Source organism: Streptomyces sp. NPDC048606, from assembly GCF_040650855.1.
Lineage (GTDB): Bacteria > Actinomycetota > Actinomycetes > Streptomycetales > Streptomycetaceae > Streptomyces.
Genome location: NZ_JBEZIB010000031.1, coordinates 57,672 through 111,828, shown reverse-complemented (window position 1 = coordinate 111,828; position 54,157 = coordinate 57,672). Strand labels below are relative to the sequence as shown.

Sequence of the window (54,157 nt, the reverse complement as noted above, 5' to 3'; positions counted from 1 at the left end):
CCGTGTGGGGGGGGGTGGTGCACCCCCTGCAACACACCTTGCGGTTGGTGGGGGGGCGGGGGACGATCCGCGGGGGGGGGGGCCCGGCGCCGGGGGGTGGATCCTCCCGGGGCGGCGGGCCCGTGCGCGTCGCGGCTCAGGCGGAGGAGCCGCTGTCGACGACGAGGTCGGCGCCGACCACGGAACCGGCGGCGTCGGAGGCCAGGTACAGGACCGCCGCCGCCACCTCCTCGGCCTCGGCGACCCGACCGAGCGGGTTCTCCGTCTTGACGCGCTCGGCGCGGTCGGCCTCGGTCTCGCCCGGCTGGAGCGACATGGGGGCGGCGGAGGCACCGGGGCTCACGACGTTGACGCGGACGCCGTCCGCGATGTGGTCGAGGGCGGCGGCCCGGGTCAGGGCCGAGACCGCGGCCTTGGAGGTGATGTAGGCGGCCGCGTTGGGGATGCGGGTGTGGGCTCCCAGGTTGGAGGAGATGTTGACGATCGCGCCGCCGCCGTTCTCCCGCATGTGCGCGATCTCGTGCTTCATGGCGAGCCAGACCCCGGTGACGTTGGTGCGCTGCACCGCGTCCCAGTCCTCCTCGGTGACGTCGGCGACCGGGACGGTGCCGCGGAGTATGCCGGCGTTGTTGACGGCGACGTCGAGGGAGCCGAACCGCTTCACGGTCCGCGCGACGAGGGCGCGCAGGCTCTCGGAGTCGGTGACGTCGGCCGTGACGGCCTCCGCCGTGCCGTCGGCGGCCCGGACGAGTCGCACGGTCTCCTCCAGGGAGGACAGGGTGCGGCCGGCGACGACCACGCGGGCGCCTTCGGCGGCGAAGGCGAGGGCGATGGCGCGGCCGAGGCCGGTCCCGGCGCCGGTGACCAGGACGGACTTGCCGGTGAAGCGGTTCATTTCGATGACTCCCGGTGGGTGGTGGTGCGGGTGAGGACGGTGGTGACGTATCGGAGGGCGCCGGACGCTCCCCCAGGGCCTGTCGTCAAACTCCTGTCGTCGCACGGGGCAGGCGGGAGCTTGACGACAGGCCCTAGGGACGCGATCGGGCCGGGCGGCGGCGGTGCAGCAGGGCCACGGCGGTGAAGGCGACCGCGGTCGCGGCGAGCGAGGCGGCGTCGTCGCCGAGGGTGAGCAGGAGCGCGAACAGGGCGGTCGGGCCGAACTCCATCGCCGTGTTGAGGACGCCTCCGGCGAGGCCGGCCTGGGAGGCGGGTACCCCTTCGGTGGCGAGTACGGCTCCGGCCGCGAAGCTCCCGGCGCTGCCCGCCGCGAGCAGGACGAGGCCGGGCAGTGCGCCGAGCGCGTACGGGACGTCGGCTTCGAGCCCGGCCAGGGCCAGGAGCGCGATGCCGACGGCCGCGACGGCGAGTCCGCCGGCGGTGACGGCGCGGGCGCCGCGGCGGGCGGTGAGCGGGCCCGCCAGGCGGCCGGCGGCGATCAGGACGACGGCGTAGGGCACGAAGGCGGTGGAGGTGCGCAGCGGTGACCAGTCGAGGACCTGCTGGAAGTGGAGCGAGAGCAGGACGAAGGTCGTCGCGGTGCCGCAGGCGGTCAGGGCGATGGCGGCGAGCGCGCCGACCCGGCTCCGGTCGAGCAGGAAGCGGGGCGGCAACAGCGGGTCGCGGGTGCGGCGTTCGACGAGGGGGAAGGCGAGGAGCAGGAGGAGCCCGGCGAGCAGCGGTACGAGGACGGTGGCCGAGGTCCAGGGGTGGGCGTCGGTGACGACGAGCCCGTAACTGGCGAGGCTGATCCCGGCGGTGGCCAGGACGGCGCCGGGCAGGTCCAGGCTCCGGCCGCGGCTCGGTGTGGTGTCGGGCAGCAGTCGGGGCGCGAGGACCAGGACCACGAGGGCCACGGCCGGCGGTACGGCCAGGGCCCAGCGCCAGGACAGCAGGGCGGAGACGACCCCGGAGAGGAGGTTGCCGGCGGTCGCGCCGAGGACGGAGAGGCCGCCCCAGGTGGCCATCGCCCGTCCGTAGGCGGCGGGCGAGGGGAACAGGGCGCGCAGGACGGCCATGGCGGCGGGCGCGACGAGGGCGGCGCCGGCTCCCTGGGCGAAGCGCGCCGCGAGCAGGGTGTCGATCCCGGGGGCCAGGGGGGCCGCGAGGGAGGCGGCGGTGAACAGCAGCAGGCCGGCGGTGAGCGCGCGCCGACCGCCGTGGCGGTCCGCGAGGCGCCCGCCGAAGAGCAGCAGCCCGGCGAAGGTGAGGCCGTAGGCGGCGCTGAGCAGGATCACGTCGGCGCGCTGGAGGGCGAAGTCGTGGGCGATGCGGGGCAGGGGGACGGTGGTCGCGGCGAGCGTGTAGATCAGGGTGATCTGCGCGGTGCCGAGCAGCGCGAAGGCCGCCCGGGCGCGGGGCACGGCCCGCGCGGTGCCCGCCGGCGCGGTCGTGGTGGCGGCCGCGCGGTCGTGCGTGGTCGTGGTGTCGACGTCGACGTCGGTGGAGGCTGTGTTCCTCCCCATGTCGATCCCCCCTATTTTTGACTGATCGGTTCATTATTCGGGCATGCGGAAACACGTGGAGGCGCACGAAGGAAGGCGTACGGAGGCGCACCGGACCGCCCGGGTCGGGTCAAGCCAGGTCAGGTCGGGTCAGGTCAGCAGGCTCAGGGCCTGTTCGGCCGCGTCCCGCACCCGCGCGGGGTCCGTCGAGGCCTTCCCCACGACGCGGACCCCCTGGAGCACCACGAGGAGCATCCGGGCGAGCGCCCGCGGATCGCGTTCGACCGGCAGCTCGCCCTGGGCCTGCGCCCGCGCCAGCGAGGCGTACAGCAGGGTCTCCAGCCGGTCCCAGCTCGACTGGACGCGCCGGGCGGCGACCTCGTCGTGCGGGCCCAGCTCGGCGGCGGTGTTGGTGACGAAGCAGCCCGCGCGGCGCGCCTCGGACGAGCCGGCCTCGGCGGCGAAGCGGCGGACCACCTCCCGGACGGCCGGCAGGGCGGGCCCGGGCCGCGAGAGCTCCTCCACGAGCCCCGGGTCCACCGACTCCGCATACCGGTCGAGCGCCTTGAGGTACAGCTCGTGCTTGCTGCCGAAGGTCGCGTAGATGCTCGCCCGGCCGATGCCGAGGTGCTCCACGAGGTCCGCCACCGACGTCGCCTCGTAGCCGCGCCGCCAGAACAGCTCTAGGGCCGACTGGAGCGCGGCGTCCGGATCGAATTCCTTGGTCCTGGCCACAAGAAGGATCATAGGACCGTCTGGAACGATCGGTCAACAATGAGCGGAGGTCGAGGGATTGGCGGGCACCTCGCCCCCTCCGACGCGCCCGCGAGGGCCGTTCGTGGTGTCCTCGGTAGGGGGACCGAGAGCCGAGGAGGAACCATGACGAGGAACCTGCGGGCCCGGGACATCATGACGGCCGGCGTGACCTGCGTCCGGGAGGAGCAGTCCCTGCTGGACGCCGCGCGGATGATGCGCGACCTGAACGTCGGCTGCCTGCCGATCTGCGGGGACGACCAGCGCCTCCAGGGCCTGATCACCGACCGCGACATCGTGGTCCGTTGTTGCGCCGAGGGCCGCGACCCGGCCTCCGTGCGCGCCGGGGAGATGGCGGGCACCCTGCACTGGGTGGACGCCGAGGCCCCCGCGCAGGAGGCGGTGGACACCATGGAGATCCACCAGATCAAGCGGCTGCCCGTCATCGACGTGGGCGACGGTCACCGCCTCGTCGGCATGATCACGGAGGCGAACCTGGCGAAGAACCTGTCCGACGAGGACATCGCCGAGTTCGCGGTGCGCGTCTACGCCGCGAACTGAGCCCCGCCCGGTGCGGGACGCGTCGAGGGCCGGTCACCCGCTCAGAGGGGGTGGCCGGCCCCGTCGGTGCGGTCGGCCTGGGTGGAGAACCTGTTGAGGAAGGCGTCGTAGCGGCCGTCGGGGCGGCGGGTGAGGGTGGCGCCGTCCTGCCAGACGCCGTTGTCGTCCCACCAGGGGGAACCGTACGGGTCCCCCTGGTTCTGGTGGATGTTGTGCATCCCGAGCCCCCGGTCGAAGGGCTCGCCGAAGACCAGGATCTCCCGGCCCGGGACGAGGAGGGTTTCCAGGGCCTCGGCGGCCTCGACGTGGGAGCCCGAGATCCAGGGGTGCGGCGGGTCCCACCGGTCGAGGAGGTCCGCGAGCCAGGCCGGCGGGCGGCGCACGAACAGGCACCCGCGGCGGTCGACGAGCGCCGGGTGGCGGATGAGGTCGAGGGCGCCCGATCCCGAGGACGTGGAGAGGTCGTGGTAGCCGGGGGCGAGGCCCGGAACGGGGTCCAGGACCGAGGCGGCCAGGGTGAGGACCTTCCACTGGACGCCGACGGCGGAGTCCTTGCCGTCCACGTCCACCGCGCACCGGTGACGACCGGCGGGGGCGTCGACCTCCAGGTTGACGTGGAACCAGCGCCCCTGGCTGTCGGGCTGGTCGCGGAAGTGTCCGTGCAGGGTGCCGGACAGCACTCCGTAGGCGTCGAGCGGCATGCGGCCAGTCAACCACCGGGGGGCCACCCGGAGTCCGCGGGACGCGCGGGCGGCGCGGGGCGGATCGGGGCCGTGCGCGCGGCCCGTTCCTCAGGCGACGCCCACCGTGTACGCGGCCCGGTAGCCGGCGGACTCGGCGGTGGGGGCCAGGGTCATGGTGGAGCCCGTCTCGCGGTAGCGGCCGTCGCGCTCGTTGGGGTGGGCCGGGGCCGGGCGGCGGGAGTAGGGGTGACGGGCGTACACCTGCCGCAGGATCGGCTCGGGGAAGAAGAACTGCGAGGTCACGCCCTTGCCGGAGTCGGGCCGCACCTTGAAGTGGATGTGCGGGGCCAGGCCCGCGTACCAGCCGGGGACGATGGTGGTGAAGGTGCAGCGGCCCGCCGCGTCGGTGACCTGGGTACCGCGCAGGAAGGTGGCCTTGGCGGTGGAGTAGTCGCCCGCCGCGTCGGCGTGCCAGACGTCGACCGCCGCGTCCGCGAGCGGCCGGCAGCCGTCCGAGGCCCGGACCAGCGTCAGATCGAGGCGGAAGGCGACCCCCGCGCGGCCCTCGGTGATGTCGGAGCGGACCTTGTCGAGGTCGAGGTAGTACGGCCCCTCCCCCGCCTCGACGGTGAGCACGCAACCCGGCGGCGGGGCGGCGGTGGCACCGCGGCCGGTCGGCGCCCCGCAGGAGGCGGTCAGCGCCGCGGCCAGCAGGACCGTACGACGGCTGGTGCGGGAGGTGTCGTACTCGGCCATGCGCGCCCCTCGTGGAGGTCGGGGGCGACGCACGCGGACGGTCGCCCATCGCGCCCACCGTGCCCGAGCGGGGCGGCGGTCGCCACGACCGACACGCCCCGTCCGGCGCGGCGCGGCGCCCTCCGGGGGGCGCCGCGCCGGGGAGCGGGGGTCAGTTCGCGCACTCCAGGTCCCGGGCGGGGCGCTCGCCGGTGGTGAGGAACCCGGTGACGGCACGGTCGCCGCAGGCGTTGCCGTTGCCCAGGTAGGCGCCGTGGCCGCCGTGTTCGACGGTGACGAGCACCGCGCGCCGTCCCAGTGCCTCGCGCATCTTCAGGCCGCTGGAGTGGGGCGTGGCCGGGTCGCGGCGGCTCTGGATCATGAGGATGTTGGACGGGCCCTCGTCGGTGATGCGGACGGGCTTCTCGTCGGGGGTGTTCTTCCAGAAGGCGCACGGCAGGACGTTGACGGGCATGCCGCCGGTGAGGGGGCTGCGGGCGCGGTCCTCGTCGACGGTGCGCTGGCGGTCCCGGGCGTCGGCCTCGGGCCAGCTCACGTCGTTGCAGATGACGGCGATGAGCTGGGCGGCGTCCTGGCCGCGCAGCGGCTGGGCCAGCTCGGGCGGCAGGACGGGCGTGGCGGCGGGGTCCTGGACGGCCTTGACGAGGCGGGCGAAGGCCGGGAAGGCCGCGTCGGAGGTCAGGGCGTTCTGCAGGGCCTGGCGCAGGCCGTTGCCGGTGAGGGGGGTGTCGGGGGTGGTCGACTTCCGCGGGGCGCGGTCCAGGGCGGCGGCGAGCGCGATGACGGTGGGGCGCACCTCTTCGGGGGTGGCGGCCAGGCGCAGGCCGTCGCGGTCCCGGTCGGCGTGGGCGGCCCAGGCGGCGAAGTCGGGGAAGCGGTCGTCGACGCCCCGGGACATGTCGGCGAGCCAGCCCCGGGCGACGCGGGTCGGGTCGGGGTCGCCGCTGCTGTCGAGGACCCAGCGGTCGGTGCGCTCGGGGAACTTCTGGGCGTAGGCGGCGCCCACGTAGGTCCCGTAGGAGACCCCCCAGGCGGAGAGCTTGCGCTCGCCGAGGGCCACGCGCAGGGCGTCGAGGTCGCGGACCTGGTTGGCGGTGGTGAAGCTCGCGAGGACGGCGCCGCCGTTGCGGTCGCAGGCCTCGGCGGTGCGTCGGGCGCGGTCGAGGTTGGCGGTGATGTCCCCGTCGGCGGCGGGCCAGGCGCGCAGGCTGGTGAGGTAGCGGTCCCCCGGGGCGAGTCCGCAGTCGGCGGTGGTGCTGCCGCCGACGCCGCGGGGGTCGAAGGAGACCAGGTCGTACGTCCCGGCGAGTTGCCGGCCGAGGGCGTCGCCCTTCTGGGTCAGGCGCTGGACTCCGGAGCCGCCGGGGCCGCCCGGCAGGACGACGAGGGTGCCTCGGCGGGCTTCGGGCCGGTCGCTGCGGATCCGGGAGACGGCGAGGTTGATCCGGGGGCCGTCGGGGTCGGCGTGGTCCAGCGGGACGGGCAGGTCGGCGCATTCCTGGGTGGCGGGGCCGCCGGGCTTGGCGCAGGGGCGCCAGGTCAGGCTCGGGCGGTCGGCGCCGCCCGGGGCCGCGTCCTCGGCGTGGGCCTGGAAACCGGCGGTGAGTCCGGCGGCGGCGGTGGCCGTGCAGAGGGCGATCAGGAGGGCCTTGCTGCGGTGTGTGGTCATGGGTAAAGCCTCGTGGAGGCGCGGCCGTCGACCCATCCGGCAGGCCTGTCGGACCGGGGTGGGGATATCCCCCCGGTTCTCCCCCCGATGATCCGTACGGTTCCCCCGAGCCCGGCACGGGCGAGCGGGCGCGGGGGAACCGTCGGGCGGTGTGCGGGGTCAGGCCGTCACGGCGGTGACGTCGAGGACGGCCTTGCCGAGGATCCGGCGGGCGAGGAGTCCTTCGGCGGCCTCGGCGGCCCGGGTCCAGGGGCCGCGCCAGCCGATCTGGGCGTCGAGGCGGCCCTGTTCCAGCAGGTGGAGCAGGAAGCCGAGGTCGGCGCCGAGCGGGGTGGTGATGTTGAAGTTCTCCAGGCGTCCCCGCGCGCTGGTGACGCGGGAGTGCTCGAAGTCGATGGTGGTCGACTCGCCCGAGGCCTTGCCGATGGCCTGGACGACGCCGTCGTCCTCCAGGCGGTAGAAGGCCTCGGCGAGTTGGGCACCGCCCACGTTGTCGATCACGCCGTACACGGGCGCGGTGAGCTTCGTGGGGCCGCCGATGATCTCGGCGGCCCCCAGCTCCCGCAGGCCCTCGGCCCGGGCGGGGCTGCCGACCGAGGCGACCACGTGCGCGCCGGCGAGCGCCGCGAGCTGGACGGCGTAGCGGCCGACGCCACCGGAGGCCCCGGTGACGAGGACGCGGCGTCCGAGGACCGAGCCGAGGCGGCGGCAGGCCTGGAGGGCGGTGACCCCGGCCACCGGGAGCGCGGCGGCGAGGCCGAGGTCGACGGCATCGGGGACGACGGCGAGTTCGGCGGTGTCGACGGCGCGCAGCCGGGCCCAGGCGCCGCCCCAGCCGAAGGTGACCACGCGGGTCCCCGCCGGCGGTCCGGAGCCGTCCTCGGCGGGGCGGACCACGACCCCGGCGGCGTCCCAGCCGGAGACGTAGCCGGGCCGCGTCCGGGGGGAACGGTAGGCGATCTCACCGTAGTTGAAGGAGATCGCGGCGATCTCCACCAGGGCCTGCCCGGGGCGCGGCGCGGGGTCCGGGGCCTCGTGGAGGGCGAGTTGCATCGGTGCGTTCGGATCGTGGACGAGGGCGTGCATCCGGTGTGCCTTTCCGGCTGGTGCGGAGGGAGCGTCGGTCGATCAGGCGATGCGCATGTTCGCCATCATGCCCATGGCTCCGTGGTCGAACATGTGGCAGTGGTAGACGTAGGTGCCCCGGTAGCCGGTGAAGGTGGCCTGGAGTTTGACGGTCTCGCCGGGCATGAGGGCGACGGTGTCCTTGAGGCCGGTCTCGGCCCCTGCGGTGACGGCCGCGCCGTTGCGCTCCAGCACCCTGAACTGGACCAGGTGCATGTGGAAGTTGTGCGGGACGAACTGGTTGACGTTCTTGACGGTCCAGATCTCCGTGGCGCCGTAGGCGATCTCGGTGTCGATGCGGTCCATGTCGAACGTCTTGCCGTTGATGTACGCCATGTCGCTCGGGGCGCCGGTCTCGTCCATGCGCAGCTCGATGTCGCGCGTGACGGTGGCGGTGGCCAGGGGCGGCAGGGTGCGCAGCGCGGCGGGGACGACGCTGTCGTCGCTCGCGGTGCGGGTGACGCGGAACTGCAGGACGCGTCCGATCAGGTCGACGGGCTCGCCCGGGGCGGCGGCCTTGTTGACGAGTTCGACGGTGCTGCCGACGGGGTAGCGGGAGAAGTCGATGACGATGTCGGCCCGTTCGCCCGGGGTGATCGGGACGGAGTTCGTGCGGTGGGGGGCGGTCAGCAGGCCGCCGTCGGTGCCGATCTGGACGAGTTCCGAGTCGTCGGCGAGGCGCAGGTCGAAGAAGCGCATGTTGGCCGTGTTGGTGAAGCGGAACCGGTACTTGCGGGCGGCGACCTCGAAGAAGGGCCAGGCCTTGCCGTTGGCGAGGATGACGTTGCGGTGCTGGAAGTCGCCCATCTGGTAGACGAGTTCGCCGTTCTGGGCGAATCGGGCGTCGCGCAGCTGCACGGGGACGTCGTAGGCGCCGGAGGGCAGGCCGAGGCGGCGTTCGACGTCGTCGGTGAGCAGGTAGGTGGCGGTCAGGCCGCGGAAGACGTTCTCCGACTCCAGGTGGTGGGCGTGGTCGTGGAACCACAGGTTCGCGTGCGGCTGGGTGTTGGGGTAGGTGTACGTCTTGGTGCCGCCGCCGGCCGCGATGAGGTCCATCGGCGAGCCGTCGCTGTCCTGGGGGACGTGTCCGCCGTGCAGGTGGATCGAGGTGGGGTCGGAGAGGGTGTTGGTCTGCTTGACGACGACGCGGCGGCCGGATTCGGCCTTGATGACGGGGCCCGGGAAGGAGCCGTTGAAGGTGCGTACCGGGGTGTTCAGGCCGGGCACGATCTCCTTGGTGGCTTCCTTCAGCGTCATGCTGTAGTAGCTGGTGGTGTTGGTCGTCAGGTACGGCTGGAGCACCGGCGCGAGCGGCATCCGCTGGGTGAACTTGGCTATGCCGACCGGGTCGAGGTCGGCGGCGGCCGAGCGGGGCTCGTCGGCGGTGGCGGTCACGACGGGCAGCAGCATGCCGCCCGTTCCGATGACGCTGGCTCCGGCCACGCCCGCCCTGAGTGCGGTCCGTCGAGTGATCACGTTTCCCCCGTGGGTACTGGCCCGGTCCCCGCGTGGCGACTCCCCTGCGCGCGGGCACGCGGTGGTGGACGCAGAGAGTGTGCGCGGGCGCGGTCGCGCGCGACTGGTGGGGCCGTAGAGCCGCGCGAGGGGCGGGAGGTGGAGGGTGGGGGGCGGGCGACGTCTTCTCGCCGGGTGCGGCGCGCGCGGCCCGGCCCGGGACGCGACGTCCCGGGCCGGGCAGGGGGTGGGGGCCTCCTTCAGGAGGTGTAGAGCCACCACTGGTGGTGGTCGTACCGGCACTGGTAGTGCTTCCAGTGCCCCTTGGACTGGCCGGTCTTGCCCGCCTTCTTGCAGGAGCCCTCACTGGAGTAGGGGCCGTGCTTGCCGTTGGGGCGCAGCTGCTCGGCCGACACGGAGGCGGTCGACTGCTGGGGGGCGGCGGACGCCGCGGGGCCGGCCAGCATCAGGCCGAGGGTGACCAGGGCGGCCGCCGGAGCGGTGCGCAGGAGCTTCGCGTACATGGGGTTCCTCCTTCGGGTGCCGGTTCCGGATTCCCGTTCTTCCCGGTTCTTCCGGGTCCGTTGGATTCCATCCGGTTCCGTCCGTGCTTCGGAACCTCAACGTACGGAGCCCCGCGTCCCGGGCGCATGGTCACCGGGTCCCGGTCCGGTCCCGACCGTGCGTGGGAGCACGGCCCGTACAAGGGTCCCGGATTCCGTGCTGACGAGGCGGAAGGTCCCGCCGAGCTCCTCGGCGCGCTCTGCCATGGAGCGCAGTCCGAGGCCGCCGCCGCGCGGCCCGCCCTCGCCGACCCCGGCGCCGTCGTCGCGGATCTCCACCGACACCGCTTGCGGGGTCAGGACGACGGAGGCGTGCGCGTGGGCGGCGCCCGCGTGGCGGACGGCGTTGTTCAGGGCCTCCGCCGTGATCCGGTAGAGGGCGACCTGCACGGCGGCGGGCAGGCCCGGGAAGGGGTCCGGGGTGAGGCTCACGGTGATCCGCAGCGTGCGGCCCAGGTGTTCGGCCAACTGGCGCAGGGCGCGCGGCAGGTCGGCTCCGTCCAGGGCCGCCGGCGCCAACCCGGCGGTGATGCGGCGCAGTTCGTCGATGGCCCGCCCGATGCCCTCGGAGACGCCGGCGAGGGAGCCCGAGACCCCGGTGTCGGGCGGCACGGCCGTACGGGCCGCGTCGACCTGGAGGCGCAGCCCCGACAGGGCGGGGCCGAGTCCGTCGTGCAGGTCGTGGCGCAGCCGCCGGCGCTCCTCCTCCCGGGCCAGCACGATCCGTTCGCGGCTCGTCTGGAGGTCCTCGTAGAGCCGCAGGGAGGCGATGGCGGGGGCGCTGTGGTCGGCCAGTACGCGTACGGCCTCGCGGTCCTGCTGGTCGAGGGCGAGTTCGCCCTCGCGGGGGGAGGCGTACAGGTGCCCGATCTCCCGGTCGCGGTGGACCAGCGGGAAGGCCTCGTCGACCTCGCCCGGGCGGCCCAGCCGGGCCAGCTCGCGGCGGCCGTGACGGGTGCCGATGACCAGGCGGGCGCCGGGCAGCTTCAGCGTCCGCACCACCGCGTCGCACACCAGCCGGGGCATGTCCCCCGGGTCGAGGGTGTGGCTGAGCCGGTCGGCGAGGGTGCGCACCGCCTGGTAGGGCTGGGCGCGCTCGCCGTAGTAGTAGCGGTCGACCGTGCGGGCGGCGCGGCGGGCGGTGGGGCGCAGCAGGGCGCCGATCAGCAGGGTGGAGACGGCCATCAGCCCGGCCTCGGGGGTGAGGGATCCGGGTGCGAAGTAGGACAGGACGAACGCGCCGCCCGCGTAGGCCATGAACAGGGCGAAGGTGAGGACGAAGGCGGTCAGGATGCGCCGGCCCGCGCGGTCCAGGGCCCAGGTGCGGTCGCGGATGTGGACGTACCCGACGGTGGCGGGCCAGGCCGCGGCGGCGAGGAAGACGATGATGACGCTGAACCCCTCGGGGACGTCGGCGTACTGGTTGACGCAGATCACCGCGATCCACACCACGTAGGGCACGACCAGGATCGCGTAGGGCCGCTCGGACCGGGGGGTCCGGGGCCAACGGACCAGCATGATCAGCATGCCGACGCCGACGAGGATCGGGGGCACCCAGTCGACGGCCGTGTCCATCCAGGGGGTCAGGAGGCGTTCCGGGCCGGCCCAGACGCCGTCGGCGATGGGGGTGGGCACGCCGTAGTAGACGAACCCGGGGTGGGTGAAGGCGTGGTACTGCTGGAGGGCGCTCCAGACGGCGGTGAGGAGCGCGTACGGCGGACCCCAGCCCCGGGGGAAGCGACCGCTGGGCAGCCACAGGGGCAGCGGGTAGATGATCAGGTTGATGAGGGCGTAGGCCGTCATCGCGAGCACGACCACGGCGGTGAAGACGCCGGGACCCGCGCCCACCACCACGGCGATCAGCGGGACGGTCTGGGCGAGCGTCAGCGCGCAGCCCGCGCCGAGCATGAGGCCGCCCAGGACGCGCGCGGTGCGGCGGGCGGCGAACACCATGCCGGTGAGGGCGATGCCGAGGCCGACGAGGGCGTGGTCGGCGGCGAGGTGCAGGCTGACGCCGCTCAGGGCCGGGTGACCGAGGTGGGTGAGGGTGACGACGGCCCAGGTGGCGGCGGAGGCCATGGTCAGGACGCATACGGCGTAGGCGGGGAGCATCTCCGGACCCGAGCGGGGCGGATGGGCCGCGGTTCGGCGCGGGGTCCGGGGCGCTGGGTTCATACCGGCCTCCCGGGCCGCTCGGTGCCTCGTGGGCCTTGTGCCTTGTGCCTTGTGCCTTGCGCGTCGTGCGTCGTGCGTCGTGCGGCGACCTCGTCGGCCGGGCGGGCGGCGGGGAGGTCAGTCCTCGGCGCCGAGGCCCGCGTCGCGGGCCCGGGCCACGGCCTCGGCGCGGGAGGTGACCTGGAGCTTCTCGAAGACGTGGGTGACGTGGTTGCGCACCGTCTTCTCGGACAGCACCAGCTCCCGGGCGATGCGCCGGTTGTCGTGGCCCCGGGCGATGAGTTCGAGGACCTCGACCTCGCGGGCGGTCAGGGTGGGGAAGAACGCTTCGGCGCCGCGCCGGTGACCGCCGGACAGGAGGGCGGAGAGGCGGGCCGCGAGGTCCGAACCGATGACGGCGCCGCCCGCGGCCACCGTGCGCAGGGCGTGGAGCACCTCCTCGGAGCCCGCTCCCTTGACCACGTAGCCGCGCGCGCCCGCCCGGAGGGCGGCCAGCAGGTCGCCGTCGTCGTCGGACATGGTGAGCATGAGGACGGGGAGTCCGGGATGGCTCGCGGTGAGCCGGCGGGTGGCCTCGATGCCGGAGATGTCGGGCAGCGACAGGTCCATCACGACCACGTCGGGCCGGTGCAGGTCGACCGCTCCGGCGACTTCGCCGCCGGTCTCGGCCTCGGCGACGACGAGCGCGCCCCGGGTGCTCTCCAGGGCGGCCTTCAGGCCCTCGCGGAACAGCGGATGGTCGTCGACGATCAGGACACGGGGAACGCGCGGCTCTTCTCCGGACACGGATCGACACTAACAGTCACAAAGTCGTCACCCTTCGAAATCGCGGGGGCGTGCGGGGGCGTGGGACCGGGTGGGGGACGGGGCGGGGCGCCCCGTCCCCGTCCCCGCGCCCGTCATCGTCGGGATGCGATCACCAGCCGGTCCGGCGGGCGGGCCGGTGTGGGCGGCAGGCTCAGCGGGCGCCGGCCTGGGGTCAGGGAGCCGAGGACGCGCGGGCCGCGCGCCCCGGTGCAGCCCGGGGCGTTGCCCGGCAGGCCGTGGAGGGTGAGCCAGCCCAGGACGGCGAAGGCGTACGCCTCCTTCGCGGCGGACGGCAGCCCGAGCGCGTCGGAACGCGACAGGGCGGTGCCGGCGGGCAGTTCGGCGCGGAGCATCTCCATGAGGACGGGGTTGCTCGTGCCTCCCCCGGAGGCGACGACCTCGGTGACGGCGAGGGGGCGCAGGGCGTCGGCGACGGTGCGGGCGGTGAGCCGGGTGAGGGTCGCGAGGAGGTCGGGCGGGTCCAGGGCGGGGAAGTCGGCGAGGGCGGAGCGCAAGTACGCGTGGTGGAAGTGCTCCTTGCCGGTGGTCTTGGGCGCGGGGCGGGCGTAGTAGGGCTCGGCGAGCAACCGGCGCAGCAGCGGCTCGTGCACCCGCCCGGCGGCGGCGAGCGCCCCGTCCTCGTCGTACGCGCGCCCGCCCCGGGTGAGGTCGTGCACCGCCGCGTCGATCAGGGCGTTGCCGGGGCCGGTGTCGAAGGCCACCGGTGGCCCCGCGACGGGCAGGGCGGTGAGGTTGGCGATCCCGCCGATGTTGAGGGCGGCCGGGACGCCGGGGCGACCGCGCAGCAGCATCAGGTCGATCAGGCCGACCAGGGGGGCACCCTGGCCGCCGGCCGCGACGTCGGCGGGCCGGAAGTCGGACACGACGGGGCGGCCGGTGGCCTCCGCGATCCAGGCGGGGCGGCCGAGCTGGAGGGTGCCGCGCACCCGTCCGGCGTCCGTCCAGTGGTAGACGGTCTGGCCGTGGGAGGCGATCAGCTCCGCCTCGCCGTCGCAGAGTTCGAGGTCGGCGCGGGCGGCGAGCCGGGCGAAGGCCCGCCCGATGCCGGTGTCGAGGCGGCACACGTCCGCCAGGGTGGTGGGGGCGGGTGGCAGGGCCGCGGCGAGGGCCGCCCGCAGGGGCGCCTCGTAGGGGGCGGCGATCATGCCGAGCGGGACCAGGCGCAGGGTGTCGCCCTCTTGGACGAGGTCGGCGGCGGCGGCGTCGACGGAGTCGTGGGAGGTGCCCGACATCAGGCCGACGACCCTCACCGCAGCGGCCTTCGGTGGTCGTCGCCGCGCAGGGACGCCAGGGCGAGGGCGCTGACCGCGCAGGCGCCGGCGGCGTACAGGGCGGGGACGTCGGTGTTGCCGGTGGCGGCGATCAGCGCGGTGACGACGAGTCCCGCACAGCCGGAGAACACGGCGTTGGCGAGGGCGTAGGCGAGCGAGAGGCCGGTGCAGCGCACCCGGGCGGGGAACATCTCGGCGAGCATGGCGGGTCCCGGGCCCGCGAGCAGGCCGACGACCGCTCCCGCGCCGAGGACGGCGGCGGCCTTGGCCGGAGCGGGGGCGGCCGGGTCCTGGATCAGGTGGAGCAGCGGCAGGGCGAGGAGCGCGACGGTCAGGGCGCCGGCGAGCATCACGGGGCGGCGGCCGATCCGGTCGCTGAGCATGCCGGCGGGCAGGATCGAGGCGGCGAAGCCGAGGTTGGCGAGGGCGGTGGCGATGAGGGCCTCCCGGAAGGACGCGCCGAGGGTCTGTTGCAGGTAGGAGGGCAGGACGACGAGGAAGGTGTACCCGGCCGCCGACCAGCCCATGATCCGCCCGACGCCGAGCACGACGGCGCGCACGGTGGCCCCGCGCGCGGGCCCGTACGGCCGGGGCGGCCGGGGCGGCGGCGCGGGGTCGTGCGGCAGGGTGGTGCGCAGCCACAGCACGGTCAGCCCGAGGGGCAGGGCCAGCAGGAACGGGATCCGCCAGCCCCAGGCGTGCAGGGCGGCCGGGGGCAACACGGTGGCCAGGAGGGCGGCGGTGGCCGCGCCGGCGAGCAGGCCGAGCGCCACGGTGAGGGACTGCCAGGCCCCGTACCGGCCGCGCCGACCGGGCGGGGCGTGCTCGGTCATCAGGGCCACGGCCCCGCCGAACTCCCCGCCGGCGCTGAGTCCCTGGAGGGCGCGCAGCAGGGTGAGCAGGACGGGGGCGGCGGCGCCCGCCGCCGCGCGGGTGGGCAGCAGGCCGATCAGGGTGGTGGCGAGGGTCATGAGGCCGATGACGAGGACCAGGCCGGTCCGGCGGCCGAGCCGGTCGCCGAGCCGGCCGAAGAGGAGGGCTCCGGCCGGCCGGAAGAAGAAGGCCACGGCGAAGGAGGCGTACGTGGCGATCAGCGGTCCGGCGCCGCCGGCCGCCGCGCCGTCGCCCGTGGGGGGCGGGGTGAAGAAGTGGTCGGCGATCACGGTGGCGAAGCAGCCGTACACGCCGAACTCGTACCACTCGACGAAGTTGCCGGCCGCGCCGGCCAGCAGGGCGCGGCGGGGTCGGCCAATGGCCGGCGGGGCGGGGGTCGGGGCAAGCGGGGTCATCCCCGCCGGCCACCCGCACGCGGAGCCCGCCACCCCTTGCGGCGCGCGCCTCCCCCACCGCGCCCCGGCACCGCCCGGGTGGGGCGCGCGCTCCCGTGGCGGGCGTGGGACGTGCCGTGTCCGGGGCGCGGCCTCACGTGGTGGGCCGGAGGCGAGAGGCGGCGAGGGGGGTGGCGGGGCCGGAGTCCTCGGCGCCCGCGGCGGCCGTGGTGGTGGCCAGGGCGCTGCCCGACAGCCAGGTGCGCCAGTCCACGTTCCAGTCGCCGAAGCCGTTGTCGAAGGCGGCCATCCTCGCCCCGCCGCTGTTGACCACCTCGACGATGTCCCCCTCGCGGACCGTCTCGAAGAACCAGGCGGCGTCCCGTGTGCTCATGCCGGTGCAGCCGTGGCTGACGTTCTCCTCCCCCTGCGCGTCGACCGACCAGGGCGCGGCGTGCACGTACTCGCCGCTCCAGGTGACCCGGGTCGCGTAGAAGACGGGCAGGTCGTAGAACTCCTTGGTGCCCTTCTTGATGCCGACCGTGTCCCCGCGCATGCGGACCTTGTACTCCTTGCCGAGGATGACCTTCACGCCGCTGCGGGTCAGGAAGCCCGCCTTGCCGGTGGTGACGGGGATGGTCCTGATGACGCGTCCGTTGCGGCGTACGGTCATCTCGTGCGCGGCGGAGTCGGTGACGGCCTCGATCCGGTCGCCGACGGTGAACTGGAGGGGCTCGGAGGGGCCGCCGTAGCCGTGGTCCCCGATCCGTACGCCGTCGAGGCCGCTGCGGACGCGGACCACGGTGTGCGCGGGCCAGTAGGTGCGGGGGCGGAAGTGCAGGGTGGAGTCGTCCACCCAGTGCCAGGCGCCCTCGACCCGCGGTTCGGAGGTGACCTGGAGGGCGCCCTCCAGGCGGGCGCGGGCCTCGGGGTCGTCGGCGGGCACGGGGTGGCTGAGTTCGGCGGTGACGATCTCCCCGGCGCCGTACGTGCCGGGACGCGGGCCGAAGTCGACGGTGAGCCGGTCGCGTTCCGCGCCGCCGGCGCCCGCGCCCCGTCCGCCGTCGGGCCCGGCGCCCCCGGGCTTGCCGTCGTCGGGGGCGCCGGCCCCGCCGCCTCCGGGTCCGTTCGCGTGGCCGTCGGGCCGGGCCGTGCGGAAGGCCATGGTCACGCCGACCGGTGTGCCGGCGCCGTCCTGGGCGTCGACCCGGACGGTGTAGTCCTCCCCCGCCCGCAGGGGTTCGGTGTTGTGCCAGCGGGTGCCCTCGGGGCCAAGGGCGCCGGCGAGGTGGCGGCCGTGTCCGTCGCGGACGCTGATGTCGGTGAGCCGGCCGGACCGCTCGTCGGCGAGCGCGATCTCCAACGGCGCCCCGGGGTCGGTGGGGAGGGTCTCCCCCCGCCCGGCGACCGGGTCGCGCAGGAGGGAGCCCGCGCCCCGGGCGGTGGCGACGACCCGCCGCTCGCGCCAGGTCCCGCAGGCCTCGGCGCGGAAGGTGCGCACGGGGCACCAGGCGGAGCCGGCCTCCCCGCCCTCCTCCACGGCGCGGCCGACGAGCAGGGTGAGCGCCGCCTCCGGGAGCGGCGCGGAGGGTGCGGCGACCGCTTCGGGGGATCGGCCCGGGACGGCCGCGACGACCAGCAGGGCGCCGGTCACCGCCGCCGCCGTACTCCACGTCCTCTTCCACGAAGTGGCCACGCAGCCCTCCCAGATCTCGTACGCCGATCGGCGGCCGGATGCCGACCGGATGGCAGCATCAAAACGATCTGGAGCCAAGACGATGATCACAAACCCGGCCCTGCCGCCGAACGGACCCGCAAGAGAACCCGCACGGAGCAGTACGCTCGGCGGATGGCGAAGTACTTCGACGTGCACCCCGAGAATCCTCAGCGGCGCACCATCGGCAGCGTGGCCGAAAGCATCCGGGCCGGTGGGCTCATCGCATACCCGACGGACTCCTGCTTCGCGCTGGGGTGCCGGCTGGGCAACCGTGACGGTCTGACCCGGATCCGCTCGATCCGGGCCCTCGACGACCGTCACCACTTCACCCTGGTCTGCCAGAACTTCGCGCAGCTGGGACAGTTCGTCCACGTGGACAACGACGTGTTCCGTGCGATCAAGGCGGCGACGCCCGGTCCCTACACCTTCATCCTGAAGGCCACCTCGGAGGTGCCGCGCCAGATGCTGCACCCGAAGAAGAAGACGGTCGGCGTCCGCATCCCCGACCACCACGTGACCCAGACGCTCCTGTCCGAGCTGGGCGAACCCCTGGTCTCCAGCACCCTGCTCCTGCCCGACGAGGAGGAGCCGCTGACGCAGGGTTGGGAGATCAAGGAGCGGCTCGACCACCTGGTCGACGCCGTGGTCGACTCCGGGGACTGCGGGACCCGGCCGACGACCGTCATCGACTTCTCCGACGGCGAGGCGGAGATCGTCCGGCGGGGCGCGGGCGACACGGCCCGTTTCGAATAGGCACGACCGCCCCTCCCCCGCCCGCCGCTCCCCCGCCCGCCCCTTCCCCGCCCGCCGCTCCGGCCGTCACGGCGGATTCCGGTTCCCATCGGAATCCGCCACGTCCGGGTATGAAATCCGGCCGGCTCGGGTTGGGGTCGGGATTACTCCATTCACGCTCAAGCCCGGCTCATGGCGCTACTCGTTTAGATATGAACATTATTGACGTACCGACAGTAACTCCACGAGGCGCCCGAGTAACGGAGAGGAGAAGTCCACCGGCCTGGCGCGAATGAATCGGTTCGACGACTCGACTTTCACAAGATCCGTTATGTAGGGTTCCAGCTATTCACCGCTCGACGGGGAGCGGCAACAGCCCTCGGAAATGGTCCGGACTTTTTCCGGAACCCGTCCGGAGCCGCCGCACGTACGGCGCCCGGACCCACGGGGCCGGCGTCCCCGCCGCGCGTTCGTACGCGACACACGTGACCCGACACGGGGGGACCATGATGCGGTTCCAGCTTCTGGGGCCGCTCAGCATCGCTCAGGGCCCCGAGACGGTGGTTCTCAAACCGTCCAAACCGACGAGCCTCCTCGCCGCGCTGCTCCTCCATCCCGGAGCCGTCGTTTCCACCGACTATCTCCTGCGCGCCGTATGGGACGAGGAGCCTCCCGCCACCGCGCGAGCCGCACTCCAGACCTGTGTGCTGCGCCTTCGCCGGCTATTCGAGAAATACGGGATATCCGCGACCACCATCGAGGCGGTTCCGGGCGGTTACCGCATGCGCAACGACGAAGAGACCCTCGATCTCGTCCTGTTCCGGTTACTGACCGCCCGTGCGCGGGCCGCCGCCGGGAGCGGCGAGGAACTGTACCGACTCCGGGAGTCGCTCTCCCTGTGGCACGGACAGCCCTTGTCCAACGTGGCCTCGCGCATGCTCCAACGGGACGCCGCGCCGGCGTTGGAACAGGAACGGTTGCGGGTGCTGGAGCGGGTCTGCGACCTCGAACTGGCGGCCGGCAACTGCCACCAGGTGCTGATCGACCTCTACGAGACCACCCGCCGCCACCCCGTCCGCGAGCGCTTCACCGAACAGCTCATCGAGGCCCTCTACCGCACGGGCCGGCAGGCCGAGGCCCTGGCCGAATACCGGGCGGTCCGCGACCGGCTGCGCGAGGAGCTCGGCGTGGACCCCGGCCCCGGGCTGCGCCGCCTCGAACTCGCGATCCTGCGCTCCGAGGAGCTGGGCGGCCCGACCGCCCGCACCCCGGAGGTCGAACCGGCGCCCCCGCGCCCCGCGTTGACGGTCGCCGGCCCGCCCGCGCACGGCGGGTTCCCGCCCGTCCCCGGCTTCGCCGGGCGCGAGGCGGACCTGCGGTCCATGGCGCTGCGCCTGACCGACCCCGACGGGTGCCGGCTGATCGTCGTCTCCGGAGCACCCGGCATCGGCAAGTCGGCGCTCGCGCGGCAGAGCGCGTACGCCGCCCAGGGGACCTTCCCCGGCGGGGTGTTCGACGTGGACCTCACCCGGCCGGACGGGAGCCCCCTGGACGTCGAGGAGGCCCGCAAGCTGCTGCCGGATCCCCGCGAACCCGGGCGGCGGCTGCTGATCCTCGACAACGCGGCCGGCGCCGGCCAGGTACTGCCCCTGCTGCCCGGCACGGGGACCGCCACGGTGGTGATCACCAGCCGGCGCGCGCTGGCGGCGGTCGTGGCCACGCACGGCGGCGCCGTGCACCGGCTCGACGTCCTCGGACCGGCGGAGGCCCTCGGGCTGCTGTCCGGGCTCGTCGGCGCCGAGCGGATCACCGCCGAGGAGCGGGCCGCGCGCGAACTCGCCGCCGCGTGCGGGTACTTCCCGCTCGCGCTGCGGATCGCCGCCGGCCGGCTGCTGACCCGGCCCGCCCTGTCCGTCGCGGACTGCGCGGCCTGGCTGGCGCAGGACCCACCGGGACGGCTCGCCCTCCCGGAGGACCCGCGGCTCTCGGTCCCGGAGGTCGTGGGCCGGGCCGTGGCCGCGCTCGCGCCCGAACTGCGCGAGGTGTTCCTGCGGTTGGGCTCGCTCAAGCAGGGTTCCGGTCTCGCTGCGGCGGGCAGCGCCACCGTCCTGGAACAGCTCGTGGAGGCGGGGATGTTGGAGGACGGCCCACCCGGTCAGCCCTACCGGATCCACGCCTTCCTCCGGGTCTGCGCACGGTGGCTGGCCCGGGAGGCCGACGGCGCGGCCCCGGCCGCGGCCCACCCCTGATCCCGCGTCGCACCGCGCCACACCGCCCGCGGCCCGCTCCCGGCCGCGCCGGGCCCGTACGCCCGGACCGGCCACCCCGGTCCCGGTACGGCCCGGCCCCACCGAACCATCGAGCCACCACACCGCCGCACCACAGGCGCCACCCGCACCACCCGCACCACGGACCACACCCGCACCACCGCACCCTGTTCCGCGCTCCACCGGCATTTCCCACCTCACGCCCTCGCCCCACCCCGACGCACCCAGAGGTGTTCCATGTCCCAGGCCAGCTACCAGGCCGTCGCCGCGACCCGGCCCCGCATCCGTCGTGACGTGCTCTTCACCGAGACGCCCGACGGGGTGCTGTTCCACAACTCCGACGGCGGATTCCGCCTCACCGCGCGCACCGCCTACCGCTTCGCCACGCTGATCGTCCCGCACCTGACGGGCGAACACTCCGTCGCCGAGCTCTGTCAGGGCATGGGCGATCCCCAGCGCGCGATGGTCGGCGAACTCGTCAGGACCCTGTACGAACGGGACTTCGCCCGCTCCGTCGAGGAGGCCGGAGAGAACACCGCCGACCGGCCGGCCCCCTCCCCCGACGTGGCCCGCCGCTTCGCCCCCCAGATCGCCTACGCCGACCACTACTCCGACGACGCCGAGGCCCGCTTCCTGCGCTTCCGCCACACCCGGGTCGCCGTCCTCGGCACGGACGCCGTGGCCCGGTGGTGCGCGCTGAGCCTGGTGCGCAACGGCTGCGCCGTCGTCGGCGTCCTGCCCGGCACCGACACCGAGCAGGTCGAGGCCGAGGCGGCCGAGACCCGCGCCGACGGCTGCCCCGTGGAGGTCCGCGCCCTGCCCCTCCCGTCGGACGACCGGGCGTGGGACTGGGACCGGCTGGCGGACTACGACTTCGTCGTGGTCACCGGCGGGCCCGCCGCGCCCGCCCGGCTCTTCCCGCTGCTGCGCGCCGGGATACCCGAGGGTCGGTCCCTGCTGCCCGTCTGGTCCTACGGTGACGACGCGGTCGTGGGGCCGCTGATGGCGCACGGGACGACCGGCTGCTGGTCGTGCGCCGCCCTCAGGATGGGCGCGGCCCGCGGCGGTGCGGGGGCCGCCGACGTGTGGAGCTCCCTGGCCCTGCCCGACGCGGCTCCGTCGACCGCCGGCGTGCCGGGGCGGCCCCTGGCCGCGATGCTCGGCAACCTCCTCGGGTACGAGGTGTTCCGCGCCACCTCGGGCGCGCTGCCGGCCGAGACCGAGGGCCGGCTCCTCGTCCAGGACACCGCCTCGCTGGACGTGGTCGCCGAGCCGCTGTTCGCGCACCCCCGCTGCCCGTTCTGCGCCCCGCCGGAGGAACCGGAGGTCGAGCCCGTCGACCTGGCCGCCGCCGGTACCTCGGGCGCGCCCGAGCTGCCCACCCTGGAGACGGCCCGCGAGGCCGACGCGCTGGTGGAGGAGTTGAACCGGCGCTCCGCCGCGGTGCGCCTCCGGGCCGGGGTGTTCACCGGGTACGCGGACGAGGAGCTTACGCAGATCCCGCTCAAGCTGGGCGTGGTCGAACTGGGCGTGGGCCACGCGGGGGTCCGCGCGGTCGCCGCCTTCGACATCCACCACGTCGCCGGCGCGCGGATGCGGGCCCTCGACGCGGCGGCCCTGGTGTACGCGGAGCACGTCGTGCCCGCGCGGGTCGTGGACCGGTCCGCCGCGCGCGAGGGCGACGGCGCGCCGGTGGCCGCGGGTGCGCTGGCCACGGCCACCGGGATACCGGGCGAGCCGGCGGCGTACCAGCGGGCCGTGTCCCTGCTGACGAAGGAGCCCGCGCTCGTTCCGGCGGGCGCCGTGCGGCCGTTCGGCCCGCACAACGCCGACCGGCTCTTCGAGCGGACCCGGGCCGGGGCGGGCGCCGGGCCCACCCCCGCCGACGCGGCCGCCGCCGGGCTGCTGTCCGCGCTGGGCCACGCGGCGCTGCTGCGCCTCGTGCGGGGTGCGGCGGCCGGTGCGGTGCCGCTGCCGGCGCCCGACGGGGACGACGCCGAACTGGCCTTCCTCGTACGGTCGGCGGACCGGCTCGGGATGACCCCGGAGCTGCTGGACCTGGGCGAGGGCGAGCGCAGCGGGGCACAGGTGCTGCTGGCCCGCTCCGGGGAGCGTTGGGCGCTCGGCGCGGGCCTGGACCGGCGTACGGCGGCCGTCGAGGCGCTGCGGGAACTGCTCGGCGCGGTGCAGTACGAGGCCGACGGGACGACCGGCGACACCCCGGTCGACACCGGTGATCCGCTGTTGCGCGATCTGGACGCCCGTCTGCCGGTCGCCTCCGGCCCGGCGGCGGCCGTCGCGGAGGGTCCGGCCGTGTCCTGGCAGCGGGTGCTGGAGCGGCTCGGGGACGCCGGGCTGGACGCGTACGTGGTGTCCACCGGGTCGGCGGACCTCGCCGGGGTGGGCGTACACACCGTGCGGGTGCTGCTCACGGCGGTGCGGGAGTCCGACGATGAGGCGTAGCGGCCGGGGCGCATCCGTGCGGGTCGACGCCGGCGTGCCGGCCGGGCTCGGGGCCGGGGCGGCCGGTCGGTTCACGGCCCTGCTGGAACGGGCGCTGGCCGACCTGGAGGGGCCGACCGTGGCCCTGTCGGTGCTGGGCGTGCGCGACGCCTTCGCGCCGGGCGCCGGCGAGCCGGAGGCGGGCGCGGAGCCCGTCGTCCCGGTGTGGCTGTACGGGTACCAGGCCGTGGTGGGGCCGACGGGCGGCCCGGCGGGCGGCCCCGCGGGGTGCGCCCACTGTTTGGAGCGGCGGTGGCAGGCCGTCCGGTCGGTCGCGCTGCGCGACGCGCTGGAGTTGGGCGGCGCCACGCGGGCGGCGGGCGAGTGGCCGTACGCGCACGCCTTCGCGGCGGACGCGCTGGCCGCGCTGGTGGTGCGCGCCGGCTCCGCTCCGGTCGACGACGCGGTGTTCCCCGTCGTGTGGTCGCTGGACCTGCGCGGCGGGGCGGTGCGCGGCTATCCCCTGGTGCCCGATCCGGAGTGTCCGGTGTGCGCGACGCCCGTGGTGGACGCCCCGCGGGCGCCCGGGTTCGCCCCGGCGCCCAAGTACCGGCCGGGGGTGTTCCGTACCCGTCCCGTGGAGGCGTACGGGATCGAGGTGGCCGCCTTCGCGAACCCGCTGTGCGGGGCGCTGGGTCCCTCCCTGGTCCAGGACGTCTCGTCGACCTCGACCTCGGCGACCATCGGGTGCTTCTCGATGCGGTCGGGCGAGTACCTGCGCGAGACGTTCTGGGGCGGGCACACCGATTCCTTCGCGCGCAGTGCCCGGGTCGGGGTGCTGGAGGGTCTGGAGCGGTACGCGGGGATGCGGGCGCGGTCGCGCGTGACGAGCGTGCGCGGCTCCCTGCGGGAGTTCGCCGACCGGGCGGTGGACCCGCGTGACGTCGGCCTGTACGACGAGGAGTTCCACCGGGACAACCCGCGCGTGCGGCCCTTCGACCCCGACCGGGAGATCCCCTGGGTGTGGGGATGGTCGCTGCGCGACGAGGCACCGCGACTGGTTCCCGAGGTGCTGACGTACTATCACGCGCCGGGTCTGGAGAACCGGTTCGTCCAGGAGAGCTCCAACGGCTGTGCCTCGGGCGGGAGTCTGGCCGAGGCGGCCTACTTCGGCCTGATGGAGGTCGTCGAGCGGGACGCGTTCCTGCTGACCTGGTACGGGCGCCAAGGGCTGCCGGAGATCGACCCCGCGACCAGTGCGCGGGCCTCGACGCGGGCGATGGTCGACCGGCTCGCGCTCTACGGCTACCGGGCGCGGTTCTTCGACACCCGGATCAGCTTCCCGATCCCGGTGGTGACGGCCGTCGCGGAGCGGTTCGACGGCGGTACGGGCCGTATGTGCTTCGGGGCCGGGGCCGGTCTGGATCCGGAGTCGGCGCTGGACTCGGCGCTGTGCGAGATCGCCACGGACGCGGTGAACCTGCCCGGCCGCACCGAACGGGACGGGGACCGGCTGCGCGCGATGGCGGCCGACTTCTCCCTGGTGACGGCCCTGCACGACCATCCGCTGGTGTACGGGGTGCCGGAGATGGGCCGGCACGCCGACTTCCTGCTGCGCGGCGGGCCCCGCGGCCCCCTGCGGTCGGTGGCCGACCTGGCGCCCGAGCGGCCGGTGTCACACGACGTGCGCGAGGACTTGGCGCGCTGCGTGGAGGCCGTCGCGGACCGGGGGTTCGACGTGGTGGTGGTCGACCAGACGCTGCCCGAGCAGCGGGTGCTGGGGCTGCACACGGTGAGCGTGCTGGTGCCGGGGCTGCTGCCGATCGACTTCGGCTGGTCGCGGCAGCGGGCGCTCGGCATGCCCCGCCTGCGCACGGCGCTGCGCGAGGCGGGGCTGCGCGAGCGTGACCTGGTCCCCGCCGACCTGCACGTCGCGCCGCACCCCTTCCCCTGACGCGGGCCACCGCCCTGTCCCCACACGAACCGAGGAGGATCCGTGGGCTACGCCCATGACTACGCGAGCGCCATCCTGCACCGGGGCCGGATACCGATGGAGCCCGTGGACTTCGTGCCCGACTGGGCCGACCGCCCCCGCAAGGCGAAGTACTACCCGCAGGCGGAGACCCTGCCGCTGCCCGAGCCGGTCGGGCCGGTGCCGGGCGCGCCGGTGCCGGGCGCGCCGGGCGCGGGCGGGTTCAGCCTGCCGTTGCTGTCCGGGATGCTCCAGGACTCGTACGGCCTGGTCGGGCGCAGGCTCGGCGTCCAGGCCAACACCGACCTGGCCGCGCTCCCCCACTACCCGCAGGCCAACTGGTCGCGCGGGACGGCCTCCGGCGGCGGGCTCTACCCGGTCGGCGTGTACTGGGCGGCGGGCGCGGGCGGACCCCTCACCCCGGGCGTGTACCACTACGCCCCGCACGTGCACGGGCTGCGCCGGCTGCTGACGGGCGACGTCACCGGCGACGTCCGCGCGGCCTTGGGCGCCGGGGAGGACGGGCCCACCCAGTACCTGCTGCTGAGCGTCAAGTACTGGCAGAACGCGTTCAAGTACAACAGCTTCTCCTTCCACGCCGTGAGCATGGACGTCGGCACGGTCGTCCAGACCTGGCGGCTGTGGGCGGCGGAGCGCGGTCTGCGGATCGCGCCCACGCTCTGGTTCGACGAGGAGCGGCTGGCCGGCCTGCTCGGGGTGGCGCCCGAGGAGGAGGGGATCTTCGCCGCGGTCCCGCTGGAGTGGGAGGGCGCCGCCACCGCCGGCGCGTCCGCGTCCGGGTCCGCGTCCGCCGGGCGCCCCCCGGTCGCCGTGCCTCCCCCGGGGCTCTCCGTGCGCCACCGCGACGCGGAGCGTTCCCGTACGGTGCTGCGCTTCGAGACGCTGCGACGGATCCACGGGGCCACGCTGGGGCGCACGGCCGACCGTCCCGCGCCGGGCGCGCTGGACGCGGCGGCCGCGTTCGCGCCCCGGGGCGGCGAGCCCGAGCCGCTGCCCGCTCCCGCCGCGGCGCCGATGGGGGCCGCCGCAGCGCTGCGGGCCCGGCGCAGCAGCTTCGGCCGGTTCGACGCGAGCCGGCCGCTCGGTGCCGCGCAGTTGGCGGCGGCGCTGGCCGACTGCGCGGCCACGTCGGTGGGCAGCGAGGCCGAGCGTCCCGACGGGCCCCGGCTGACCTCGTTGTACGCCTTCGTCAACCACGTCGAGGGAGTCGCGCCGGGGACCTACGCCTACGATCCCGTCGCCCACGCGCTGCGGCTGGTGGTGGCGGGCGCTCCCGGTTCCTTCCTCCAGCGCAACTACTTCCTGTCCAACTACAACCTGGAGCAGGCGGGCGCGGTGCTGGTGCCGACCGTACGCACCACGAAGGTGCTCGACGCGGTGGGCGACCGGGGCTACCGCCTGGTGGGCGCCACCGTCGGCGCGGTCGCGCAGACCTTCTACACCACCGCGGCCGCCCACGGGCTGGGCGCGGGCGTCGCGCTCGGCTTCGACAACGTCTCCTACGCCGAGCGGCTGGGGCTGACGGACACCGACGAGGCCCCGCTGCTGGTGATGCTGCTCGGCCACGAACGCCCGCGGCCGGCCGACTTCCGCCACGAGATCGCCTGACCGGCCGACGAGAGAAGCGGGAAGACAGGATGAAGACCACCACCGAGTGGCGGGCGGGCGAGCGGTTCATGCTGCGCGTGGCCGGCCTGCCCCTGGAGTCGGCCGACGCGCTGCGGTGTGAGGCCGCGCGCCGTTGGGCCGAGGACGTGCTGACGGCCGAGGAGGCCCTGCGCGCACGGGCGCAGTGGCTGAGCGAGGCACTGCACCGCGCGGTCGGCGCGACGGACCCGCAGCCCGGGGGCCCGGGCGCGGTCCGGCGCCGGGAGCTGCTGGCGCTGCGCCGCCGGATCCACAACGGCAGGCCCCCCGAGGATCCCGAGGCCGCGCTGCGCCTCGTGGCGGAATCCGGCGAGGCGGCGGGCGCGGCGCCCGGGGAGGCCGCCCTGACGGCGGAACGGCTGGCCGCGTGGCTGGCCGGGGTCGGTGAGGTGCGCAAGCTGCGGGCGGAGGGCGAGCCGCTGCTGGCCGCCGACCTGCGCGCGGGCCGGGCGGCGCTGAGCGGGTTGCTGGAGGACGACCGGTTGCGGCACGGACTGCTGCTGGCCTCCCCGGTCCTGGAGGGGCAGCTCGACGCGTACGCGGCGGCCGTCGCCGGCGGCGCCGAGCCCGGGGGGCGGGCCCGCAAGGCGGAACGGTCGGTGCTCTCGTACCTCTACCGCACCGCGTGCAAGACCAGCCCCTTCAGCACCTTCACCGGGGTGGCGACGGGTCTGTTCGCCCCGGAGGACCCGGAAGGCGCGCTCGGCGCGGAAGGCGTGCTCAGCGCGGACGGGATCCGGGTCGAGGACCGGTGGCGCAGCCACGTCCGGCTGAACGTCGTGGTGTTGGCGCGGCTCGCCGAGCTGGTCCTCGCCGATCCGGTCCGCCGCCGGGACCTGCCGCTGCGGCCCGCCTCGGGTTGGGGCCGGGAGGACGACCGGATCCGGTACGTGCGCCGTTCCGTGACGGCCGGGGACGACGCGGCCGCCGTCACCTTCGACGCGGTCAAGGACCGGCTGTTCTTCCTGCGCCGCAGCGGCACCCTGGACCGGTTGCTGGCCCTCTTCGCGGAGCGGGCGGCGGCCTCGGACCCGTCCGGGTCCGGGGCCGGGTCCGGGAGCACCGGGTTCGGGTCCGGGACCACCGGGTTCGGGGCCGACCTGCGCCATCACGAGCTGGTCGACTGGCTGGCGGCCGAACACGGGGCCGACCCGGCCGACTGCGAGGCGTACGTCGACGCCCTCCTCCAGCTCGGCATGGTGCGGGTGCCGTGCCTGGACACCGAGGTGCACAGCGGGGATCCCGTGCGCGCCTTCCGGCGCTCGCTGGCGCGGCTGGAGCGGCCGTGGGCCGACGCCCTCGCCGACCTGCTGGCCGGGCCCGCCCGTGTGCTGGAGCGCTATCCCGACGCGGACCGCTCCGAACGGGCCGTCCTGTTGCGGGAGTTGAGGGAGCAACTGCGCCTGGTCTGGGCGGAGCTGGGGGCCCCGGCCGACGCGCCGTTGCCCCAGACGCTGGTCTACGAGGACGTCGGCGCGGGCCGTGACCTGCCCGCGGCGCGTCCCTCCTGGGCCCGGGCGGGCGCGGACGGCGGTGCGCTGCGTTCGGTGGAGCGGATCCTGCCCGCCTTCGACCTCACGCTCGCCCAACGGATCACCTTCGAGGGGTTCTTCACCGCCCGCTACGGGCAGGGGGGCCGTTGTGAGGACCTGTTGGGCCTGGTGCACGACTTCCACGAGGACTTCTTCGACCAGTACCTGTCGTTCACCGCGCGCCGCACCCCCTTCGACGCGCGGGGCGAGTACGTGCCGGAGGAGAACTGGCTCGGCCTGCCCGGGATCCGGGCCCTGGACGCGGCCCGGCGCGCCTTCGTGGGCCGGATGCGGGCGCACTGGGCGGCGTACGAGGAGACGGCAGGGCGCTCGCGGGGCGGCCCGGACGGGGTCGAACTGCGGCTGACGGAGGCGGACCTGGCCGAGGTGGCGGGCGAACTGGAGCCGGTCGTACCGGCCTTCGCGCCGCGCTGCCACCACGTCCAGCTCGCCCACGACCCGGCCGGCGGGGCGCCGCGGACCGTGCTGAACCGTTCGTACGGCGGACTGTCCTTCCCCTTCAGCCGGTTCACGCACGTCTACGAGGAGCAGGCGGACCGGCCCGGCCTCGACGCGCAGCTGCGCGCGCAGGCCGACCGGGCCACTCCCCCCGGTGCCGTGTTCGCCGAGGTCACCGGGGGTCCGGTCACCACCAACCTGAACCTGCACGGGCGGCTGACCGACTACGAGATCGTCTGCCCGGGCGAGAGCGGCACCCTGCCGGAGGACCGGCTGCTGCGCCTGGACGACCTGTACGCGGAGCACGTCCCCGCGACGGGGCGGGTGGTCTTGCGTTCGCGGCGGCTCGGCCGCGAGGTGATCCCGGTCTACCTGGGCTACCTGGTGCCGCTCGCGCTGCCGGTGGTGCCGCGGACGCTGCTGCTCCTGTCGCCCTCGTCCATGTCGCCGCTGGACGTGTGGGCGGGCGTGCCGGAGGGCGTGGCGCGGGACGGGGTCCACACGCGGCCCCGGGTCGTGCACGGGGACGTGGTGGTGAGCCGGCGCAGCTGGACGACCACGGCGGAGCGGCTTCCCGCGCACGGGGCCCGCGGGGCCGACCACTTCCTGGAGTGGCAGCGGTGGCGGCGGCTGCACGGCCTGCCGGAGCGGGTGTTCGCGACGGTGTCGGCGGGGCCCTCGGCGCTGGGCGCCAAGCCCCAGTACGTGGACTTCGCGAGCCTGCTGTCGTTGGCCGCGTTCGAACCGCTGCTGCGCGAACCCGGACACCGGGTGGTCTTCCGCGAGATGCTCCCCGGCCCGGACGCGCTGCACACCCGCTCGGCGCGCGGCGCGCACGTCGCCGAACTGGCCGTCGAGACCTTCACCACCACCGTCACCGAGATCCCGGCCCAGGAGGGCGGCACCCGATGTCAGAACTGAGCCCGACGCGCGGCGCCTGGCAGGCCATGCACGTCTTCTACGCCGCCAACCCGCAGCCCCTGCTGGTCAACTGCGTGCGACCGCTGATCGCCTCCCTGACGGCGGACGGCCTGCTGGCCGGGCACTTCTTCATCAACTACTGGCTGGAGGGGCCCCACGTGCGCCTGCGCCTGCGGCCCGTCACCCCGGACGCGGAGGCCGAGGTGCGCCGGCGCGCGGAGGAGGCCGTGACGGCGTTCCTGAAGGCGAGACCGGCGCTGTACGAGGTGGATTCCGGCTTCCTCAACGAGTTCTACAACACGCTGTTCGACATGGAGTTCCCGGACGGCGACCGGGCGGCCTTCATGGGCCCGGACGGGCGGATGAACCTGCGCCCCAACAACTCCTGGTCCTACGAGCCCTACGAGCCGGAATACGGCAAGTACGGCGGCCCGGACGGGGTCGAGCTCGCGGAGTGGCACTTCGCGCACTCCAGCGATCTGGTCACGGAGGCGTTCGGGGGCATGAACCTGCACCTGCGCACCGTGCTGCTGGGCACCGCCGCGCAGCTGATGATGGTGATGGCGGGCGTCTTCCTGCCCGACCGCCGCGAGCTCGGCGACTACCTCGACCGGTACTACCGGTTCTGGCACCAGGCGTTCCCCGGGACCGGGTTCATCGGGTCCGCCGAGTACGACCGCACCTACGAGCAGACCGCCCCGGGGCTGGGGCGGCGGTTCGCGGCCGTGCTGGAGGCCCTCGACTCCGGGGAGACGGGCCGGCTGCCGGGCTTCCTCGCCGGATGGGCCGAGCACTGCCGCGAGCTGCGGGAACGGGCGGTGGCGCTGGCCCGCGAGGAGCGGTTGGTGTTCCGGTCCTGGGACGGGAGCCGGGACGAGCGGGTGGACGATCTGGCGGTGGCGCTGCCCCTGCTGCTGTCCCCGTACATGCACATGACCAACAACCGGCTGCACGTGACCATCCGGGACGAGGCCTACCTCGCGCACCTGCTGGGTCGGGTGCTGCGCGAGCACCTCGGCGTCCCGGCGGGACCGGACGGGGCGGACGGGGCGGACGGGGCGGACGGGGCGCAGGACCCCGACGGGGCGGCGGCCCGGGTGATCCGGCCGTGAGCACCGGGATGCTCGAACACCGGCCCGCGCTGCGGTCCGGGATCCTGCTGTCGCCGCCCCTGCTGAACGGCTCCGCCGTCGTCCACCTCGTCAAGGACCCGGTGTCCGGTGCCTCGTTCGAGGTCGGACAGAAGGAGTTCTTCCTGCTGTCGCGCCTGGACGGCTCGCGCAGCCTCGCCGAGATCGGCGAGGAGTACGGGCGGGCCTTCGGGCGCCGGTTGGGCGAGGCGAACTGGAGCCGGCTCCTCGGGCTGCTCGGGACCCGGCGGCTCCTGGCGGGCGGGCCCGCCCCGGAGCCCGCCCCCGGCCCGGGGCCGCAGCGCACCGGGGGCCTGTTGCGCGGCACGCTGCGGCTGGTCGCCGACGCCGACGCCACCACGGGGCGGCTGCACCGGCTGCTGCGGCCCGCCCTGCGGCCGGTGGTGCTGGGCGTGCTGGTCCTCGTATGCCTGGGCATGGAGGTGGTGTTGGTGCTCTCGTTCGGTGAACTCCTCGCGGACGTGCTCTGGTTGGCGACGCGTCCGGTGCCGCTGCTGGCCGTGGCGACGCTGCTGTGGCTGAGCACCGCGCTGCACGAGTTCGGGCACGGGATCGCCGCCCGCCATGTCGGGGGCACCGTCGGGGAGATCGGGCTGCGGTGGCGACTGCCCGTCGCGATCATGTACTGCACCGTGGAGAACTACCGCTACCTGCCGCGGCGGCGCGAACAGCTCGTCGTGGCCGGCGCGGGCGCCTTCGCCAACCTGCTGTTCCTGCTGCCCTTCCTCGCCTGGTGGGCCGCGCTGCCGTCGGGCGACGCCACGGGCCGGGTGCTGGGTGCGCTGTTGCTGCTGGGCAGCGCGCAGGCACTGGTGAACCTGGTCCCGCTGCCGCCGATGGACGGCTACACCCTGCTGGGGCACGCGCTGCGCGTGACCCGGCTCGCCCCCGCCAGCTCGGCGTACCTGCGGCTGCGGCTGCGCGACCGGGCCGCGGCGGACGCCTACCCGCCGCGGGCCCGCAGGGTGTACGCGCTCTACGGGATCGGCTCGACCCTGCTGGTCCTGCTCCTGGCCGGCGCCCTGGTGACCGGCGTCGTCGTGGCGGTGACGCCGTGAGCCCGCCCCTGCCCCCACCGACGCCCGGGGCCGCGTCCGCGTCCCCGTCCGCACCCGAACCTTCCACTCCCCACGCATCCTCCCTTCCCCCCGAACCTTCCACTCCCCCCGCACCGTCTCCGAACCGAGGGAACCGCACCGCCCATGACCACTGACCACACCCCTCCGCCCGACTCCCCGGAACTCGCCGTGTCCGTACGGGAGGTCCGCAAGCGCTACGGCGACCGGCAGGCCGTGGACGGGATCTCCCTCGACGTCCGCCGGGGCGAGTTCTTCGGCCTCCTCGGACCCAACGGCGCGGGCAAGACCACCCTCGTGGAGATCGTCGAGGGCCTGCGCCAGGCCGACTCCGGCACCGTGCGCGTCCTCGGGCACAGCCCCTGGCCCCGCGATACGGCGCTGCTGCCGCGCATCGGCGTCCAGACCCAGGCCTCGGCGTTCTTCGTCCGCCAGACCGCCCGCGAGCACCTCGCCACCGTCGCCGGGCTGTACCGCAAGGACGCGGCCGCGGCGGACCGGACGTTGGAGACGGTCGGGCTCACCGACCGGGGCCACGTCCTCGTCGAGAACCTCTCCGGCGGTCAGCGCCAGCGGCTGGCCATCGCCTCGGCACTGGTCCACGACCCCGAGCTGATCTTCCTCGACGAGCCGACCGCCGCCCTCGACCCGCAGGCCCGCCGCGATCTGTGGGAGGTGCTGCGCGCCCTCAAGGGCGAGGGCCGCACCATCGTCTACACCACCCACCACCTGGACGAGGCCGAGGCCCTGTGCGACCGGGTGGCCATCCTCGTCGGCGGCCGGATCGCCGCCCTCGACTCCCCGCACCGGCTCGTCGCCGCCGCCGGCGCGCCCGCCCGGTTGCTGGTCCCGGCCGGGCGGATCGCCCCGGACCGGGCGGCCGCGCTGGACGGCGTCGACCGCGTGAGCGAACAGGGCGGCTCGCTGGTGCTGGAGACCTCCTCCCCCGGCCGCGTGCTCCAGGCCGTCGACGCCCTCGTGGGCCTCGACGGGGTGATGACCCGGACGGCGACCCTGGAGGACGTCTACCTGGAGCTGACCGGACACCCCGCCCCCACCGGAGCCGACGGCGGCTCCGCCACCGACACCACCGCACCGACCACGGAGTTCCGGGCATGAGCGCGTACACGGCACTGACCAAGGCCGGCTACCGGGCCCAGGTCCGGGACAAGGCCACCCTCTTCTTCACCTTCGCCTTCCCCCTCCTCTTCCTGGTGGTCTTCGGGCTGATCTTCAGCGGCCAGGACGTGGAGGCGAGCGGTCGCCCGTACATCTCGTACATCGCGCCCGGCGTGATGTCCTGGGGGGTCGCCAACGCCGCCGTGTTCGGGATCGCCTTCACCCTGATGCAGTGGCGCCGCGACGACCTGCTGCGCCTGATCCGGCTCTCCCCGACCCCGCTCACGACCGTGCTGGCCTCGCGCTACGTCCTGTCGCTGGTGGTCGGCGTGGCACAGGCGGCCGTGTTCGTCGCGGTCGCGATGCTGCCCGGCTTCGGGCTGGAACTCGACGGGCGCTGGCCGCTGGTGCTGCCCGCGCTGGTGTTCGGCGTCACGGCCTTCATGGCGATCGGGGTGATCGTCGGGACGTACGCGAACACCCCCGAGGCCGTCGCCGCGATCGCGAACTGCCTCATGGTGCCGATGGCCTTCCTGTCCGGCTCCTTCCTCCCGCTCGACCTGATGCCGTCCTGGCTGCGGACGTTCTCCCGGGCGCTGCCGCTGCGCTACCTCAACGACGCGGCGAGCGGGGCGCTGACCGGCACGGGTTCGCTCGCCGGCATCGGGATCGGCTGCGCCGCCCTGGCCGGGTTCGCCCTGCTGTTCGGTGCGATCGGGCTGAAGACCTTCCGCTGGAGCAACCAGTCATGACGACGACGCAGACGGTGCGGGGCCGGACCCCCGACGGCACCGCGATGGAGAGCGCGCGACGGTCCCTGGAGCGGTCCCTCGCGCAGGCGCGGACGGGGGCGCCGCGGGGCGCGCACGTGGTGACCCTCGGCGTGCACGACGCCCTCGGGCCGCGCGCCGCCGACCCCTTCGCCGCCGTCCGCCCGGCGGCGACCGTCCACCTCAGCGCCCAGGCCGTCCTGCTCGGCCCGTGGGGCGGCGACGGCACGGCCCCGGCCTGCGGGCGGTGCCTGGCCATGCGCTGGCAGCGGCTGCGCAGCCGCAGCGAACGCGACGCGCTGGAGACCGGCAGCCGGGTGCCCACGCCCGTCGGGGCGGAGTGGCCGCGGCTGTCCCCGTACGTCCGGGACGCGGTGGTCGCGCTGCACGCCGTGCTGTTCGCGGCGGACGGCCCGGGCGCCGCCGCCCCGGGTCCGGGAGCGGCCGACCGGACGTTGCCCCAGGTGACCCGGCTGGACCTGGCGACCCTGCGGACGCGGACGTACCCGCTGGCGGCCGATCCCCTGTGCCCCGACTGCGGGCCCGGCGGCACCGACGCCCCGCGGTCCCTGACCCCCGCCTCGCGGCCCAAACCGGATCCGGCGGCGCAGCGGCTGCGCGCGGCCTCCTCGTACCCGGTGCCGACGGCGGCGCTGGCCAATCCCGTGACCGGGGTCCTCGGCGGGGGCACCTGGATCAACGTGACCTCGCCGACCACCGCCCCGGTCGCGGGCAGCGTGTTCATGCGCGGCTACGCGGGACTCACCGACGTGACCTGGAGCGGGCAGGCCAACAGCTTCTCGTCCAGCCGCGACCTGGCCTTCCTGGAGGGACTGGAGCGCTACGCAGGCACCCACCGCCGCACGGGGACCTCCGTACTGACCGCCTCCTACGCCGAGTTGGGCGAGCGGGCGCTCGACCCGGCGGAGTGCGGGTTCTACCGGCCCGAGACCTACCGCGACGACCCGATGGTGTCGCCCTTCGACCCCGAGCGGCCGATCCCCTGGGTGTACGGGCATTCGCTGCGCGACGACCGTCCCGTCCTGGTGCCGGCCCGACTCGCCTACTACAGCGCGGGGTTGGAGTCGGACAACTTCGTCTTCGAGTGCTCCAACGGGTGCGCGATCGGCAGCTGCGCGGAGGAGGCGCTGCTCGGCGCCCTGCTCGAACTGATCGAGCGGGACGCGTTCCTGCTCGCCTGGTACGGGAACCAGCGGCTGACGGAGATCGACCTGGACTCCGTACCGGGTCCGGCGGTGCGGATGATGGTCGACCGGGCCGGCCTCCAGGGCTACGACGTGCACGCCTTCGACAACCGGATCGACCTGGCGGTGCCGGTGGTCACCGGGCTGGCCGTCCGGCGCGACGGCGGGCCGGGGCTGTACTCCTTCGGCGCGGGCGCGGCGCTCGATCCGGCGGCGGCGGTGGAGGCCGCCCTGTCCGAGGTGCTCACCTACATCCCGCACCTGCCGCGTCAGGTCGCCGAGCGGCGCGACGAGCTGGACGCCATGTCCCGCGACTTCTCGCGGGTGCTGCACCTGAAGGACCACGCCCAGCTGTACGGGTTGCCGGCGATGGCCCCGCACGCGGCCTCGTACCGGGACCCGGTGGCCGTGCGCCCGATGGGGGACCTCTACCGGTCCTGGGAGACGGAGCGACGGCCGCGGACCGGAGACCTCCGCGACGACCTGCTGTTCTGCGTGGCGGAGTTGACGGGGGCCGGGCACGACGTGATCGTCGTGGACCAGACGACGCCCGAGCAGGAGCGGATGGGGCTGCGGACGGTCTGCGCGGTGGTTCCGGGGCTGTTGCCGATCGACTTCGGCTGGTCGCGGCAGCGGGCCCCGTACCTGCCGCGGTTGCGGACCGCCGCGCACCGGGCGGGACTTCGCTCCGCGCCGCTCACGGACGCGGAGATGCGGCTGGTGCCGCACCCCTTCCCCTGAGCCGTCGTGATCCGCCGGCGTCCACCGATATCCGCCGTGGTCGGATCCCGGGGGCGCGGACGGACCGGATGCCCCGGCCCCCTCGTGCGAGGCGAGGGGGCCGGGGTATCGCGGCGCGGCGCTCGGGTCAGGCGCTGCAGGAGGTGGTGCTGGTGGTCGAGGAACACGTCGAGGTGGAGCTGCAGCTCGTGGAACCGGCGAGCACGACCTCGCTGGCGTCCGAGTAGTCCGAGATCTCGAAGGTCTCCGACTCCAGCTCCAGGATCTCGTCCGCGAGCGAGGCGAGCGGGGACTTCTCCATGGGGGACTCCTTTGGTGGGGCGGTCGCCGGGTGGGCGACCGCGCGGCGTTCGACCGCCGGACGCCCGAGGGACGGCCGTCACGTGCGGTGCCCCTTCAGGAGAACCGTTCCCGCCGTCACCGCACCCCCTTTCCCGCCGGCATCTCGCCGGCATCGGCCGGCGCCCGCTGACAGGAAGTGTCAGCGACCTGACACCGGGCTCCCCGGCCGGTGTCCGAGCATGGTCACCATGACCACCGTCCCCACCTCGCGCGCCGCCGGCCCGACCCCGGTGACCGGTGCGTCGCTCAGGTCCCTGACGGCCTTCTACCTGGACCTACACCGCCATCCCGAACTCTCGGGCGGGGAGGCCCGCACGGCCGGACGGTTCGCCGACCGGCTGGAGGAGGCCGGGTACGCGACCACGCGCGGGATCGGCGGGCACGGCGTGGCCGCGGTCCTGCGCCGCGGTGCGGGACCGACGGTGATGCTGCGCGCGGAGCTGGACGCGCTGCCCGTACGGGAGACCACCGGACTGCCGTACGCGAGCGCGGGCGAAGCGGCGCACGCCTGCGGGCACGACCTGCACCTCGCGGCGGCCGCCGGGGCCGCCGCCCTGCTGGCCGGCCCGGACGCGCCGGAGTGGCGGGGCACGCTCGTCGTGGTGGGGCAGCCCGCGGAGGAGACCCTGGAGGGGGCGCGGGCGATGCTCGCCGACGGGCTGTACGAGCGGGTCGGCCGCCCGGACACGGTGCTCGCGCAGCACGCGGCGCCGCTGCCGGCGGGGATGGTCGCCCACGCGTACGGGCCGATGACCGCCGGGAGCGTCACCTTCCGGGTCGTGGTGCACGGGCGCGGCGGGCACGCGGGCGCCCCGCACCTCACGGTGGACCCGGTGGTGACGGCGGCCCACGTGGTGACCCGGCTCCAGACGGTGGTGGCCCGGGAGGCGGCCCCGTCGGAGCAGGTGGCGGTGACCGTGGGGTCGTTCCGGGCGGGCGAGCGGGCGAACGTGGTCCCGGACCGGGCCGAGTTGGGCATCACGGTACGGGCCGCCGGGGAGGCCGCGCTGACCCGCGCGGCGGACGCGGTGGAGCGGATTGTGCGCGCCGAGTGCGCCGCCTCGGGCTGCCCCCGGGAACCGGAGGTGGTGCGCGAGAGCGCCTCTCCGGTCACCCACCCCGATCCGGGGACGACGGCGGCGGTGCGGGCGGCCCACGTGGCGCGGTTCGGCCCGGAGCGGGTCACGATGTGGCCGCCCTCGCTGGCCACGGAGGACTTCGGGCTGTTCGGTGACGCGGGCGTCGCCACGCACGGAGCCCGGGGGGTGCGCCTGGGGTACTGGATGCTCGGGGTGATCGGACCGGCGGCCTGGGCGGCGGCGCCCGGGGAGGGCGCGGCGGCGAAGCTGGCCGCGCTCCCCGCGAACCACGCGCCCGACTTCGCCCCCGACGTCCGCACGGCGCTGCCGGCCGCGGTCGACGCGCTGGCGGAGGCGGCCCTGACCTGCCTGGCCCCGCGGGCCTGACCCGCCCCCCCCTCTGGCACGCGGGGGGGCGGGGTCGGACGGCGTCAGAAGGGCTTGGTGGGCAGGTACTTGCCGTCCAGCGTGATCACGGCCCGCTCGCCGCCGTCGGGGTCGGCGACCTTCGCGACGTCGAGCCGGAAGTTGATGGCGCTGATGATGCCGTCGCCGAACTGCTCGTGGATCAGGGCCTTGAGGGTGGTCCCGTAGACCTGGATCATCTCGTGGAAGCGGTAGATCGTCGGGTCGGTGGGGATCCCGCCGGACAGGGGGCCGCGCAGCGGGATCGTCTGGAGCCACATGGCGGCGTCCTCCTCCAGTTCGAGGAGGTCGGCGACGGCGTGCGCGGCGGAGGCGGGCAGCGGGTGCCGGCCGAGGATCGCGGCGGTGACGAAGGCGACGGAGAGGTCGGTGTGGTCGGCGATCTCCTGCCAGGTGAGGTCCTTGCGGATCTTCGACTCGACGGCGGCGACGGCGAGACGTTCGCGGACGGTGGTCTCGAACTCTGCGTGGGTCACGGGACGGACTTCCTTTGTGTGTGGGGTGGTTCAGGCGGTCGCGGCGAGGGCGCCGGCGGTGGCGGGGGCGAGTCGTTCCACGGCCCCGGTGGGGATGTCGTAGACCCAGCCGTGCGTGGTGAGGCGGCCCTCCGCGAGGGCGCGGGCCACCGAGGGGTGGGTGGCGAGGTTCACGAGTTGGGCGCGCACGTTCTCCCGTACGAGGGCCCCCACGTCCGCGCCGCCGCTCGCCGCGCCGCCGGCGGCCGCGCGGGCCGCGGAGGCGTCCGCGTGGCGGAGCCAGTCGGCGACGGCCGGCACGCCGTCGAGGTCGTGCGCCTCGGCGAGGGCGGTCATGGCGCCGCAGGCCGAGTGCCCGCAGACCACGACGTCCGTGACGCCGAGGATGGCGACGGCGTACTCGATGCCGGCCGTGACGCCCTCGGGTCCGGGGGCGTAGGCGGGGACGAGGTTGCCTGCGGTGCGGACGACGAAGAGGTCGCCGGGCTCGCTCTGGGTGATCAGTTCCGGCACCACGCGGGCGTCGGAGCAGCCGATGAACAGGGTCTTCGGCCGGTGGGTCGAGGCGAGCTCGGCGAACAGCCGCGCCTTGGTGGGGAAGACGTCGCGCCGAAAGCGCGCGAGTCCTTCGTCGAGGTCGTGCACCATCACTCCCGTCGTGGGATCCACCCCGTGGGGCTGACGTGTTCCACCCTGCACGAGCAGCACCTATAGAGTCCAAGACGTGTTCTCGATGCGATCTATCGATGACATCTATACTCGGGTGCATGGCCCCGGAACTGCGTCATCTGCGCTACCTTCTCGCCGTCGCCGAGCACCACAGCTTCACGCGCGCGGCGGAGGAGCTGCGGATCTCCCAACCCACGCTGTCGCAGCAGGTCAAGCAGTTGGAGCGGGCGGTCGGCGTACCGCTCCTGGACCGCGGCGGACGCACCGTGAGGCTCACCGACGCGGGAGAGGCGTACGCGCGGCACGCGCGCCGGGCGCTGCGCGACCTCGCGGCGGCCGAGCGGGCCGTCCACGACGTCGCCGACCTCTCGCGCGGACACCTGCGCCTGGCCCTCACCCCCACCTTCACCGCCTACCTGCTCGGGCCGCTGCTCGCCGCACTGCACGAGACCCACCCCGGCATCACGGTGCAGGTCCGGGAGGCGACCCAGGACCGGATCGAAGCCGCGCTGGCCTCCGACGAGGTCGACCTGGGCATCGCCTTCGACGGCCCGCTCCCCGCGGGGCTCACCGGGACGGCCCTGTTCACCGAGAGGCCGGTCCTGGTGGCCGCCACCGCCTCCCCCCTCGCCGCGCGGGCCGCCGGCGCACTGCCCGACGGCGCCCTGCCCGACGGCGCCCTGCCCGTCAGCGAACTGATGAAATGTCAACTTGTCCTGCTCACACCGGACTTCGCGACACGGACGTACGTCGACGCCCACCTCGCGGCGCACGGGGTCCGGCCGCGGATCGCCGTGGAGGTGGGCTCGGTCCAGGCCCTGATCGAGGTGGTCCGGCGGACCGGGTTGGCGACCGTCCTGCCCGAGGCCGTCACCGACGGTCGCCCCGAGCTGACGCGGATCCCGCTGGCCCCGCCGCTGCCCCCGCGCACGGTCGTCCTGCTGCGCCGGGACCGCGCCTACGAGAGCGCCGCCGCGCGCGCGTTCACCGGCCTGGCCCGCGACCTGGCCGTCTCGCTCGGCTACCGACCGGCGCCGCGGGCGTAGGTCCCGGCGTCGAAGTGCCGCCGGCCCGCGGGCGAGCGTCCCCGCAGGGACCACCGGATACTGGAAGTCCCCGGAGGAGGCGCCATGACCACACGCGCGGGAACGGTGGGGGCGGGGCCCCGGTTCGACCGCCGCGACCGGGCGGTCATCGCCGCGGCCGCCATCTCCATGTTGCTCGTGCAGATGGACTGGTTCGCGCTGAACCTCATGCTGCCCGTCATCGGGCGGGACTTCGACACCCCTTCCACCGACCTCCAGTGGCTGGTCAGCGGCTACATGCTCACGCTCGGGGCGCTGATGATCACCGGGGGGCGCGCCGCCGACCTGTGGGGGCGAAGACGCGTCCTCGTCACCGGCCTCGTCGGCTTCGCGGTCGTCTCGGTCGTCTGCGCCGCCGCGCAGAACACGGCGTGGCTGACCGCCGGGCGCGCCGTCCAGGGCTGCACGGCCGCCCTGATCATGCCCGTCTCGGTCGCCGTGGTCACCGCGTACTTCCGCGACGAGCGCCAGGGGCGCGCCGTCGCCACCGTGCTCGCCTTCAGCGCGATCGGCACGGCCCTCGGCCCCTTCGTCGGCGGAGCCCTCGCCGAGCACGTGAGCTGGCGCGCGGTGTTCCTGCTGAACGTGCCGTTCTGCATGGTCGCGACCCTGCTCCTGCTGCGCCACGTCGCCGAGACCCGCGACGAGACGGCCGGTCGGGCGCCCGACCTGCCCGGTGTGGTGACCCTGGCCGGGGGCCTCACCGGCATCATGATCGGCGTGGACCAGGGGGAGCGCTGGGGCTGGACCTCACCGGCCACCCTCGGCTGCGTGGCCCTCGGCGCGGCGCTCCTGGCGGTGTTCGTCCGCGTGGAGCGGCGCTCGGCGCAGCCGCTCCTGGACCTCGCGCTGCTGCGCAACGGCCCCTTCGTCACCGTCACCCTCGCCGGATCGCTGTCCAACGTCGTCTACTGCCTGGTCGCGGTGTTCTCCGCGCTCTACCTCCAGCAGGCGCGCGGGCTCTCGCCCCTCGACTCCGGGCTGGTCTTCCTGGCCCTGTCGGTCGGCGCCGGCGCCGCGAGCTACTGGTCCGGGCACCTTGCGGAGCGGATCCGCCCCGAGACCCTGATGGCGGGCGGCATGCTGCTGAGCGGCATCAGCCTGTTCGCGCTGACCTGGGTGACCGACCTCGTGGTGTACACGGCCGTCTTCGCGGTCGTGGGCCTGGGCGTCGGCCTCGCCTGGGCGCTGACCAACGTCGCCACCCAGTCCTACGTCGCCCCCGGTCGGCTGGCCGCCGCGTCCGGACTGGTCCTGACCTCGCTCGTGCTGCTGGGCGCCGTCGCGGTGGCCGTCGCCTCCACCCTGCTGGAGGTCATCAGCGGTTCCGCGACCCGCGCCGCGTCCGACGGCGCGGCCATCGAGACCCTGCTGCGCGGGGCCGCCGCCCTGGCGGTGCTGGGGGCCGCCGCGATGGCGGCGGTCGGGCGCCGCGACCCGGAGCGCGCGCCCGGGCAAGGCCCTGGGAGCGGTCCGGGCGCGGTGTGAGGCGCGGGCTAGGAACCGGCGACGGGGGAGACGGCGACGCAGCCGCCGGCGGTCACGAGGCCCTCGGCGGACTGCTCGGCGACGACCTTGCCCTTGTAGGTGATCTTGCAGGTGACCTGGGCGCCGGTCACGTCCGCCGCGGTGGGCACCACGGAGGACGGCATGATGCCGCGCAGGGTGACGGTCTTGGTCCACGGCAGGGTGGGGTTCTGCACGGTCTCCGTCTTCGGCTCCGTCGCGGTGCCGCCGCCGGCGGCGAACTCGATGGAGTCGACGCCCTTGCCGGTGACCTCGTAGGTGACCTCGTACGTCTCGTCGACCACCTTGTCGACCTGGTCGACGGCGTCGGAGGCGGAGCAGGCGCTCACCGCGAGCAGCAGCGCGGCGGTGAGGACGGAGGTACGGGCGAAGCGGGACATGGCGGGGGGAACCTCACGGTGCTGATCGGAACGGCTACGACCCCAAGCAACCGTAAAGCGCCGGTAAAGTCAAAAGGCGGGCCGGGCCGGCACCGCTCACGATGGAGATGCGGGCAGCGACAGGAGCGAGCCGATGGACGTCCGACGGTACGAGCTGACCTTCCCCGACGGATCCGGCGCGGCCGGGGACACGGTGGTGGTGGAACGGACCGAGGGCGTCGGGCCCGGCGGCCACCCCGTCTACGCCGACCGGAGCGGCATCGTCCGCGCCGAGATCAGCGACCGCGGCGAGGTCCGCATGCTCGCCTCCGGAGCCCACCAGAAGCTCACCCCGCCCACCGCGGCCCGCCCCCTCCCCCGCGACTGACCCCTCCCCCACCCCGCCGGGCTCCGCGCGGCCATAGCCTGGGCGCCATGGACGAGTTGAACGGTGTGGAGATCGTCGCCTTCGCGGACTCCGGGGCCTTCGAGGCCTGGTTGGAGGAGCACCACGCGCGCACCGAGGGCGTGTGGATCCTGCTCGCGAAGAAGGGTTCGGGCATCCCGAGCGTGAGCGGCGAGGAACTGGTGGACGTGGGGCTCTGCTTCGGCTGGATCTCCGGGCAGCGCCGCTCCCACGACGAGCGGCACTACCTCCAGAAGTACGTGCCGCGCCGCCCCCGGAGCCTGTGGTCGCGGGTCAACGTCGAGAAGGTGGAGGCGCTGACGGCGGCCGGGCGCATGCGCGCGCCGGGGCTCGCCGAGGTCGACAGGGCCCGGGCGGACGGGCGTTGGGAGGCGGCCTACGCCTCGCAGCGGACGGCGACGACACCGGCGGACCTCCAGGCCGCGCTCGACGCCGACCCGGTCGCCCGGAAGTCCTTCGAGGCCCTCGACCGGACCGGGCGCTACCGGTTGATCCTGCCGCTGCTCCAGGCCCTCACCCCCGCCGCGCGGCGCACCCGCCTGGACCGCGCGCTCGCGGCCCTGCGCGGCCCGGAGCCGACCGGCGGGGTGGAAGAGGGGTGAATACGTATCCATCATGACAGGTCAGAGGCCGTTTTCGTAGGACGGACGGCACAGTCGTGAAGCCTTGAGCGGGGGCACGTCCGGATCCCAGAATCACCGTCATGAATTCATCCGGAAACGTAGATCATGACGCGGTGCTGCGGGCACGGACGACTCTGCTGGGCTCGGGGACGCTCAGCCCCCTGGACGAGATCGAGGCCTACCGGGTGCTCGCCGACGTGAGCCCCCTGACCTACCGCCCCAAGCTCGTACGGGCGTTGATGCGGCGGGGCGGCGCGCCCGAGTTCTGGCACCGCCCCGACGTACGACTGGCCCTGTACGGCCGCGCGGCGGACGCGGCGCGGGACCTCGACACGGCGTACGGGCAGCGTGAGGTGCTGCTGTTCGAGGCCCTCGACCGGCTCCAGCGCGAGCTGTTCGCGGCGGACCGGCACGAGGAGGCCCGCGCCGTGCGCGCGGAGTCGGTGGAATCGGGGTGGGAGGGCTTCACCCGGGGACGGGAACCGCACGGACGGCTGGCCGTCGTCCTGGCCGAGGAGGGCCGGCACGCCGACGCCGCGGGCCTGTGGGGGCGGGAGGTCGACGCCGCCCCGTCCGCCCGGTGGCCGGCGCTCGCGGCGACCGCCGCCCTGGAGGCCGCCGGCCGGCACGCCGAGGCGCTGGAGACCTTCGCGGCGTTCGTCGACGCCGGCCGCCGGGCGCGGGACACCGCCGAAGCGGCGGCGACTACGGCAACGGGGGCGGCGGCCACGAGCGCGACGGCATCGGCGACGATCGACCTGGTCCACCGACTGGCGTACCTGTCGAGGATGTCGGAACACCACGCCGACCCCTGCCAGGCCCGCGCCGCACGGGCGGAGGCGCTCACCCTGCTCGGCACGATCGCCGAGGGCGCGCGAGAACAGCCGCCCACGGGAGGCGACCCGGCCTTCTGGGCCGCCCTGTTCGCCATGTCGGCCGCGGATCGGGAGCCGCGGGCGACCCCGGACGCGGCGGGCCCCGCGTTCGGCGAGACACCGAGCGCCTGGTCGCACCACGTCCGGCGGGCGTACTTCGACGGCGTCCCGGCCCTCGAAGCGGCGGTGGCCGCCGCCGGATCCCCGGCCGAACGGCTCGCCGCCCAGCGCCGGTCGACCGCTGCGGTGACGCTCCGTCACGTGCACGGGGATCGCCCCGTGATCGAGCTGGCCCCCCTCTTCGACGAAGGGGTCCGGCTCGCGCGGGACCTGCCGGAAGCGGCGGACCGGGAGACGGCCACGGCGACCGCGCTCACCGACCGCGCCCTGTTCCACCTCGCCGGCGGGCGCCCCGGCCCGGCCCACGCGGACCTGCGCGAGGTCGTGGGCCCGGAGCGGTGACTCAGGTGCGCAGCCCCGCCAGCTTGTCCGGGTTGACCTGGAAGCGGAGGGTGCGCATCAGGCCGCCTTCCAGGTCGTAGGTGAGCGCGCCGAGCGGGGCGCCGTCGATCCGGGCGAGGATGCCCGACTCGCCGTTGATGACGGCCTCTTCGATGGTGACCCCGGCCATCGCCGGCTTCGACAGGACACCCAGCAGGAAGCGGGCGACGTGGTCGACTCCGTGCAGCGGCCGGCGGGCGGCGGAGACCTTGCCGCCCCCGTCGGACCAGGCGGTCACGTCCGGGGCGAGCAGCTCCATCACGGCGTTCAGGTCGCCGCCCGCGCAGGCGTTCATGAAGCGGGCGGTGACCCGCTCCCGCTGCGCGGCGTCGCTGTCGCAGCGGGGGCGGCGGGCCTGGACGTGTTTGCGGGCACGGTGGGCGATCTGTCGGACCGTCGGCTCCGGGCGGTCCAGGACCTCGGCGATCTCGGCGTGCGAGTAGCCGAAGGCCTCGCGCAGGACGAAGACGGCCCGTTCGACGGGGGTGAGGGTCTCCAGGACCACGAGCAGCGCCGTCGAGACGCTCTCGGCCAGCTCCCCCCGCCGGCCCGCGTCGGGTTCGGTGAGCAGCGGTTCGGGCAGCCAGGGGCCGACGTACTCCTCGCGGGTGGCCCGGGCCGAGGTGAGGCGGTTCAACGAAAGGTTCGTGACGGTCCGCACGAGGTACGCCTTCGGGTGGCGCACCCCGGAGCGGTCGGCCTTGTGCCAGGCGAGCCACGCGTCCTGGACGATGTCCTCGGCGTCCGTGACCGTGCCCATCATCCGGTAGGCGGTGGAGAACAGGAGCCCGCGGTGCTCGTCGAAGGGGTCCGTCTGGGTTTCGGTCGCGATCACCGGCTGATTGTGCCCAGGGCCGGGGACACCGGCAAGTGGGGCCGCCCGCGTCACCCCCGCCGGGTGAGGACGACGACGGCGACGCGGCCGTCGGTGCGGACCGTCCCGCCCGCCGGGCCGACGAACAGGGCCGCGTCGTACGGGCCGAGTGCGAAGGCTCCGTCCACGCCCGCCCCGTGGGGGGACACGACGGCCGGGCCGTCCAGGGCCACGAGGAGCAGGGTCTCGTCCGTCCCCGTGGCGAGGGTGGACTCGCCCCGGACGACGGCGGTGCGCGCCCTCGCCTCGCCGCGCCGGTACATGACGTTGAAGTTGACGACGGGACCGTCCAACAGGCGGCACGCGGTGGGGACGTCGCCGGGCAGGTCGCGGGGCGCGTACCGCTCGTCGAGGAGCCGCCGCTCCCCCGCGATGGTCAGGTCCATGCCGGCGCCCTCGGCGAGGGTGAGGGTGCGGTCGACGCCGGGGAACTCCGAGAAGGGGCCGTCGGCCGCGACCTCGGCGAGGCTGACCCGCCAGGCGAAATCGGCGGTTCCCGCGCCCTCGGGGTACGCGGCGATCTCCCGGGTCACTCCGCCGCCGTTCTTCCAGGGCGTGGCCGCGCGGTCGGCGGCGCGCAGGATCCGGACGTGGACGGGGCCGCTGGTCATGGGGGTCCTTCCCTCGGGTCCGTACGTCCGTGACCCTATCCCCGCCCCCGCCCGCCCCGCCGCGCGGGGGCGGGGCGGGCGTACTGGTCAGCGCAGGATGCCCGCCTGGCGGGCGGCGCGGATCCAGGAGGGGAACTCCGACAGCAGGCGGTCGTACAGTTCGGGGTCCGAGACGCGGTCGATGTCGTCGACGGCGAAGAAGCCGACGTTGTCCACGCGCCGCCCCGGCATGGTGTCGAAGCGTTCCAGGACCCCGAATCCGGCCCGGCCGAGGCCGACGAACTGCCAGAACACCGGTTCCTCGACGGCCGCCCGCAGTTCCCGTTCGATCTCGTCGTTGCGGTAGACGCCTCCGTCGGAGAAGAACAGGACCAGGGTGGGGGCGGGGACGGGGTGGGACCGGACGTAGTCCCGGACCTCGGCGATGACCTTCTGTTCCTCGTTCTGGAAGCCGACCGCCCGCATGTCGACCTGGCCGGGCACCAGGCCCCTCGGCGGCTTCTTGCGTCCGAACACGCTCATCTGGCCGACGCGCACGTGCAGGCGCAGCCACTCCGGGAGGTCGCCGATGGTGAGGTCGGGCAGTCGGGCCGGGTTGGTGGCGAAGGTCCACGCCTGCATCTCGCCGTCGTCGTCGAGTTGGGCGGCGACGGCGGCCATCCGCTCCACGACGCCGGCGACCGTGCCGCGCGCGTAGAGGGTGCTCATGGATCCCGAGGCGTCGAGGACGAGGACCACCCGGGCGGTGACGTCTCCGGCGCCCTTCTTGGCGAGGCTGACCGCCACCTGTTGTTTGCGCAGGGAGAGCCGGATGCGCATGTCCATGGGGAGGTCCGCCTCCCCCTTGACCAGGCGTACGGCGGGTTCGGGCGCCGGCGCGACGGGCGCGGGCGTGGGCGCGGGCTGTGCCGGGGTGGGCCAGACGGGGGGCGGGGTGGGCGTCGGCGCGGGCACGGTGACGGGCGGGACCGGGCGTACGGGGGCGGCGGGCCGTACGGGCGGGGCCGCGGCGACGGGTGCGGCGGCGGGCGGGGCGTCGTCCACGGTGATGCCGTAGTCCGTGGCGAGTCCGGCCAGCCCGCTCGCGTAGCCCTGCCCGACGGCGCGGAACTTCCAGGCCCCGGCGCGCCGGTACAGCTCGCCGCTCACGAAGGCCCGTTCGGGCCCGGCCTCCATGTCGAAGCGGGCCAGTTCCGCCCCGGAGGCCGCGTCGAGCAGCCGCACGTGCAGACCGGGGACCTGTCCGAAGGTGCCCCCGTCGGCGGAGGCGCAGAGGATGACGCGTTCCACAGCCGGTTCCAGCGCGGCGAGGTCCACGTCGAGGGAGTCGGCTCCGGGTCGCTTGCCGAGGTGGCGGACGGTGCCGGAGGGGTGCCGGGGCTGGTTGTAGAAGACGAAGTCGTCGTCGGAGCGCACCCGTCCGCCGGCGGCGAGCAGGAGCGCGGAGGCGTCCACGTCCGGTACGCCGGGCCCGGCCGACCAGCCGAGCACCGCTCTGACGGAGGTTGCCACCACGGGCAGGTTGGCGCCTTTGCTCAGTGTCGTCACGCGGGACAGTCTGCCAAGCGGGTGACCGGTGGGGTAGCGGTTCCCGGTCGATCGGGCGGGGCCCGCGCGGGGCGGGAGGCGGGGGGCAAGGCCGGGGCCCGCACCGCGTCGCGGTGCGGGCCCCGGTCGGGGGGCGCCTCGGCGGAGGGCTCAGGCGGGCACGATGTTCTCGGCCTGCGGGCCCTTCTGGCCCTGCGTCACGTCGAAGTTGACCTTCTGCCCCTCCTGGAGCTCGCGGTAGCCCTGGGTGGCGATGTTGGAGTAGTGCGCGAAGACGTCGGCGCCGCCGCCGTCCTGCTCGATGAAACCGAAGCCCTTTTCCGCGTTGAACCACTTCACGGTGCCGGAAGCCATGGGATTCTCCTTGGGGTCAGTACCCGGTGCCGCACCGTGCGACGCCGGCGTCGCCGTGATGTTCGACCCGTCCGAAAATCATCCGGAAATACAAAGTGCGCCCGCCGGGTGAATCCGGTGGGCGCACCTGAAATATTTGGGAACCACACCCGCAACTGGATGTCACCGTAGCACAGAGAAACGATCCGGAAGCGGAGCGTCACGGCTGTTGTCGGCGGGTCTCAGCCCCGGAATTCCTCCGTGCGCTCGGCGGAGGCCTCGGCGAGGGCGGCGGTCACCGCGTCGACGCCGGCGCGCAGGCCGTAGACCGGTGTGGCGGGCTGCTGGCGCCAGGACTCGTCGATGCCGCCGGCGTCCACGGTGTCGAAGCCGATCTCCTCGATGAGGGCGCGGACGGTCTTCTTGGCGCTCTCGTCGTCACCGGCGACGGGGATGGCGATGCGGTCCGGGTCGCCCGCGGGAAGGGGCCGGTCGACGATGTCGGCGGCGTAGGTCCCGTTGAAGGCCTTGATCACGGGGTGGCCGATCTGTCGCTCGGTCCACCGGCTCTCCGTCAGGCCCTCGTCCTCGATGGCGGCGATGCGGCCGTCGCGCACCCGCGGGTAGTAGTTGCCGGTGTCGATGACGGCGAAGCCCTCGGCGGCCCCGTCGAAGATCCCCGCGGGCAGGTCCGGCACGTTCTTGAACGGGATGGTGACGACGACGATCTCGGCTCCGCGGGCGGCTTCCGCGACGGGGACAGCGGTGGCGCCCGTCTCGGCGACGAGGGCGGCCAGGGTCTCGGGGCCGCGGGAGTTGGCGACGGAGACCTGGTGTCCGAGGGCGGTGAGCCGGCGGGTGAGGTTGCCGCCGATGTTGCCGGCGCCGATGATGCCGATCTTCATGAGCTCTCCAGTGCGTACGGAATCGGATATCGCGTCTTTCCGAACCGCGGGCGGGCCCGACGCATTCCGGTTTCCGTGACCTTTCCGTCACCGCGATCGCGCGGCGCTTCCGCACGGGTGAATTCCGGCCGAGGGGCGCGGCGGCGCGGCCGAAAGCCGGAGGGGCCCGCCGACGGCGGGCCCCTCCACGCTGATCGCTCCGTCACCGGCCGCGCGTCACGCGCCGCTGGCGTCGAGCATCTCCTCGCGCTCCACGAGCTTCACGCGCTCGCGGCCCTGCGGCTCGCCCAGCGCCTTCTCGGCGGCGTCCAGCCGGTACCAGCCCTCCCACGTCGTGTAACGGACCTGACGGTCCGCGAGGAAGGTCTCGACGGCCTCCGGCTCCGGCGTGGCCGGGGTGAGGAGCCGGCCCTCCGCGTGGTCGGCGAGCAGGTTGGCGACGGTCTCGTTCGCGTCGCCCTTGGTGTGGCCGATCAGACCGATCGGGCCGCGGCGGATCCAGCCGGTCACGTACGTCGACGCGAGGTGCGCGCCGTTCTCGATGACCCGGCCGCCCTCGTCGGGCACGGTGCCGGACTCGACGTCCCAGGGCAGCTTGGGCAGTTCGTCGGAGAGGTAGCCGACGGCCCGGTAGACGGACTGGACGTCCCAGGTGGTGAACTCGCCGGTGCCCTTGACGTTGCCCGTGCCGTCCAGTTCGGTGCGCTCGGTGCGCAGTCCGACGACCTTGCCGTCCTCGCCGACGATCTCCGCCGGGGACTCGAAGAAGTGCAGGAACAGCTTGTGCGGGCGCTCGCCGATGTCGCGGATCGCCCAGTTCTCCAGGGTCTTGGCGACCATGTCCGCCTGCTTGTTGGAGCGGCGGGTGGCGATCGAGCCCTCGTCGTAGTCGATGTCCTCGGGGTTGACGATGACCTCGATGTTGGGCGAGTGGTCGAGCTCGCGCAGCTCCATCGGGCTGAACTTGGCCTGCGCCGGGCCGCGGCGACCGAAGACGTGGACCTCCACGGCCTTGTTGGCCGCCAGGCCGTCGTACACGTTGGCCGGGATCTCGGTGGGCAGCAGCTCGTCGGCCGTCTTCGCGAGGATGCGGGCCACGTCGAGGGCGACGTTGCCGACGCCGAGGACGGCGACCTTCTCGGCGTCGAGGGGCCAGGTGCGGGGGACGTCCGGGTGGCCGTCGTACCAGGAGACGAAGTCGGCCGCGCCGTAGGAGCCGTCGAGCTCCACGCCCGGGATGCTCAGGGCGCGGTCGGCGGTGGCGCCGGTGGAGAAGACCACCGCGTCGTAGAAGGAGCGCAGCTCGTCGAGCGAGATGTCGTTCGGGTAGTCGACGTTGCCGAACAGGCGGACCTGCGGCTTGTCGAGCACCTGGTGCAGGGCGGTGATGATGCCCTTGATGCGGGGGTGGTCGGGCGCGACGCCGTAGCGGATCAGGCCGAAGGGCGCGGGCATCCGCTCGAAGATGTCGATGGAGACGCCGGGGGTGGTGGCAGCCTCGGACTTCAGCAGCGCGTCGGCCGCGTAGATACCGGCGGGGCCGGCGCCGACGATTGCTACCCGCAGAGGGCGAGGCATGACAGGGTTCCCTTCGACCGACAATCTGACTGATCACGGCAACCCTAAACTAAGGTCACCCTAACCCGGCACCCGCCCCCCGGTTATGACCCCATAACCCGATCTTATGGCTTTCCAAAGATTCGCTTGGGGGCCGGCTTCACAGGACGGCGACGCCCAGCGGCAGGCTGCCGGCCGCGAGCCGGCGGGTGGCACCGGAGGCGAGGTCGACGACCGTGATCCCGTCCCAGCCGCCGTCCCGGGTGAATCCGCCGGTCACATAGGCCGTGGCCCCGTCACGGGAGACGGTGACGTCCTCGTGCGGACCCTCCAGCGGGTACACCCGCTCACCGCCGTCGGGGGCCCGGACCGTGAGCGAGGGACCCTTGCCGTCGGAGGGGTCCACGGCGCCCGTGCCCACGATCAGCAGCCGCCCGTCCGGGGCGAGCGCGGCCCCGTGCTGGTGGGTGTCGGCGGTCAGCGCCTCGACCGAGACACGACCCGTCCTCGGGTCGACGACCGCGAGCCGCTCCCCCTCGAAGGGCAGCAGCAGCCGGCCGTCGGCGGGCCGGACCGCCGCGTAGTGCGGTTTGAGCCAGGAGCCGAGGCCGCCCTCGGTCCCGTACGGCGCGACCTCGATCCGGCGCGGCGTCAGATCGCGCGCGGAGACGACGGTGACGTCGAAGGAGTCGTGGCCCGTGGCGTACACCTCGGACCCGTCCGCGGCCACGTCCACGTCGAAGGGCCGCCGGCCCACCGGGACGGTGGCGGTGACCCGGTTCGTCGCCGTGTCGATCACCTCCAGGACGCCGTTCCCGCCGGGAACGTTGACCCCGACCCAGGCCCGGGCGCCGTCCGGCGACAGGGCGATGCCCATGCCGCCGCCCCGGTACTCCCCGCCGGTGACCGGGCCGGTCGCCGTGCGGTACGGCACGAGCGCCGACCGGGTCCGGGTGCGCGTGTCGACCACCGCCACGCCCTCGGCCGTGGCCACCCAGGCCCGCCCGTCCGCGCCGACGGCCAGGCCGTACGGGGCCCTGCCGACGCGGACGGCCCCCAGGGAGCCGCGTACGGGGTCGACGAAGGTGACCGTGTCGGAGCCGAAGTCGGCGACGAGGAGCGTGCCGGCCGGGGTGGCGCTCGCGCTCGGCAGCGGCGCGGCGGGCGGCGCGGCCGGGCGGGGGCGGTCCGCGTCGGCCCGGGATCCGGGTCCGGGGGCGGCGCAGGCCCCGAGCAGCAGGACGGCGGCGAGCGCGGTGAGCCCCGTACGGGGAAGGCGGCGCGCCCGGTTCACGAGGTCCTCCCGGCGGCGGCGCGGACCTCGGGACCCAGCAGGCGGGCGATGCCGGTGAAACCGCGCCGGACGGCGTGCGCGTGGGGGGTGACGCCGTCTTGGTCGCCCCGCTCGGGATCGGCGCCGGCGGCGAGGAGCAGCCGGACGACCTCCTCGTGACGCGGCCCGCCGTCGCCGAGGATGACCGCCTCCAGCAGGGCGGTCCAGCCGAGCCGGTTGACGTGGTCCACGTCGATGTCGCTCTCCGCGAGCAGGGCCCGGACGTAGGCGGTGTGGCCCCGTTCGGCGGCGGGGACGAGGGCGGTGCCGCCGAAGCGGTTCGGTTGCCTCAGGTCGGCGCCCGCGGCGAGCAGCGTCCGCATCATGCGGACGCCGCCGGTGACACCGGTGACCAGCCAGGGACTGTCGGCGCGGGCGTCGGGGGCGTTCGGGTCGGCGCCCGCCGCGAGGAGCAGCCTGGCCACGCCGACGTGGTCGGCGAGGGCGGCCCGCAGGAGCGGGGTGCGCAGGTCCTCGTCCCGCGCGTCGACCCGTGCCCCGGCGGCGAGCGCCGCGCGCACGGCGGACTCGTCGCCGCGGGCCGCGGCCTGCGACAGGGCTCGGTCGTGCGGGTTCATGCGGTGCCTCCCGGTTCCGGGGCGGGCGGTGCGCCCGGTGGCCCGTGCCCCCGGTGGCCCGCGCCCCTCCCCCATGGTGGGCGCGCCCGCCGCGGCGAGCGGTCCGCTCCGCGGCCAGGCCTCGGGGGCGTTCCGGTGGACGCGGGGGTCATCCGATCGGTCGATGCGCGCCGGCGGGTCCGCGGGGGCGTCAGCCCTCGTACTCGGTGAGGTCGATGCTGTGGAGGGTCAGGAGCCCGCCGGACACCGGGTCGGGGACGGTTGCGTCCTCGGTCATGCCCAGCTTGCGGATCACGTTCGCGGAGGCCTCGTGGCCGGCGCGGTTGGCGCACACGACGCGGTCCAGGCCCCGGTCCTGGAGGGCGAACTCCAAGGTGGCCTGGGCGGCTTCGGAGGCGTAGCCCTGGCCCCAGAAGGGGCGCCCGAGGCGCCAGCTGATGCCGACCTGGTGTTCCAGCTCGGTCGGGCCCTCGGGGGCGGACAGGCCCACGGCCCCGATGAGTTCGCCGGAGGCGAGGAGTTCGACGGCGAAGATCCCGAAGCCCTCGTCGTCCCACTCCTCCTCCCAGCGCTCGATCGCCCCGGCGGTCCCGTCCAGGTCGAGGACGGAGCCGTCGCCGATCCAGTGCATCACCTCCGGGTCGGCGTTGATCTCGGAGAGGGGGGCGAGGTCGTCGTCGCTCCAGCGGCGCAGGAGGAGGCGGGGGGTGCGGATCTCGGTCATGCCCCCATCCTGCCGAACGCGGCCGACCAGGGGTAATCGGGTCCCGGGGCGGGCTCCGCGGGCCCCGCGTCGCTCGCGGGATCAGCGGACGGTGATCGCGTCCAGCTTCCCGCGCAGGTAGGCGTGCGAGTCGACGGGTTCGTGGGCCACGCGGCCGAGGGGGGCGGGCAGGGACTCGACGCGGGTGTGCGGGTCGCATTCGTAGAAGTAGACGAGGGAGAGGAGTTCCTCGGCCGGCGCGTCGGCGGGCGGCGGCAGCACGCGGTGGCGACCGGCCCGCCAGCGGTCCCCGGTCCAGCGGGCCAGGAGGTCGCCGATGTTGACGGTGAGGGCGGCCGGGTCCCAGGGGGCGTCCTGCCAGCCCTCGGCGTCGGTGTGGATCTGGAGGCCGCCGGCGCCCGGTTCGCGGTCGAGGACGGTGACGGTCCCGAAGTCGGTGTGCGCGCCGATGCGGAACTGTCCGGGCAGGGGTGCGCCGACGGTCCCGGTTCCCGGGTACCAGTTGACGTTGAACCCCCAGGTGGGGTGCCCGGTGTGGCGGGTGAAGTGGTCGTCGGGCAGGGTCAGGGCCGCCGCGAGCAGCTCCAGCAGTTCGTCGGACAGGGCGCGCATGGCGGCGAGGTACGCCTCGACCGGCGGCCGCAGTTCGGGGACCTCGGCGGGCCAGGTGTTGGGGCGGAACCACTGCGCGTCGACCTCGGGGACGCCCGTCGGGTCCTGGGCGGCCCAGGACCACGACTCCTTCAGGTCGGGCGGGGAGGGGCGGCCCTCCGCGTAACTGTTGGCCTCCGCGCCGGGGCCCAACCAGCCGCGTCCGCCGACGTCGACCGCGTAGGGCCGCTTGTGCGCGGGCGGCAGCCGGAAGAAGGTGCGGGCGGCCTCCCGGATCCGTGAGGCGAGCGCCGGGTCCACTCCGTGGCCGGTGACGAGGAGGAAGCCCGCGCTCTGGAGGGCCTCGTCGACCCGGGTGGCGATCCGGGCGCGCGCGGCGGGCCCGCCCGAGCGCCACGGCCCGAGGTCGATCACGGGGACCTGGGAACTGACCATGCCGGTGCCTGCCTTCCGGGGTGGGGCGGGAGGTCCGGTACGAGCGTAGGGGTTCGACGGCGCCCCGGCCCGGTACACGGCGGGACGCGGCCCGGACGGGCGGCGCGCGTTTTCCGGCCGGGCGCGCGGCGGGAGGGCGGAGAGCGCCGGCAGCGGGCGGCATGCGCGCACCGCGGCGGGCGGGAGCCGCCCGGGCGGACGGCTCGCGGCGGACGGCGCGGGTTTTCCGGCCGGGGCGCGGTGACGGGCCGGACGGGCGGCGCGTGGGGCCCGGACGGGCGGCGGGCGGCCACCGGGTGCGCGACGGACGGCAGGCGCGGGCGGGAGCAGGCGGGGGGCCCGCAGCGGCGGCGGTCGACCGGGAGGTGGGCGGCCCGCACCCCGTCGGCCGGGGGCTCAGTCGGGGAGCGCCGTGCCGCAGCGGGCGCAGTAGCGGGCGTCCGCCTCGGCGGCGAGGCGACCGCAGTCGGCGCAGACCCGGTGGAGCAGGCAGGCCGGCTCTCCGCCCTCGGCGGGCGCCGGGTCGACCGGTCGGCCCCCTACGGCCCCGGCCCCGCTCCCGGGACCGGCCTGTTCGCCCGCCCGGACGCCGCCGATCCCCAGGCCCGGGCGCCGGGTGTGGACGGTGAGGTACGTCATGCCGTCCGGACCGGCGGTCAGCGACCGGCGGGCCCCCCGGGCCAGCCAGAACGCGGAGTGCCGGCGCAGCCGGTGCGGGCCGTCCTCGGTGTCGATCCGCCCGGCGCCCTCCATGACGACGAGGAGCACGTCGAGGACGGGCTCCGCGTGTTCGGCGATGACCGCGCCGGGGCGCAGCCTGACGAGGTTGGAGTCCAGGCCGCGGCCGGTCCCCGTCAGCCGCCACAGCGCGCCGCTCGCCTCGGCGGGGGCGTCGGCGATCACCGCGTCGAGGTCCGTGGGGAACCCGGCGAGGTGCG

Annotated in this window: 47 protein-coding genes (1 of these 47 running past the window's edge); 18 read left to right on the top strand and 29 right to left on the bottom strand. The window is 74.8% G+C overall.

Going from position 1 to position 54,157, the window contains the following annotated elements; translation table 11 throughout:
* Positions 1–136: 136 nt before the first annotated feature.
* The 3 genes from AB0D01_RS29185 to AB0D01_RS29175 form a co-directional block, all read right to left on the bottom strand.
* Positions 137–895, bottom strand: coding sequence for a glucose 1-dehydrogenase (locus AB0D01_RS29185; protein WP_363060382.1), 759 nt, complete (start codon positions 893–895; stop codon positions 137–139).
* Between the two features lie 133 nt (positions 896–1,028).
* Entirely contained in the window at positions 1,029–2,462 is a 1,434-nt protein-coding gene (locus tag AB0D01_RS29180) for an MFS transporter (protein WP_363060380.1), read from the bottom strand.
* Between the two features lie 129 nt (positions 2,463–2,591).
* Positions 2,592–3,176, bottom strand: a complete 585-nt coding sequence (locus AB0D01_RS29175; RefSeq protein WP_363060378.1) for a TetR family transcriptional regulator — start codon at positions 3,174–3,176, stop codon at positions 2,592–2,594.
* A gap of 144 nt (positions 3,177–3,320) precedes the next feature.
* On the opposite strand from AB0D01_RS29175, the gene AB0D01_RS29170 reads away from it, so the two are divergent.
* A complete protein-coding gene (locus tag AB0D01_RS29170) occupies positions 3,321–3,755 on the top strand; it encodes a CBS domain-containing protein (protein WP_363060376.1) in 435 nt (144 codons plus the stop codon).
* Positions 3,756–3,796: 41 nt separating this feature from the next.
* On the opposite strand, the gene AB0D01_RS29165 is transcribed toward AB0D01_RS29170, so the two are convergent.
* The 11 genes from AB0D01_RS29165 to AB0D01_RS29115 form a co-directional block, all read right to left on the bottom strand.
* On the bottom strand, positions 3,797–4,456 hold the full coding sequence (locus AB0D01_RS29165; protein WP_363060374.1) for a DUF2278 family protein: 660 nt from the start codon (positions 4,454–4,456) through the stop codon (positions 3,797–3,799).
* Between the two features lie 90 nt (positions 4,457–4,546).
* On the bottom strand, positions 4,547–5,194 hold the full coding sequence (locus tag AB0D01_RS29160) for an intradiol ring-cleavage dioxygenase (protein WP_363060372.1): 648 nt from the start codon (positions 5,192–5,194) through the stop codon (positions 4,547–4,549).
* A 151-nt stretch (positions 5,195–5,345) separates the two neighbouring features.
* The gene (locus AB0D01_RS29155) at positions 5,346–6,863 is read right to left on the bottom strand and encodes an alpha/beta hydrolase (RefSeq protein ID WP_363060370.1); all 1,518 of its coding nucleotides are present in this window, start codon (positions 6,861–6,863) and stop codon (positions 5,346–5,348) included.
* Positions 6,864–7,022: 159 nt separating this feature from the next.
* The gene (locus tag AB0D01_RS29150) at positions 7,023–7,949 is read right to left on the bottom strand and encodes a zinc-binding dehydrogenase (protein WP_363060368.1); all 927 of its coding nucleotides are present in this window, start codon (positions 7,947–7,949) and stop codon (positions 7,023–7,025) included.
* Between the two features lie 42 nt (positions 7,950–7,991).
* Positions 7,992–9,464 carry a multicopper oxidase family protein gene (locus AB0D01_RS29145; protein WP_363060366.1) on the bottom strand — a complete coding sequence of 491 codons (1,473 nt, stop codon included), beginning with the start codon at positions 9,462–9,464 and terminating at the stop codon, positions 7,992–7,994.
* 239 nt (positions 9,465–9,703) lie between these two features.
* Positions 9,704–9,967, bottom strand: a complete 264-nt coding sequence (locus tag AB0D01_RS29140; RefSeq protein WP_363060364.1) for a hypothetical protein — start codon at positions 9,965–9,967, stop codon at positions 9,704–9,706.
* A 96-nt stretch (positions 9,968–10,063) separates the two neighbouring features.
* The gene (locus AB0D01_RS29135; RefSeq protein ID WP_363060362.1) at positions 10,064–12,181 is read right to left on the bottom strand and encodes a histidine kinase; all 2,118 of its coding nucleotides are present in this window, start codon (positions 12,179–12,181) and stop codon (positions 10,064–10,066) included.
* Positions 12,182–12,298: 117 nt separating this feature from the next.
* Positions 12,299–12,967 carry a response regulator transcription factor gene (locus AB0D01_RS29130; protein ID WP_363060360.1) on the bottom strand — a complete coding sequence of 223 codons (669 nt, stop codon included), beginning with the start codon at positions 12,965–12,967 and terminating at the stop codon, positions 12,299–12,301.
* 113 nt (positions 12,968–13,080) lie between these two features.
* Positions 13,081–14,259 carry an anhydro-N-acetylmuramic acid kinase gene (locus AB0D01_RS29125; RefSeq protein ID WP_363060358.1) on the bottom strand — a complete coding sequence of 393 codons (1,179 nt, stop codon included), beginning with the start codon at positions 14,257–14,259 and terminating at the stop codon, positions 13,081–13,083.
* On the bottom strand, positions 14,256–15,569 hold the full coding sequence (locus tag AB0D01_RS29120) for an MFS transporter (RefSeq protein WP_363060356.1): 1,314 nt from the start codon (positions 15,567–15,569) through the stop codon (positions 14,256–14,258). Before AB0D01_RS29120 ends, AB0D01_RS29125 begins: the two co-directional genes overlap by 4 nt.
* Before the next feature lie 133 nt (positions 15,570–15,702).
* Complete coding sequence (locus AB0D01_RS29115) at positions 15,703–17,244, bottom strand: Ig-like domain-containing protein (protein WP_363060354.1); 1,542 nt, start codon at positions 17,242–17,244, stop codon at positions 15,703–15,705.
* Positions 17,245–17,397: 153 nt separating this feature from the next.
* On the opposite strand from AB0D01_RS29115, the gene AB0D01_RS29110 reads away from it, so the two are divergent.
* The 11 genes from AB0D01_RS29110 to AB0D01_RS29060 all read left to right on the top strand — a co-directional run bounded on the left by AB0D01_RS29110 (position 17,398) and on the right by AB0D01_RS29060 (position 35,320).
* Positions 17,398–18,018: an L-threonylcarbamoyladenylate synthase gene (locus tag AB0D01_RS29110; RefSeq protein WP_363060352.1), complete on the top strand. Its 621-nt coding sequence runs from the start codon at positions 17,398–17,400 to the stop codon at positions 18,016–18,018.
* Positions 18,019–18,482: 464 nt separating this feature from the next.
* A complete protein-coding gene (locus AB0D01_RS29105) occupies positions 18,483–20,246 on the top strand; it encodes an AfsR/SARP family transcriptional regulator (RefSeq protein WP_363060350.1) in 1,764 nt (587 codons plus the stop codon).
* 255 nt (positions 20,247–20,501) lie between these two features.
* Positions 20,502–22,727: a TOMM precursor leader peptide-binding protein gene (locus AB0D01_RS29100; RefSeq protein WP_363060348.1), complete on the top strand. Its 2,226-nt coding sequence runs from the start codon at positions 20,502–20,504 to the stop codon at positions 22,725–22,727.
* Positions 22,717–24,660 carry a TOMM precursor leader peptide-binding protein gene (locus tag AB0D01_RS29095; RefSeq protein WP_363060346.1) on the top strand — a complete coding sequence of 648 codons (1,944 nt, stop codon included), beginning with the start codon at positions 22,717–22,719 and terminating at the stop codon, positions 24,658–24,660. The genes AB0D01_RS29100 and AB0D01_RS29095 overlap by 11 nt, the downstream gene beginning before the upstream one ends.
* Positions 24,661–24,702: 42 nt before the next feature.
* On the top strand, positions 24,703–26,307 hold the full coding sequence (locus AB0D01_RS29090) for a nitroreductase family protein (protein WP_363060344.1): 1,605 nt from the start codon (positions 24,703–24,705) through the stop codon (positions 26,305–26,307).
* Positions 26,308–26,336: 29 nt separating this feature from the next.
* A complete protein-coding gene (locus AB0D01_RS29085; RefSeq protein WP_363060342.1) occupies positions 26,337–29,258 on the top strand; it encodes a lantibiotic dehydratase in 2,922 nt (973 codons plus the stop codon).
* Entirely contained in the window at positions 29,246–30,370 is a 1,125-nt protein-coding gene (locus AB0D01_RS29080) for a lantibiotic dehydratase C-terminal domain-containing protein (protein ID WP_363060340.1), read from the top strand. The genes AB0D01_RS29085 and AB0D01_RS29080 overlap by 13 nt, the downstream gene beginning before the upstream one ends.
* 8 nt (positions 30,371–30,378) lie before the next feature.
* On the top strand, positions 30,379–31,467 hold the full coding sequence (locus tag AB0D01_RS29075) for a peptidase M50 (RefSeq protein WP_363060396.1): 1,089 nt from the start codon (positions 30,379–30,381) through the stop codon (positions 31,465–31,467).
* A gap of 144 nt (positions 31,468–31,611) precedes the next feature.
* Positions 31,612–32,604 carry an ABC transporter ATP-binding protein gene (locus AB0D01_RS29070; RefSeq protein WP_363060338.1) on the top strand — a complete coding sequence of 331 codons (993 nt, stop codon included), beginning with the start codon at positions 31,612–31,614 and terminating at the stop codon, positions 32,602–32,604.
* The gene (locus tag AB0D01_RS29065; protein ID WP_363060336.1) at positions 32,601–33,356 is read left to right on the top strand and encodes an ABC transporter permease; all 756 of its coding nucleotides are present in this window, start codon (positions 32,601–32,603) and stop codon (positions 33,354–33,356) included. The genes AB0D01_RS29070 and AB0D01_RS29065 overlap by 4 nt, the downstream gene beginning before the upstream one ends.
* Positions 33,353–35,320, top strand: coding sequence for a TOMM precursor leader peptide-binding protein (locus tag AB0D01_RS29060; protein ID WP_363060334.1), 1,968 nt, complete (start codon positions 33,353–33,355; stop codon positions 35,318–35,320). The genes AB0D01_RS29065 and AB0D01_RS29060 overlap by 4 nt, the downstream gene beginning before the upstream one ends.
* Positions 35,321–35,447: 127 nt before the next feature.
* Here AB0D01_RS29060 and AB0D01_RS29055 read toward each other — a convergent pair whose 3' ends face one another.
* Positions 35,448–35,621 carry a thiazolylpeptide-type bacteriocin gene (locus AB0D01_RS29055; protein ID WP_007268044.1) on the bottom strand — a complete coding sequence of 58 codons (174 nt, stop codon included), beginning with the start codon at positions 35,619–35,621 and terminating at the stop codon, positions 35,448–35,450.
* A gap of 229 nt (positions 35,622–35,850) precedes the next feature.
* Between AB0D01_RS29055 and AB0D01_RS29050 the strand changes: the two genes are divergently transcribed.
* Positions 35,851–37,128 carry an amidohydrolase gene (locus AB0D01_RS29050; RefSeq protein ID WP_363060332.1) on the top strand — a complete coding sequence of 426 codons (1,278 nt, stop codon included), beginning with the start codon at positions 35,851–35,853 and terminating at the stop codon, positions 37,126–37,128.
* Between the two features lie 44 nt (positions 37,129–37,172).
* Here AB0D01_RS29050 and cynS read toward each other — a convergent pair whose 3' ends face one another.
* Both cynS and AB0D01_RS29040 read right to left on the bottom strand, forming a co-directional pair.
* A complete protein-coding gene (cynS, locus tag AB0D01_RS29045) occupies positions 37,173–37,643 on the bottom strand; it encodes a cyanase (RefSeq protein WP_363060330.1) in 471 nt (156 codons plus the stop codon).
* A 30-nt stretch (positions 37,644–37,673) separates the two neighbouring features.
* Positions 37,674–38,288, bottom strand: coding sequence for a carbonic anhydrase (locus tag AB0D01_RS29040; RefSeq protein ID WP_363060394.1), 615 nt, complete (start codon positions 38,286–38,288; stop codon positions 37,674–37,676).
* 122 nt (positions 38,289–38,410) lie between these two features.
* Between AB0D01_RS29040 and cynR the strand changes: the two genes are divergently transcribed.
* Together cynR and AB0D01_RS29030 are read left to right on the top strand one after the other, a co-directional pair.
* Positions 38,411–39,358, top strand: coding sequence for a transcriptional regulator CynR (gene cynR / locus AB0D01_RS29035; RefSeq protein ID WP_363060328.1), 948 nt, complete (start codon positions 38,411–38,413; stop codon positions 39,356–39,358).
* An 84-nt stretch (positions 39,359–39,442) separates the two neighbouring features.
* The gene (locus tag AB0D01_RS29030) at positions 39,443–40,885 is read left to right on the top strand and encodes an MFS transporter (RefSeq protein ID WP_363060326.1); all 1,443 of its coding nucleotides are present in this window, start codon (positions 39,443–39,445) and stop codon (positions 40,883–40,885) included.
* 8 nt (positions 40,886–40,893) lie between these two features.
* On the opposite strand, the gene AB0D01_RS29025 is transcribed toward AB0D01_RS29030, so the two are convergent.
* Positions 40,894–41,304 carry an MmpS family transport accessory protein gene (locus tag AB0D01_RS29025; protein WP_363060324.1) on the bottom strand — a complete coding sequence of 137 codons (411 nt, stop codon included), beginning with the start codon at positions 41,302–41,304 and terminating at the stop codon, positions 40,894–40,896.
* 133 nt (positions 41,305–41,437) lie between these two features.
* Here AB0D01_RS29025 and AB0D01_RS29020 point away from each other — a divergent pair, with 133 nt between their 5' ends.
* From AB0D01_RS29020 to AB0D01_RS29010, 3 genes are all read left to right on the top strand, one after another.
* A complete protein-coding gene (locus AB0D01_RS29020; RefSeq protein ID WP_363060322.1) occupies positions 41,438–41,671 on the top strand; it encodes a DUF6296 family protein in 234 nt (77 codons plus the stop codon).
* Positions 41,672–41,718: 47 nt separating this feature from the next.
* Entirely contained in the window at positions 41,719–42,312 is a 594-nt protein-coding gene (locus tag AB0D01_RS29015) for a YdeI/OmpD-associated family protein (protein WP_363060320.1), read from the top strand.
* Between the two features lie 101 nt (positions 42,313–42,413).
* Positions 42,414–43,670, top strand: a complete 1,257-nt coding sequence (locus tag AB0D01_RS29010) for a hypothetical protein (RefSeq protein ID WP_363060318.1) — start codon at positions 42,414–42,416, stop codon at positions 43,668–43,670.
* Position 43,671: 1 nt separating this feature from the next.
* On the opposite strand, the gene AB0D01_RS29005 is transcribed toward AB0D01_RS29010, so the two are convergent.
* From AB0D01_RS29005 to AB0D01_RS28955, 11 genes are all read right to left on the bottom strand, one after another.
* Positions 43,672–44,544, bottom strand: a complete 873-nt coding sequence (locus AB0D01_RS29005; RefSeq protein WP_363060316.1) for an RNA polymerase sigma-70 factor — start codon at positions 44,542–44,544, stop codon at positions 43,672–43,674.
* Between the two features lie 50 nt (positions 44,545–44,594).
* Positions 44,595–45,194 carry a HutD family protein gene (locus AB0D01_RS29000; RefSeq protein ID WP_363060314.1) on the bottom strand — a complete coding sequence of 200 codons (600 nt, stop codon included), beginning with the start codon at positions 45,192–45,194 and terminating at the stop codon, positions 44,595–44,597.
* An 87-nt stretch (positions 45,195–45,281) separates the two neighbouring features.
* Positions 45,282–46,742 (bottom strand): VWA domain-containing protein, encoded by a 1,461-nt coding sequence (locus AB0D01_RS28995; RefSeq protein WP_363060312.1) that lies wholly within the window; start codon positions 46,740–46,742, stop codon positions 45,282–45,284.
* 150 nt (positions 46,743–46,892) lie between these two features.
* Positions 46,893–47,096 carry a cold-shock protein gene (locus AB0D01_RS28990; protein WP_007268031.1) on the bottom strand — a complete coding sequence of 68 codons (204 nt, stop codon included), beginning with the start codon at positions 47,094–47,096 and terminating at the stop codon, positions 46,893–46,895.
* 221 nt (positions 47,097–47,317) lie between these two features.
* A complete protein-coding gene (locus tag AB0D01_RS28985; protein WP_363060310.1) occupies positions 47,318–47,980 on the bottom strand; it encodes an NAD(P)-binding domain-containing protein in 663 nt (220 codons plus the stop codon).
* A 216-nt stretch (positions 47,981–48,196) separates the two neighbouring features.
* Positions 48,197–49,558 carry an FAD-dependent oxidoreductase gene (locus AB0D01_RS28980; protein WP_363060308.1) on the bottom strand — a complete coding sequence of 454 codons (1,362 nt, stop codon included), beginning with the start codon at positions 49,556–49,558 and terminating at the stop codon, positions 48,197–48,199.
* Between the two features lie 139 nt (positions 49,559–49,697).
* Positions 49,698–50,831 (bottom strand): YncE family protein, encoded by a 1,134-nt coding sequence (locus AB0D01_RS28975; RefSeq protein ID WP_363060306.1) that lies wholly within the window; start codon positions 50,829–50,831, stop codon positions 49,698–49,700.
* Positions 50,828–51,448: an ankyrin repeat domain-containing protein gene (locus AB0D01_RS28970; RefSeq protein ID WP_363060304.1), complete on the bottom strand. Its 621-nt coding sequence runs from the start codon at positions 51,446–51,448 to the stop codon at positions 50,828–50,830. Before AB0D01_RS28970 ends, AB0D01_RS28975 begins: the two co-directional genes overlap by 4 nt.
* A 190-nt stretch (positions 51,449–51,638) precedes the next feature.
* The gene (locus tag AB0D01_RS28965) at positions 51,639–52,172 is read right to left on the bottom strand and encodes a GNAT family N-acetyltransferase (RefSeq protein ID WP_363060302.1); all 534 of its coding nucleotides are present in this window, start codon (positions 52,170–52,172) and stop codon (positions 51,639–51,641) included.
* 81 nt (positions 52,173–52,253) lie between these two features.
* The gene (locus AB0D01_RS28960; RefSeq protein WP_363060300.1) at positions 52,254–53,219 is read right to left on the bottom strand and encodes a 2-oxoglutarate and iron-dependent oxygenase domain-containing protein; all 966 of its coding nucleotides are present in this window, start codon (positions 53,217–53,219) and stop codon (positions 52,254–52,256) included.
* Between the two features lie 396 nt (positions 53,220–53,615).
* Positions 53,616–54,157, bottom strand: partial view of a hypothetical protein gene (locus AB0D01_RS28955; RefSeq protein WP_363060298.1) — the 3' portion only. 13 nt of this gene lie beyond the right edge of the window; the window shows 542 of its 555 coding nt (coding positions 14–555); its start codon lies beyond the right edge, outside the window; its stop codon occupies positions 53,616–53,618.

What these genes read in the sequence shown, in the direction of transcription:
- AB0D01_RS29185 (WP_363060382.1), bottom strand. Translation starts at nt 895, where the DNA reads ATGAACCGCTTCACCGGCAAGTCCGTCCTGGTCACCGGCGCCGGGACC.
- AB0D01_RS29180 (WP_363060380.1), bottom strand. Translation starts at nt 2,462, where the DNA reads ATGGGGAGGAACACAGCCTCCACCGACGTCGACGTCGACACCACGACC.
- AB0D01_RS29170 (WP_363060376.1), top strand. Translation starts at nt 3,321, where the DNA reads ATGACGAGGAACCTGCGGGCCCGGGACATCATGACGGCCGGCGTGACC.
- AB0D01_RS29165 (WP_363060374.1), bottom strand. Translation starts at nt 4,456, where the DNA reads ATGCCGCTCGACGCCTACGGAGTGCTGTCCGGCACCCTGCACGGACAC.
- AB0D01_RS29160 (WP_363060372.1), bottom strand. Translation starts at nt 5,194, where the DNA reads ATGGCCGAGTACGACACCTCCCGCACCAGCCGTCGTACGGTCCTGCTG.
- AB0D01_RS29155 (WP_363060370.1), bottom strand. Translation starts at nt 6,863, where the DNA reads ATGACCACACACCGCAGCAAGGCCCTCCTGATCGCCCTCTGCACGGCC.
- AB0D01_RS29150 (WP_363060368.1), bottom strand. Translation starts at nt 7,949, where the DNA reads ATGCACGCCCTCGTCCACGATCCGAACGCACCGATGCAACTCGCCCTC.
- AB0D01_RS29140 (WP_363060364.1), bottom strand. Translation starts at nt 9,967, where the DNA reads ATGTACGCGAAGCTCCTGCGCACCGCTCCGGCGGCCGCCCTGGTCACC.
- AB0D01_RS29135 (WP_363060362.1), bottom strand. Translation starts at nt 12,181, where the DNA reads ATGAACCCAGCGCCCCGGACCCCGCGCCGAACCGCGGCCCATCCGCCC.
- AB0D01_RS29120 (WP_363060356.1), bottom strand. Translation starts at nt 15,569, where the DNA reads ATGACCCCGCTTGCCCCGACCCCCGCCCCGCCGGCCATTGGCCGACCC.
- AB0D01_RS29110 (WP_363060352.1), top strand. Translation starts at nt 17,398, where the DNA reads ATGGCGAAGTACTTCGACGTGCACCCCGAGAATCCTCAGCGGCGCACC.
- AB0D01_RS29100 (WP_363060348.1), top strand. Translation starts at nt 20,502, where the DNA reads ATGTCCCAGGCCAGCTACCAGGCCGTCGCCGCGACCCGGCCCCGCATC.
- AB0D01_RS29095 (WP_363060346.1), top strand. Translation starts at nt 22,717, where the DNA reads ATGAGGCGTAGCGGCCGGGGCGCATCCGTGCGGGTCGACGCCGGCGTG.
- AB0D01_RS29085 (WP_363060342.1), top strand. Translation starts at nt 26,337, where the DNA reads ATGAAGACCACCACCGAGTGGCGGGCGGGCGAGCGGTTCATGCTGCGC.
- AB0D01_RS29080 (WP_363060340.1), top strand. Translation starts at nt 29,246, where the DNA reads ATGTCAGAACTGAGCCCGACGCGCGGCGCCTGGCAGGCCATGCACGTC.
- AB0D01_RS29075 (WP_363060396.1), top strand. Translation starts at nt 30,379, where the DNA reads ATGCTCGAACACCGGCCCGCGCTGCGGTCCGGGATCCTGCTGTCGCCG.
- AB0D01_RS29070 (WP_363060338.1), top strand. Translation starts at nt 31,612, where the DNA reads ATGACCACTGACCACACCCCTCCGCCCGACTCCCCGGAACTCGCCGTG.
- AB0D01_RS29065 (WP_363060336.1), top strand. Translation starts at nt 32,601, where the DNA reads ATGAGCGCGTACACGGCACTGACCAAGGCCGGCTACCGGGCCCAGGTC.
- AB0D01_RS29060 (WP_363060334.1), top strand. Translation starts at nt 33,353, where the DNA reads ATGACGACGACGCAGACGGTGCGGGGCCGGACCCCCGACGGCACCGCG.
- AB0D01_RS29055 (WP_007268044.1), bottom strand. Translation starts at nt 35,621, where the DNA reads ATGGAGAAGTCCCCGCTCGCCTCGCTCGCGGACGAGATCCTGGAGCTG.
- AB0D01_RS29050 (WP_363060332.1), top strand. Translation starts at nt 35,851, where the DNA reads ATGACCACCGTCCCCACCTCGCGCGCCGCCGGCCCGACCCCGGTGACC.
- cynR (WP_363060328.1), top strand. Translation starts at nt 38,411, where the DNA reads ATGGCCCCGGAACTGCGTCATCTGCGCTACCTTCTCGCCGTCGCCGAG.
- AB0D01_RS29030 (WP_363060326.1), top strand. Translation starts at nt 39,443, where the DNA reads ATGACCACACGCGCGGGAACGGTGGGGGCGGGGCCCCGGTTCGACCGC.
- AB0D01_RS29025 (WP_363060324.1), bottom strand. Translation starts at nt 41,304, where the DNA reads ATGTCCCGCTTCGCCCGTACCTCCGTCCTCACCGCCGCGCTGCTGCTC.
- AB0D01_RS29020 (WP_363060322.1), top strand. Translation starts at nt 41,438, where the DNA reads ATGGACGTCCGACGGTACGAGCTGACCTTCCCCGACGGATCCGGCGCG.
- AB0D01_RS29015 (WP_363060320.1), top strand. Translation starts at nt 41,719, where the DNA reads ATGGACGAGTTGAACGGTGTGGAGATCGTCGCCTTCGCGGACTCCGGG.
- AB0D01_RS29010 (WP_363060318.1), top strand. Translation starts at nt 42,414, where the DNA reads ATGAATTCATCCGGAAACGTAGATCATGACGCGGTGCTGCGGGCACGG.
- AB0D01_RS29000 (WP_363060314.1), bottom strand. Translation starts at nt 45,194, where the DNA reads ATGACCAGCGGCCCCGTCCACGTCCGGATCCTGCGCGCCGCCGACCGC.
- AB0D01_RS28990 (WP_007268031.1), bottom strand. Translation starts at nt 47,096, where the DNA reads ATGGCTTCCGGCACCGTGAAGTGGTTCAACGCGGAAAAGGGCTTCGGT.
- AB0D01_RS28985 (WP_363060310.1), bottom strand. Translation starts at nt 47,980, where the DNA reads ATGAAGATCGGCATCATCGGCGCCGGCAACATCGGCGGCAACCTCACC.
- AB0D01_RS28980 (WP_363060308.1), bottom strand. Translation starts at nt 49,558, where the DNA reads ATGCCTCGCCCTCTGCGGGTAGCAATCGTCGGCGCCGGCCCCGCCGGT.
- AB0D01_RS28970 (WP_363060304.1), bottom strand. Translation starts at nt 51,448, where the DNA reads ATGAACCCGCACGACCGAGCCCTGTCGCAGGCCGCGGCCCGCGGCGAC.
- AB0D01_RS28965 (WP_363060302.1), bottom strand. Translation starts at nt 52,172, where the DNA reads ATGACCGAGATCCGCACCCCCCGCCTCCTCCTGCGCCGCTGGAGCGAC.
- AB0D01_RS28960 (WP_363060300.1), bottom strand. Translation starts at nt 53,219, where the DNA reads ATGGTCAGTTCCCAGGTCCCCGTGATCGACCTCGGGCCGTGGCGCTCG.